We start from the raw sequence: 57671 nt of genomic DNA on the forward strand, positions 1-57671 counted from the left end.
ATATAAGTTGTAGAGCCGTATACGAGACCCGTACGTGCGGTTCAATGGGAGGGGCGAGGAAAATTTATTCTCCCTCTACCCTATTTATGGCGTATACTGGAGAGAGTTTGAAAAAGAAACGGAGAGAAGCGAATGGAAGACGGAAGGACAGCAAAAGTAAATATCGACGATTGGGCGTTTATCCCGATGCTTCCGTTCGGGCTTCTGGCGGGATACTGGGGAACGATGGAAGTGCGGATCACGGCGCTTGCAGAAGAAGGCTTTCAGATCCGTCTTGCACATCCGGCAGCCGAAGAGCAGAAACAGGAGATGTTGGAACTGGCGTTTTATGATTATGATACAACATCGTACCATCGGCTTCCGATCTGCGATGCTCGCCTGGTGCATGAAAAACAGGAGCAGTTTTTTACGGTTTATACGTTTACAACAGAGCTGGAAGCATACCGCAGAGAGGTGCAGCGCCTTGCGATGCAGTACAGCCGCTATATCCGCTGGAAGACGGAAGGTGACGATGCAGTGCTCGCAGAGGAGATGACGGGATATCCGGCCAGGGAGGATGCGCAGCACTTTGAAAGTCTGGAAGAACAGAAACAGGTGTGGTTTGCGACGATCCAGAAGAATACATTTGAGGAGATCCGGCGCGGAGCAGGGGAAGGGAATCCGTCAGTGAAACCAGAACTGGCACTGGAGATCGACCGTCCCGCATGGTATGAAAGATATCTGGAACTGGATGCACCCGCCTTTTTTACGATGTATTTTCGGAAAAATCAAATCACGCCAGCGCTGGATTTTCAGCCGGACCGCCTGTATTTCGGAAATGCCTTCTGCCCTCATCTGTTTCCGTCAGAGCGTATCCTGCAAAAACTGATTGAAAAAGCCTGCCGGGAGCATTTCGCTGTGACACTTGTCTTTCCCATCCTACAAGAGAGAAAACGCCATGAGACAGAATACCTGCTGGAAATGCTGGATAACTGGTGCGGACAGCATCAGGAGAAACTGGAAATCGTCGTAAATGACTGGGGAACAGCAGCTTTGGCGGCAGAACGGAAAAATTTTACGGTCTGCCTTGGTATTCTGCTGAACAAGCGAAAAAAAGATCCCCGCATGAAGTATAAGCAGGGAAATGACGCGTTGTTTCGTAAAAACAGTCTGAATGCAGAGTTCTATCGAACGTATTTAAAAGAAAACTTTGGAATCGATCGGTACGAGTGGGAGAGCTTCGGCTTCCCACAGATATTTCCTTCCGGGGAAAACAGTCTGCATTTCCCGTTTTACCAGACCAATACCTCACAGCACTGTACGCTGTACGCGGAATGTGTCAATGGAAACCGGGGCGCACAGGAGCAGGTGACGGACTGCCCACGGTACTGTGAACGGCAGGCATTTCTTTATCCGAAGCATCTGCAGATGATGGGACGATACAATTCTCTTTTTGCGCTGGCCCCCGCGCTGTTCCAGAATCCGGCGGAAATGGGACGGGCATATGCAGCACATGGAGTGAAACGGTTTGTCCTGAATCTGCTGTAGGAATGTGCTGATGGGAACGAAAAAAGATGCTGCATTTCCAGAGAGGAAGCAGGGAGATCATAAGAGAAAACAGGAGAGGAAGACGAAAACATGAAAATTACAGCAGGACTTGGATCCGTGGACGATTATATCCGCTATGTGAAAGCCGGTGCGGACGAGCTTTTCTGCGGTTACGTTCCGTTTTCCTGGGCGGAGAAATACGGCACGGTCATGGCGCTGAACCGGAGAGAAGTGCTGAGTTATAATGTACAGATCGGGTCGTACAGTGAGCTGGAAATCTTATCGGAGATGGTTCGCCGTTATCAAAAGCCGGTTCATCTGACCTTTAATTCCCTGTACTATCTCCCGGAACAGTACGCCGAAATCACCGGAATCATCCAGAAGTGCCGTCGGATCGGCTTCGAGAGCTATATCATTGCGAATCCCGCGCTCTTTGTCTATCTGCGGGAACACGGCATCGACTGTGAGGTGCATCTAAGCGGCGATCTGGGAACCGTGAATACAGCGATGACCGACGTTTTTGCAAAGCTTACCCCGAAGCGCATCATCTTTCAGCGGAAAAATACGATTGCGGAAATGCAGGAAGTGATTCGCCATATCCGCACGGAACATAAGGCGCAGACCATTACAGAGTTTGAAGCGTTTGCCCTCAATGAAATGTGCCAGTTCAGCGGCGCGTTCTGCAATTCGCTGCACTGTGATGAGATGGGATACCTGTGCCGCGTGCCGTACTGGAAAAGACCGGTCGGGAAAAAAATACCGGAACCGTCCGTGAAAGGGACAGTCCCGGGAGAAATTATGGTGGAAGAAGGAGAGGATCTCTGCGATGAGAGCGGCTATCTCTGCGGAGAAAGCGGCTGCGGTCTCTGTGCGTTAAAGCAGTTATCCAATGCGGGAATCACACATTTAAAGCTCGTCGGACGCGGTAACTATGCCGACTTTATGGAACGCGACATCCGGAATCTGCGCTGGGCACTCGATATTCTTGATACGGCCAAAAGTGATACAGAATATCGAAGGAAGATGAAAACCGAACTCTTTCCGAAGGGCTGCGGTCATCTCTGTTACTACCGTTGATGCTTCTTTTCCGGGAAATTTCTGTAGGTTCCGGCATACCTGCGAAAATCGGCATTTTGCACACAAACTTTAGTTAGAAGTGTATTCCAATTGTTCTTATTGACTAAATATTCCCTTTGGGAATACAATGTAGAAAAGACAAAAAGGAGGGATACCACATGCAGGCACTTTCAAAGAAAAAAACCGGTGATATCTGTACCATCAAATGGATGTTTGGAATCCCTGAAATTCTGGATTTCCTGCGGAGCCGCAAAATCGAAGAGGGAAGCACCATACAGGTCATCCAGAAAATGGACGGCGGATTAATCCTCGGCATGGACGGAAAGCGAATCGCACTGTGCGACGAAGCAGCAGACCGGATTCAGGTGTGAAATCGGATCTGCCCGGCAAATAGAAAACGAGCGGAACCTTGAAAAAAGGATCCGCTCGTTTTCTATTTACAGAAATCGTCCGATGAGAACTTCCGCGCCGCCGATAACGGCAGCGAGAGGAATACTTGATACAGGACAAAGGAAGAACCAGCATGTTGAAAAAAATGTCGATGCAGCATAAAGCGTCACCGGCGGTGCAGAAATACTTCGCAGATTTTTTGCGCAGAACCGTTGCGGAGCAGACATCAGTTAGGGTAAAATAGAGCAGATCTTAAGAAAAAAAGGAAGTTAGAAATTTATGACATTACTAGAAATGATACAAAAAGAAAACGCTGCTGCTTTCACACATGGCGGAAAATTTCATGCGGATGATGTGTTTTCTGCCGCACTGCTTCTGCATTTCAACCCGAAGCTTACGATTCAGCGCGGAAACCGTGTGCCGGAGGAGTTTGACGGGATTGTTTTTGACATTGGAAGAGGGGAGTATGATCATCACCAGAAAGACAGCCGCACCCGGGAGAACGGAGTGCCGTACGCGGCGTTCGGCCTTTTGTGGGAGGCGCTTGGTACAGAAATTTTAAGCCCCAAGATGGCAGAATGCTTTGATGAGAAATTTGTGCAGCCGCTCGACAACAATGATAATACGGGTGAAAAGAACGAGCTTGCCAGCCTGATCGGCATGTTCAATCCTGTGTGGGATGACAACCGCGGAAGTGATGCTGCTTTCTTTGAAGCGGTAACGATTGCCGGCCGGATTTTGGAGCATAAATGGAAACGTTTCCGCGCGGATGAGCGGGTGGAGCAGCAGTTTGCGGAACTCCTCAGCGCACATCGGGAGCGGATCGCCGCAGAGGAAAAGACGGAAACGATGGATGAAAAGATTCTGGTTCTTTCCGAGTTTTTCCCATGCCAGAAGCAGCTCTCCGCGACGGAAATCGCTTTTCTGGTCTTTCCGTCCAACCGCGGCGGCTACTGTGTTCAGCCGGTGAGAAAAGAAAACTCGTCTAATTATAAGTATGAATTTCCGGAAAACTGGCTTGGGCTGGAAAATGAAGCTCTGCAGGAAGTGACAGGTCTTGCGGGTGCATCCTTCTGTCACAAAGGGGGATTCCTTCTCACTACAGAGACACTTGCCGATGCCGTCTCTGCCTGCCGTATCAGCCTTATGGGATCGCCGAAAGCGCCGGTTGTGCTCTGCGTCGGCACGGATACAGAGGACGAGCTGATCCATCAGATGCCGGGCATGGAGAACGCCGAGATAGTTCATAAACCGATGCCCGCCAGACCGGAACTGAAGATCGAGGGCAGTTACGCGGAATCAGTGCTTGAAAAGACGGAATGGAAGACACTGCTGCGTGAATACATTTCCGATCTTTTGAAAGAAAAACCAGAAGCAGTGTGCATCGGCGGCGATCTCTTTGCGGCTTATCCGGTCATGCATCAGCTTCGGAAGAAACATATTCCGGTTCTGACCGCATCGGAGCAGAACGGAAAGCGGATTCTGGTCCGCATTCCGTCCGGTTCCTGAAAAATTACAGATATTCTCTCTCAATTTCGCGCGTTAAACAGAAAAATTCCTCAATATGTAATTTGTTTCTTTGCATCTTCTGCTATCTGTGGTACAATATAGAAAATACGTGAAATTTTGGAACAATGGAAAAGAATGATAGTATTTTTTCGTTTAACTTCGAAAAAACAGGCCAGACTTCACAGGAACGATACAATTTTGTAATCCGAATGGCCTGGTTATAAAAAATCGACAAACAGCAGAGAGGAGAGGGCAATAAATATGATTTCAAAGAAAAAAATTGGCACAACAGTAACAGCGTTCGGTGTGGCAGCTGGAATGCTTCTCGGTTCGGCGGCACCGGCTCATGCGGAGGAGACGGCGAAAACGGTGCAGGAAACGCAGAAAGAACAGGCAGATGCACCGTCCACACAGAGTGAAACGGAGAATGAGAACGCAGAAAAAACGATTGCTCCGGCAGAAGAGACTGAGAAACCGGGGGAAGAAACAGCAGCATCGTCAGATGAGACTGCAGCTTCCACGGAAGATCCGGAAACACCAGATCCTGCTGAGGATCCAACTCCTGGCGAGACACCGGAAGATCCGACTCCGAGTGAGACGCCGGAGCCAACGCCAAGTGAAACACCGACACCAACTCCGAGCGAAACGCCGGAACCGTCTGTGACTCCGGAGCCAAGCGAAACACCGACGCCAGCCCCGTCCGAGACACCGGCGCCGACAGAAACTCCGGTTCCAACTGAGACACCAACACCAACGCCGACCGAAACGCCAAAGAGCGATGAAACACAGGCGGATGACTGGATTCAGACGATTGATTATGGAAAATATATCAGCGCCATGAAAAAAGATCTCCGTGCAGGTTTTGCACAGATCGATAAAACATACGCCTACGCAAAGGTAGATACGAAGTTAAACGTCCGTGAGAGCGGTTCCACCGGTGCACGGATCGTCGGAACCCTTCCGGCAAAAGCACTCTGCTTTGTGATTGCTGATGCAGATCAGGAATGGGTTTACATCGAGTCCGGTGATGTCCGCGGTTTTGTCCGTACGGATTATCTGCAGCAGGGAAAAGAAGCCCTGGAATATGTGGCCAGCACCGGAGAAGACCAGATGAAACTGGCAGATCAGGTGATTGATCCATCTGAAAATGAAGCATTCAACTATAAAAAAGAGACTGTATATGAAGTAAAAACTTCAACCGGAAACGGTATCATTACATTTGCAAAACAGTTTGTCGGCAGACCGTATGTCTGGGGCGGAAACTCTCTGACGGACGGCATTGACTGCTCCCACTTTGTATGGCAGATTCTGACCCGCTGCGGCGCATACGATGGTGAATATACAACATCCGATGGCTGGCGCAGTCTTGGAACCGAGGTTACAAGCCTCGATGAAGCGCGTGCAGGCGATGTCATCTGCTATAACGGCCATGTCGCACTGTACGACGGCGAGGGAAAAATTGTGGAGGCACTGAATGAAAACGCAGGCATCACCTGCAACCGCCCGGTAGACTGCGACACGATTCTGACGATCCGCCGCTTTGCAGCCGATGATGAAATCGGCGGAACAAACGCCGAAAAGATCTGGAATTACTTCCTGATGCACGGCTTCACAAAAGAAGGAGCCGCAGGAATCATGGGAAATATTGCAAACGAGGCATCTACAGACCTCAATCCGACACTGCTTGAGTACGGCTCCACCAGCCGCACGAGCCTCAGCGGAGAGCAGTACACCAATCTTGTCGATGCCGGAATCATCTCACGAGATGAAGTCATCCGCAGCGCCCGCTTCGGCCTTTACAGCGGCGGAAGATACGGCTACGGTCTCTGCGGATTCACGGATCCGACCATCAAAGAGTATCTGTGCCGCTATACCATCGACCTCGGAAAGAGCCTCGGAAGCCTGTCCGGACAGCTCGACAGTCTGCTCGCTTATCTGAACGATTACAATCCGAATCTTCTGGACCGCCTGAAAAACGCAGAAGATGTCGACACAGCAGCGACATCTTTTATGCGCGAATACGAAAAATGCGCAAATCAGGGTACGCAGCAGAAACTCCGCACAACAGCAGCAGAGCAGATCTACAATGTGATGGAATCGTACGATTCACCGGTGGATGTGGAATAAAAGAACAAAAAATTTATCAATAAGAAAGTGCCTGTCAGGCTGAAAAACACTGACAGGCACTTTCTTTACGATTGATTATTTTTCCTGCGAATCCAGAATAATTTTCCTGCAGTCCAGAAGCGACGGACTCACATGATCGCAGATCGGTGCGAGCTCTTCTGTATATGGCGTCAAATCCGGGATCATACAGGAAACAGCACCGGAAGCACGTGCGGCTTTCAGACCGTTGATACTGTCTTCAGCCACCATACATTCCGCAATCGGAGTCTGCAGAAGAGAAGCAGCTTTTAAGAAAATTTCCGGATCCGGTTTGCTGTTTACGACTTCATCTCCGCAGACGGAAGCATCGATATACCGGTCAATGCCGGCCTGCTTCCAGTATCCTTTGGCAACGCTCCGTGTCGTAGATGTGGCAATAGCAATTTTGATCGAATGCTCTTTCAGCCAGGAAAGAAACTCGTGAAGTCCCGGCTTTTCCGGGACACCGTTGCGCTGAATATAATCATTCAGATACGCCGAACGGATGGCGCGCCCCTCATCGTACGTCACCTTTCCGTGAAACCATTCCTCAAACAGCTTTCTGCTCCGTGGAAGTGCACTGCCGCGCATCTGTGCGAGATGTTCTTCCGTGAGCGTAAAATTCAGTTCCCGGGCAGCTTTGAGCCAGCCCTCTTTCATTACGATTTCGGTGTCAAACAGGACACCATCCATATCAAATAATACTGCCTTTATCATAAATGCGACCTCCCAGGGAGTAAAAGGAAACAGACGGTTTTCGTTTACTCTGTACTCTGATTTTTTTAAAACTACCTTCAGTATACGAAAAATCCTGAAAAAAGACAAGTGCATGACTGGATCCATGAATATTACAATCACACTTGACTTCAAGTAAGCTTAAAGTGCTATTCTGATAAAAAAGGACAAATCAGGAGGAATAACAGAATGGAAAAGTCAACGGTTTATTTTACCGACTTTCGATGTCCGGTGGGAACGAGTCAGCTCGACAAGCTGAAAAAGCTCTGTATCGCTGCAGGCATCAAGGACATTGATATGGAAGGCAAATTCATCGCAATCAAAATGCATTTTGGCGAACTGGGAAACATGGCGTTTCTTCGTCCGAATTATGCGAAAGTGGTTGCAGATCTCTGTAAAGAGCAGGGAGGCCTTCCGTTTCTGACAGACTGCAATACGTTATATCCGGGCAGCAGAAAAAATGCCCTGGAACATCTTGACTGCGCGAATCTGAATGGATTCAATACCATTACCACAGGATGCCAGATTATCATTGGAGATGGAGTGCGAGGAACCGATGAAATCGAAGTTCCGGTTGTCAACGGAGAATATTGCAAAACAGCATTGATTGGTCATGCAATCATGGACGCAGATATTTTTATCAGTCTGAGCCACTTCAAAGGCCATGAAGCAACGGGCTTTGGCGGTGCACTGAAAAATATCGGTATGGGATGCGGAAGCCGCGCCGGAAAGATGCAGCAGCATGCCAGTGGAAAACCGGCAATCAATACGGATGTCTGTCGTGGCTGCCACCGCTGCGCAAAAGAATGCGGAAGCGATGCGATTTCCTATGTAGATAAAAAAGCAGTCATTGACTATGATAAATGCAAGGGATGCGGCCGTTGTATCGGTGCCTGCAGCTTTGATGCAGTATATAATCCAAACAGCAGTGCAAACGAGCTTCTCGACCGGAAAATGGCGGAGTATGCACAGGCTGTCTGCCATGGACGTCCGTGCTTCCATATCTCTCTGGTACAGGATATCAGTCCGAACTGTGACTGTCATGGGGAGAACGATGCTCCGATTCTGCCGGATATCGGAATGTTTGCAAGCTTCGACCCGGTTGCACTTGACCAGGCGTGCGCCGATGCCTGCCTGAGTGCAACACCGATCGAAAACAGCCAGCTTGGCGAGCACCTTGCAGAGCCGGGATGGCACTGTCACCACGACCATTTCAAGGATTCCAACCCGAACATTGAATGGCAGGCAACCCTCGACCAGGCGGAGAAAATCGGTCTTGGTACGAGACAGTATGAACTGAAACGTGTAAAATGATGCGCGAAAAGCTCCAGCTTCCCGGATGAAAAATCAGCGAGAAGCTGGAGCTTTTTACGATCAGATTTTTGCATTGCTTTTTTGGTCTGCTGTTGTTTTATCTGTCTTATATCATCTCCAAAAACGCCTTATGAATCCGCACATCCGGGTCGAGTTCCGGGTGGAAGGAGAAGGCCATCTGGTTTTTGTATTTTACACCGACAATCCGTTCTTTCACAACGGCGAGCACTTCTGCGCCGTCCTCCACAGATGCAATATACGGCGCACGGATAAATGTCATCGGCACTGTTCCGATGCCCGCAACCGGTGCTTCTGTATGGAAGCTGCCTAACTGGCGGCCATAAGCGTTCCGCTTGATGCACATCGGAATCGTGCCGAAATACTGCTCCGGCTGTCCCTTGATCTGTCCGTCGATCGTTTCAGCCAGAAGAATCGCACCGGCGCAGGTCGCGAGAACCGGCATACCGTTTTTAATCTGGCTCTTAATGGTATCGAACATGCCAAGCTCTTTTAAAAGTTTTCCCTGAACGGTACTCTCGCCGCCCGGCAGTACAAGTGCATCGTAAGGCTCGGCAAGATCGCGGGCCTGCCGCAGTTCGATGCATTCGGCGCCAAGCTGTTCTAATACTTTTTCATGTTCTGCAAACGCACCCTGCAGTGCAAGCACTCCAATTTTCATTATTTTCCTCTTTCTGCCATCAGTAAGGCGATTTCCTGCTCGTTGATGCCGACCATAGCTTCGCCGAGATCAGCGGAGAGTTCTGCGATCAGTTTGGCATCGGTGTAGTTGGTAACAGCTTTTACGATGGAAGCGGCACGTTTTGCCGGGTTGCCGGATTTGAAGATACCGGATCCGACGAAGACGCCTTCTGCTCCAAGCTGCATCATCAGCGCTGCATCGGCAGGCGTTGCCACACCGCCGGCTGCAAAGTTGACAACCGGGAGACGGCCGTTGTCATGAACATACTGCACAAGATCGTATGGAACCTGCAGGACTTTGGCTGCCTCAAACAGCTCATCCTCACGCATCGAGGTCAGTTTCTGGATTTCACTGTTCATTTTTCTCATATGGCGGACCGCCTGTACGATATCGCCGGTTCCCGGCTCACCTTTGGTACGGATCATGGATGCTCCCTCATTGATCCGGCGAAGTGCCTCACCGAGATCTTTTGCACCGCAGACAAAGGGTACTTTAAAATTGTGCTTATTGATATGGTAGACATCATCCGCCGGGGAGAGAACCTCACTCTCGTCGATGTAGTCGATTTCGATGGCTTCAAGAACCTGTGCCTCTACAAAGTGGCCGATGCGGCATTTTGCCATAACCGGAATGGAAACGGCTTCCTGAATGCCGCGGATCATCTTCGGATCACTCATACGGGAAACGCCGCCGGCGGCACGGATGTCTGCCGGAATCCGCTCCAGTGCCATAACGGCACAGGCACCGGCTTCTTCTGCAATATGTGCCTGCTCCGGAGTGGTAACGTCCATGATAACGCCGCCTTTTAACATCTGTGCCAGTTCTTTGTTCAGTTTGTATCTCTCGTTTACTGCTGTCATAATAATCTCCTCCGTGTCTGTAAAAATTTAGTTTCTGTTTTGGCTTTACTTTTGCTCTGCCTCACAGTATACTGGTAAAGTGACTATAAAAAAATTGCCAAAACAAATATATTCAGTAAGGTCAGATGAGAGGAGAACGGTCGGATGCTGACGTATAATTTTGCGAATATAGGGTCAGATTCCCTGTATGAATATTTATATAAATGTATTAAAAATGACATATTGCTGGGAAACATCCGCCCTGGAGAGAAGCTGCCGTCGAAACGGACGTTCGCAAAAAATCTGGGCATCAGTGTGATTACCGTCGAGAATGCTTATGCGCAGCTTGTTGCGGAAGGCTATCTGTATTCCATGCCAAAGCGCGGCTTTTATGCGGCCGATCTGGAAATTGAGGATTCCATGCGGGATGCTGTTCCGAAAGAGATCCTGCAGATGGCAAACGGAGAGACTTCCTATTTTGCGGATTTTTCCAGCAATCAGACGGACAGCGAGATTTTTCCGTTCACAATCTGGACGCGGACGGTGCGTGCTGTTCTGAATGATAATCGGATCCAGCTCATGATCAATTCCCCGTGCGCCGGGATTTTAAAGCTGCGCAGTGCGATTGCCAGGTATCTGCGAGAGTTTCGTGGAATGCAGGTGCTGCCGGAGCAGATTATTGTCGGCGCAGGAACGGAGTATCTGCATAACCTTCTGATCCAGCTTCTCGGGAACGATCTTGTTTATGGAGTAGAGGATCCCGGATATCACAAAATTGCGCGGATTTATGAGAGTATGAAGGTGCGGTACGAGCCAGTGCCGCTCGACCAGGACGGTGTTTCAGTGCAGGAGCTGGAAAAAAGATCGGTTGATATTATTCATACCTCTCCGTCCCATCACTTTCCAACCGGGACAGTCATGCCGGTCAGCCGCCGTTATGAACTGCTCGGCTGGGCGGCAAAATCGGATCATCACTATATCATTGAGGACGATTACGACAGCGAGCTGCGCCTCGGCGGAAAGCCGTTTCCAACGCTGCAGAGCATCGATGTATCGGACAAGGTCATCTATATGAATACGTTTACGAAAACACTTGCCTCCACGGTACGGATCAGCTATATGGTGCTGCCGCAGACACTGGCAGAGAAATTTTACCGCGAGCTGTCGTTTTATTCGTGTACCGTTTCCAACTTTGAGCAGTACACACTGGCGGAGTTTATTGAGAACGGCAGTTTCGAAAAACATATCAACCGGCTGCGGAACTATTATCAGAACAAACGAGATCTGATTTTACAGGCGCTTGAAAAGAAGCCGCTCGGTGATTACGTAACCATCGAAGAGGAAGAAGCCGGCGTCCATTTCCTGATGCATCTTTGCACCGATCAAAAAGAAGAGGAGATCGTCACGCAGGCGAAATCCCGCGGCGTAAAATTAAAGCCGCTCTCCGGCTATTACGCGGATGCGGCGGAGGCGGCAAAGCAGGAAAATACGTATGTCATGAATTATTCCTCCATTGATCCGGCAGCAATGGAGCGGGCAGCGGGAGTGCTGCTTCATATTCTGCAGATACCTGGCAGATGATCTGCGAAACGAAAAAAATCGGAAGGATTGGGTGGCCGGATGCAGAGAATGACAGACACTGTTTCCAAAATGGACATGTCTGCGCATCCCCAAGTTACTGAACTGATAGAATGGAGAAAAGCATATGACGAATCGCGAAATGATGGAGATTGCCATGAGGCAGTCTGCGGAAGATATGGGGTGCCGTGTGGAAGATTTCAAGGCGGAAAAAAATGTTGTTGTTCCCATAAATTTAGGAAAGAAGGCCCGCAAATATTTGAAAGAGCCTATTACCTGCAATCTGGTTTCCTATGGAAATAATATCATGGCGGCTTCCATACCTGAGACTATGGATCTGGTATCTGCGTATGTAGACAAATTCGAATTTTACCACTGCTTTGAGACACCAAACATGCATTGGCTGAATGAACGTTTAGCTGAAAAAGGGCACAAAATATGTTTCATGGCAGAATACTATCTGCCGGATATCAGCCGGATACCGACTCTTTCCTGTGCTTATGAAACACGAATATTGACACAGGAAGATTTTGCAAACTTGTATCTGCCGGAATGGAGCAATGCGCTTTGCGAAGATCGGAAGAATCTGGATGTACTTGGCGTCGGCGCATATGACGGAAGCACGCTGGTGGGACTCGCCGCCTGTTCTGCCGATTGCGACGATATGTGGCAGATCGGTGTGGATGTTTTGCCGGAATACAGACGACAGGGGATTGCCTCTGCACTGACTAGCAGACTTACAAAAGAGATCATAAACAGGGGCAAAGTACCGTTTTACTGTACCGCCTGGTCTAATGTCAGATCTGTAAGAAACGCTGTTAAAAGCGGTTTTATCCCGGCATGGGTAGAAATGACTGTAAAACCGGCCAATATTGTTGATGAGATGAATTTATAGAGGAACCTTCCCTGTCGATTCCCGCTGGATTAGCTGTGCATGCAACAAATACGTACTGATCGGGATGTGATTGAGAAGACTTGACAATGCAAAAAATCCACTTTTCCCAAGTTCCAGCCGATCTTGTCTGATGGTCGTAAGGGGCGGTGACGTACAGGCAGCAATCGGCAGATCATCAAATCCAATAATGCTGATATCATCAGGAACCTGGAATCCCAGCTGCTGACATTGTGTGAGCGTTGCACTTGCAAGGGTATCCTGGTTGCAAATAATAGCAGTGATTCCGTTTTCCAGGAAACGGGGAAGATGCTTTTCCATACATTCTGACAGATAATAAGAACAGCCGATCGTAGCAGGCGAAGTCTTCAGTCCATGCTGGTGCATGGAACGGAGAAAGGCAGCATGGCGTGCCTGGAGAACCCGGGCACCGAGGGAACTGCTCAGATAGGCGATCTTCCGGTGTCCAAGTCCGGCAAGATAAGAGACGGCAAGTTCCATTCCCTCCTCATTATCAATACCTACATAAGCGGTGGAAGGATTCCCTACCATATAGTTGTCGAAAAGAACAGCCGGTGTGCGGCTGACCTTAAAGTCCTGAATCCAGGGATCGCTGAGGGAAAAACCGACCACAAAAGCTCCTATATAATCATGCTCCAGCATAAAAACATCATAATGCTGGTTTCTTTGGGCCTTAATATCAACAGGCACAATTTCAACATCAAATCCAGCAGGTTCTGCCATCTGACGAAAACCCACCAGGATATCATAGGCAAAATGATGCGGTTCCTGATACCGCATATTCTCTTTTTCTATTATAATACAGACTTTTTTCGTCGATTTCTTATAACGCCGCAGCTTCGTATAACCCAGAGCTACGGCAGTTTCCAAAACCTGTTTCCGTAAAGCTTCGCTGATATCAGGCGCGTCATTAAGAGCTTTGGATACCGTGCTCTTGGAAATTCCCATTTGATCAGCAATATCCTGAATGGTAGTCATAATCGGCAATCCTTTCACAAAACAAAAAATGTAAACTCCCAGTTATCGTGATGGGGTTCTTTTAACTCATTATATAAAATCATAAGATAAAAAGCAATTAATACCTTGAAAAAGAAATATTTCGTCAAGTTTCGAAAGAAGAAAGCATCCTGCACAAAAATCATCCTGAAAATTATCTGAATTTTACGAAAGTGCAGGGAAAAATGGAAATTGATTGACGAAGAAATAAAAAAGGCTTATAGTAAAGCTACGAAACAATACGAAACAAATAGCGATCGTGTTTCTTACAAGGATGCAAAAACAGCTTTAGAGCTATGCAGGAGGAAAATGAGATGGAATTTAGCGGTGTATACCATAAAACTTCAGAACAGATGAGTTATGCCCTGGATGAGGACAGACTGATCGTAAATATCAAGACAGGATATGATGTAAAACAGGTATTTATCCATTACGGAGATCCTTACGAAGCCGGAATTTTGGGCGGAAAAGAAAAATGGATCGGAAAAAGAGAAGAAATAATATATAAAAAACGTCTGCCGTATCAAATCTGGTGGACAACAACGCTTCTTCCGGAATACAAAAGATGCAAATATTATTTCGAGCTGCGGACGGAAAAGGAAGTCTGGTATTATTTTGAGGATGGTTTTTTGACAGAAGAACAGCTCCGGATGGATGGCCGTATGCAGCAGTGCTTTATTGTACCCTGGATGAACCCGGCAGATATCAATCGCACACCGGCATGGGTAAACGAAACGATCTGGTATCAGATTTTCCCGGATCGGTTCTGCAACGGGACACCGGAAAAAAACGGAGATGATATCACACCCTGGAGAAATCACGGAACTGTAACAAACGAAGAAAAATTCGGAGGAAACCTGGAAGGGATCCGTCAGAGATTATCGTATCTGCAGGAACTTGGGATTACCGGTATTTATCTGAATCCGATCATGAAAGCAGAGTCCAACCACAAATATGATACGACCGATTATACAAAAATAGATCCGTCCTTTGGCGATACAGATACGATGAAAGCGCTTTGCAGAGAAGCGCATGAAAAAGGAATCCGTATTATGGTAGATGCGGTGTTTAACCATAGTGGAAGAAAATTTGAGCCGTGGCTAGATATCCTGGAGCATGGAAAGGAGTCTCGTTATGTGGACTGGTTTATGGTAGAAGACTGGAATCAGGTTCAAAAAAGGGGAGACACCAGAGACAGGCGGTTCTATTCCTTTGCATTTACAGACGGGATGCCAAAGCTGAACACAAACAAGGAAGAGGTGATACAGTATTTCTGTAAAATCTGCGAGGACTGGGTACGGGAGTTTGATATCGATGGAATTCGTTTCGACGTAGGAAACGAAGTGTCACACAGGTTTTTAAAGCGGATAAGAGAGCATTTGAAAACGATAAAGCCGGATATTTATCTTCTGGGGGAAATCTGGCATGATGCAAGCCAGTGGCTGCAGGGAGATGAATATGATTCTGTCATGAACTACCCGCTGCTGAGCGGAATCCATGATTTCTTTCTTGATAAAACAATGAAAAAAGAAGAATTTGAATATATGGTAAACCGTTGCTATACCATGTATATGCAACAAAATAACGATGTACTTTTTAATCTCCTGGATTCCCACGATACCGAGAGGCTGATGAACCGTTTTCACGATCTGGATAAGTTCTACCAGCAGCTTGCAGTCCTTTTTACGCTTCCGGGAAGCCCCTGTATTTATTATGGAACGGAGATCGCAATGGAAGGTGCGCACGATCCGGACTGCAGAAGATGTATGCCATGGAGTGAGATTGAAAGCAAAGAGAATCAGGAAAGAATTGCAACGATGCGGAAACTGATTATGCTTCGAAGAAATGAAAAAATGTGCAGAAGCCTGCATTTCCATTTCCCGAATGTCTATGAGAATGATCGGTGTGTAGAGTATATTAAATTAGACGAAGAGGGAAATAGAATCGAAGTTCTGCTCAACGCATCGGATGAGGAAATAAAAGTAAAAGGAGACGGGGAAGTACTTTTCGCCCGGGAATTTGACGGAGAGATACTTGGTGTAAATGGAACGTTAATTCGCAGGATGTAAGGGTTTCACCTGTTAGAAATATGTGCAGACAGGCACAAAAAAAGCATGTTTTCTGGAAAAGCCACCGGAAAACATGCTTTTTTGATCTCTTGACTCGCCAAAAACATAAGTAAGTAGCCATTTTTCGAAAAAAATGAGCGGATTACGAATGTTTTTGAAGATTGCGTGAGTGCAAAGCACGTAGCAATCTGGTATCGCAGTGATCAGACGCTTAAGATGCCGAACGACTGCAGCAGCAGTGCGGCAAGGAGTACGGGTGCAATAAACTTCACCATGACGATATACAGCTTCTTTCTTCCGAACTTATATCCTCCCAGCGTCACCTCATCGATGATGACCTGAGGCTTTACAACCCATCCGATCAGAATACAGGAGAGAAGTGCGACAAGCGGCATCAGAAGGTTATTGCTGATAAAGTCCATGACATCCAGGATCTGAGCCGTTGCGCCATTTGGAAGCTTCAGTTCAAAATAAAGCGCATTGTAGCCGAGGCATACGATGATACCGACGAGGCACGCATAAACCGTTACAATCACAGTGCTCTTCTTTCTGCTGATGTGAAATTTGTCGATCATACAGGAAACAATGGATTCCATGACCGATACGGAAGATGTAATGGCTGCAAAGGAGACCATAAGAAAGAAAATGGTTCCGATTACGCCGCCTGCTGCTCCCATGGACTGAAAGACCTTCGGCAGGGAGACAAACATCAGACCAGGGCCGGCAGACATACCCTCTGTTCCCGTAAAGGTAAATACGGCAGGAACGATCATCAAACCGGCGAGCAGCGCAACAATGGTGTCGAAAATTTCGATCTGGTTGATCGATTTCATCAGGTTTGTTTCTTTTTTTACGTAGGAACCATAGGCAACCATAATACCCATCGCTACACTGATCGAAAAGAAAAGCTGTCCGAGTGCGTCGACAAAGACGGTGAAAAATTTCTGCGGCGTCATTCCTTTAAAATTCGGAACAAGATAAATTTTCATACCCTGCAGTCCCGTGCGGATGACACCGTCTGCATCGGTATGGGTCAGGGTCAGAGAAAAAACAGAAATTCCGATGATTAAAATCAGAAGGATCGGCATCAGAATTTTGCTGTAGTTTTCAATTCCCTTATTGACACCGCGGTATACGACAAATGCGGTAAGAAAAAGATAGATACACAGCCATACAATCGGCTGCCAGGTGCCGGTAATATAGCCGGTAAAGTAACCATCCTCCGCAGCTGCGGCGCCCTGTCCGGTAAGGAAGACAGACAGGTATTTTAATACCCAGCCGCCAATGGAGCAGTAGTAAGGCAGAATGACAACCGGCACGATACTGGCGAGAAGGCCAAGGCCGTTCCAGCCCGGGTGAATTTTTCCATAAGCGACAAGCGGACTTTGTCCCGTTTTTCTGCCGATGGCAATATCCGTTGTCAGCAGCGTAAATCCAAAGGTCAGAGCCAGTACGATATAAACCAAAATAAAAGTTCCGCCTCCGTCTTTTGCGGCAAGATAAGGGAAACGCCAGATATTTCCCAGTCCAACCGCGCTTCCTGCAGCAGCAAGCACGAAACCGATGGAGCCGGTAAAGCTGCCGCGCGCATGTTTCTTTTCCATATAAGATACATCTCCTTATTGATAGATTGGCTGTCCTTTTTTCAGCCGAATATCTCTATTATAGAGGGCGGACGGAACTTCGTCAACCAAAAGAAGAACGGATTTTTGATGAAATTCAGTTTTTGACAGACTTTTTCAAATGGGATTGACAATTTTATTTAGTTGTACTATCATCTAATTAGTTGCATATACATCTATTTAGGACATGCAAAACAGAACAGGAGGAGCATAAAAATGGATCCAACCGAACGAAAAATAACGAAAATCGCACGGGAAGCCGGGAAATTTACGGTTCAGGCGATGAAGGAAGAAGGCATCGGCACGGCGGAATTTGATTTTATCCATCTGGTGCGCCACAATCCCGGCATCACGCAGACGGAAGTGCGCGAACAGCTGAAGATTGATAAAGGAGCTGCCGCAAGACGTGCTGCAAACCTGGAGGCAAAAGGATATCTGGTCCGGAAGCCGAATCCGTGGGACGGCAGAAGCCAGCTTCTGTATGCTACCGAAAAAGCAGAATCCCTGAAAAATTCCAAAGCGGAGATTGAAACGGTCTTTTACGAATGGCTGCTCTCGGAGCTTCCCAAAGAGGAGGCAGAAAACTTCTGCAGAACGCTGGACAAGCTGTACTGGAAATCGAAGAGAGAACGGCAGAATCATTTTGCGGAACTTTCAAAAATTTTAAGTGAAAAAGCAGATAAAACAATAAAAGCAACAGCAGAAGGAGGCAGCAGCGATGAAGGATGAAACCTTTCGCCCGAACCGGGTGCTCTCTTACTTTCAGGAAGAATGGAAAACCCTCTTTTTTGTTACGGTTTCCGGCCTCATCTATAATCTGGGACTTCTTGCAGGTCCCTGGTTTGAGGGAAAAATGACAGGAAAGCTGGTTGATCTCCTGGGTGGCACAGGAACCTTCCACCAGATGCTGATGCTGGTCACGGCCTATGTTGTGAGTATTGGCATTGTGCAGGTTTCCCGCTATTTCAAACGGTTCTATGTCAGAAGATTTGCCAACAACGTCAACCGGCATATGAAGCAGATTCTTTACGGAACGCTGGTTTGCAAAAGCCGCTTGGAGCTGGAAGCGGAAGGTACCGGAAATGTACTGACGAAGGCCATTCTCGATGTAGACGATTGCGTAGAAGGAATGCGGAAATTTACAACGGAAATCTTTGATACCGGTGTTGCTCTTCTCGCCTATGCGTGTATGCTGCTCTGGTACGACTGGAAACTGGCTCTTCTCTGCATGATTTTCCCACCCATTTCCTACGTGATTGCCGAAAAGATGAAGGTCATGGTACAGAAAACGGGCGCTGCCTATAAGGTACAGTCGGGTGCATTAAGTGCTGCAACCCTGGACCGTGCGACAAATGCCATCACGTATCGTGTCTTTGGCTGTGAGGAGGACAGAAAGGCCGCTTATGAGGAGAATCTTTCGGCTTACGAATCTGCCGCTGTGCGCGCCAATATCTGGAACACAGCTATGCCGCCGATTTACCGTATGATCTCGATGACGAGCATTCTGTTTATCCTGTATTTTGGAGGCAGAAACGTCCTGCATGAGGGCTGGACACCGTGGACCATTGCCGTATTTACCACATTTTTGTCCTGCTACACGAAGCTTGCCACCAAATCATCGAGCGCAGCAAAGCTTTTTAATGCAGTGCATAAAGCGCAGGTTTCCTGGAAACGAATCAAACCTCTGCTGCAAAATTCGAAAGCCGAACCGGAGCTTCCGGCCGCAGCGCCTGCAGAGCTTAACGTCGATCACCTGCATTTTGCCTATCCAAACGGAAAAGAGATTATCCATGACCTGTCGTTTCAAGCGGCTCCTGGCCAGATCATCGGTGTGACGGGACCTGTCGCATGCGGAAAGTCAACGCTTGGAAAGACTTTTCTCTGCGAGTCGCCGTATGAGGGAAGCATCACCTTTGGCGGAAAAGAGCTGGAAAAAATGGAAAAAGCAGACCGGAACCGCATGGTCGGTTATCTTGGCCACGACCCGGAGCTGTTCCATGGAAGCGTGGAAGATAATATCCGTCTCGGGGGAAAAGAGGGCGCAGAGGAGATGATCCGAGTCGTCTGCCTGGAAGATGAAGTGAAAGCAATGGAAAACGGAATCCATACTCTGGTCGGAACGGGCGGTGTCCGTCTCTCCGGCGGTCAGGCGCAGCGCCTTGCCCTTGCGCGAACTCTGTATCACAAACGGCCGGTTCTGATTCTCGACGATCCGTTTTCGGCACTCGACCAGAAGACGGAAGCACAGATTTTTGCAAATTTAAAAGAACTGGCAAAAGACTCTATTATGATCCTCATTTCCCATCGCCTCTATCTGTTTGATCAGATGGATCAGGTCATCTGGATGGATGAGCGCCATACGAAAGTCGGCACACATGAGGAACTCCTTGCAACGGTTCCGTCTTACGCAAAGCTCTGCAGCAATCAGACGAAGGGAGGCAGCTTTTGATGCAAAAGAAAGAATCTGTATTGCGGGTAATCAAAGAAACCGTTCGAAAACACGGCGTTTTATCAGCCGCACTTTTTGCAGTCGTCTGCGGTGCGGTTATTTTCGCACTGCTCCCGCCGCTTGTGCTGGCACAACTGATTGACCTTTTGATAAATAAGCATACCCTCTGGATGGAAGGAATTCTGCTGTATTTCGGACTTCTTGCCCTGACGGGTCTTCTGGAGTCGGCAAGAGAGAGTCTTCTGACGGTATTCGGCCAGAAAATTACACATGCACTCCGAAGCAGTCTGATGGAAAAGTTCGGACGCCTTTCCGCCAACGAGCTGAACCGCCAGGAGCCGGGCGCTCTCGTATCAAGATTTGTCGGTGACGTCGACACAGTGGAAAACCTGTTTACCTCCGGGATCATCAGTATGTTTGCCGATGCGTGCAAAATCTTAAGCATTCTTACCGTCATCTGGGTGACAAACCGTGGACTTACGATTGTTCTGATTCTTTTACTCCCTGTTCTGTTCCTCTTTACCCGTTATGTCCAGAAAAACATGCTGGCCTCCCAGATTGCCAACCGCCGTGCAGTCAGCCGTGCTTCGGGTCACGTTCCGGAGACGCTGCACAACATCCGTACCATTCACTGTCTGCAGAAAGAAACGTATATGGAGCAGCAGTATGCGCACTATATTGATGACAGCTACAGCGCAATGGAGAAGACCAATTTTTACGATGCCGTCTATTCTCCGGTCATCCTGATTTTAAATGCCATTGTTGTTGCTGTTGTCATGCTGCTTTCGGCCTCCGGCAATCCGACCGTTTTAAAGCTGTTCGGCATGTCCGCCGGAACCGCCGTTGCTGTTATAAACTATATTTCCCAGATCTTTACTCCGGTCGAAAGCCTTGGTATGGAAATCCAGACGATTCAGTCTGCGTTTGCCGGTATGGAAAGAATCAATGAATTTTGCAGCCTGAAAGAGAAGAAAGAGCCGGCTGTGCTGACTGCAAATACAGATTACGGCATAGCGGCTGAGCTAAAAAATGTGACGTTTGGATATGACGAAAGCCAGGTCATCTTAAACGATGTAAGTCTGCAGATCAAAAAAGGCGAGCAGGTAACACTTTTGGGACGAACGGGTGCCGGAAAGAGTACTATTTTCAAACTGCTGCTCGGTTTATATGAGCCACAGAAAGGAACGGTTCTGATTTGGGGCGCTCCATCTGTCGATCTGCCGGATGCGAAGAAACGAAAGGTTTTCGGCTATGTGGAGCAGTCGTTTCACATGGTGCCGGGATCGGTAAAAGACCAGATTACTTTGTATGATGCAAAGATTTCGGATACAGATGTAAAAAAAGCAGCAGAGCTGACCGGACTTGCAAAGACCATCGAGGCGCTTCCGGACCAATATGATACGATCTGTACACAGGATCTCTTCTCACAGGGTCAGTGGCAGCTCCTCTCGATTGCCCGCGCAGCCGCAGCGGAGCCTGAAATTCTGCTCCTCGATGAGATTACCGCAAACCTTGATACAGAGACGGAAAAAATGGTATTAAATGCACTGCAAAGGGTTTCCAAAAACCGTACCGTAATTTCCATTTCCCACCGAACCATGGCAGAAACGGGCCGCGTGATTCCAGTTTCATAATTTCTTTTCGTTCATTAAATTTTTGAAACAAAGCGTGCCGGATGCATTCTGACAAAAAAGATGCGCCGACACGCTTTCTTTGTCCCGCTAGGCAGAACAAAATAGAGCGGAGGAGCGAGTTTCAATTGACACAAAAAAGGGGAGCAAGTACCATTCCGATCTGATGATGTTCCAGAGCGAATTAAAAGCGAATCTGGAGCATTTCGTCAAAACCGGAACGGTACAGCCGTTTCAGAAGATTTCGGCGTCCCAGATTTACACTTTCACGGAGGATTACCGCCTGACGGGCCAGCATTTCGATCTGGAGGATACAGACGGAAACCTAGTCTACGAGATCGACAGCACGGTGCCGCTGAAAACGTTTTATATCTACGATGCGATGCACACGGAAATTTTTCGCATGACGAAGGAACTGCTCCACGCGCTGCCGACCTACCGTTTTTATCTGTACGGCGAGCCGTATGGTGTGTTGAAAAAGCAGTTTGCACTCGTACGGGATCAGTTCTCGATGGAACTGCCGGAGGGAAAACTGGAACTCCGGGAATACGCCGGCTCCATCGGCCACAATTACTCGGTAAAACTGAACGGAACCATGATCGGCGCCATCGTCGACAATATGGATCTTACCGTCGGAAACATCATGTTCGACAATGCGTTTCTGATTGTCTACGATGCAAAATATCTGCCGCAGCTGACCGCACTCGCTGTGATGGCGGCAAGAGAACTGGCACGCGACAAGGACGGCGGTCTTTCCAATCGGTCCTGACAAAAGAAAGAGAGGGGAATCTATGAGAAAAACGACAAAATTGTTTTTGGGTTTTACAGCAGGACTTCTGCTTCTGTGCGGCTGCTCGGCGGCAGAAGAAAAGTTAGGGTATGAAAACGCGGATGTGGCAAAAGAAGCCCTTGCATCGGCTTCGTCCGTCCGCATGCGCTGTGATCTGGATAACGTTGACGCTTCGGGAAACATTTATGCGGATGAAAAGGCTGCCGCGTATATGAAAAACAGCGGTCTCTTTGATCAGACCTGGACGATCTCTATTTCCGGCGAAGAATGGTTCCATATGAAAATTGTGACGGACGAAGAAATCAATAAGATGACAAAATCCGCTACTACCTATGCATTCTATGATCCGGACAACAACCTGCTTGGCTATGCACAGGAGCGCGTGACGACACCGGATCAGATGCCGGAAGCGTATTACATTATTTTTCTCGATGCAGATCTGAACGAAAAACCATATTACGCATCAGAGGATGGACATACCATTTATACAGAGGGCGGAACGGTGATCGGTTCTGCGAAAAAAGAGATGGACTGGTCCGGTTCACAGTGCAATCTCTATGTGAACCTGGAGGATAACGGTACGCAGGTGATGGATTTCCAGGATAAATACGCCTTGCTCGATATGATGTACGATGAGGCAAATGAGTATTACAAAGATAACAAGTAAGGCGGAGGAAAAAGGCAGTTGAAAAAGAGAATATATACAGCCGCTGGTCTTTTTCTTGCCGCCGCTCTGGTGCTTGGCGGCTGCGGAAAAGAAAAAGTGCCGGAATCTGAGTTTGCAACTGCGGATGAGGCAAAAGAGGCGCTTACATCGGCAGAAACCATAGAAATCTACTTTGACCTGTATGGAAGTAAACGAAAGACGAAGATTGTGGCAGACGGAAAAGTGGCGGGCTATCTTCAGAAGAATACGGTCTATATCAACGAGGAGGAGTGGTTTTCGATTGACTATGTGGAGGATGAGCCCATCAATGACAGAGAAGGCTCCGGCACGACGTACGGCTATTACGACGCATCCGGTACGTGTCTTGGCTATGCGCAGGAGCAGTATGTGGATACCTCCCATGGAAAAGATACAAGACTGATTTTCCTTGATGTAGATGAAACGCCGCTCGATTACCAGAGTTCGAGAAGCGGCAGGATTCTGTATGATGAAAATGACGAGGAGATCGGCAGCGGAAAGATCGGGCGATCAGGGGTCAGTCTTCTTGACCAGTGGTACACGAATCTTTACTGTGCCGTCTTTAAGACCGAGACGGACGGCGCACGGCAGATTGATTTCATGGACCGGATGGCGATGCTGTGGCGTCTGGAGCGCGATTACCGCTCAATTGACGACAATCCTGTCAACACCGGCGTGCAGATTTATGAAACGGTTGCCGTTGTTTTTGTGCTGATCCTGTTGATTGGTTCGTCTTTCTCAAAATGGAGACAAAAAAAGAAAAATTAAAGGGAATGCTCGCTTCCTGGACGGCTGGTTTTGAGAAAAAACCACTGACAGGAAGGGGGCATTTTATACGCTTGTGAATCTTGCACAATTTCTGGTTTCATGCTAAAATTGTGCAGGTATGACGTTTGTTATACTTCTTATATTTATTCTTGAGAAAAGGTATGAAATACAAATGAACGATACAGAAACAAAAAACACAGCGGTAAAAGCGCCGGCACTGATGTCCACGCGGCCTGTGACAGCACAGGATGCGCTGGATCAGTGTGAGAAGCTTTCCCCGATGATGGTACATTATTGCCAGACGAAGACGGGCTTGACTGACCCGGCTAATACCATTTTGTTTTACCGCTTAGGTGATTTCTACGAAATGTTCTTCGAGGATGCCACCCTGGTATCCAAAGAACTTGAGCTTACGCTGACCGGAAAGGACTGCGGCATGGAGGAGCGCGCTCCGATGTGCGGTATCCCGTATCACGCGGCAGAAGGGTATATCAACCGTCTTGTAGAGAACGGCCATAAGGTTGCGATCTGCGAGCAGATGGAGGACCCGAAACAGGCAAAGGGCATGGTAAAGCGCGAAGTCATCCGCGTTGTCACACCGGGTACGACGCTGATCCCGCAGGGACTCGATGAGACGAAGAACAACTACATCATGTCGATCGTCTGCATGGAGGGATGCTTTGGCATTTCTACGGCAGATATCTCCACCGGCCAGTGCCTCGTCACGGAAATGGACAAGCCGCGCCGCCTTGTGGATGAGATCACGAAATTTATGCCGGCGGAAATCATCTGCAATCAGTCATTCCTGCTCTGCGGCATTGATGTGGAGGATCTCCGGACCCGTCTTCATATCTGCGTCAATGCATTGGAAGACTGGTATTTCGACGATGACATCTGCCGCCGTACGCTGCAGGAGCAGTTCCATGCGGCGACCATGGAGGGCCTTGGCATCGCTGATTACAACTGCGGAACAATTGCAGCCGGTGCGCTGTTCCAGTATCTGCACGAGACACAGAAATCGGATCTGTCTCACATGAATTCGATTACACCGTATGTGACAGACAAATATATGCTGATCGACAGCTCCAGCCGCCGGAATCTGGAATTGGTAGAAACGCTGCGGGAGAAGCAGAAACGCGGCTCCCTCCTCTGGGTTCTCGACAAAACCCGCACGGCGATGGGCGCGCGTCTTCTGCGAAGCTACGTGGAGCAGCCATTGATCGACGAGGATGAAATCAATGCAAGACTCGATGCGGTAGAGACGCTAACGGGGCAGGCGATGATCCGCGAGGAAATCCGCGAATACCTCCGCCCGGTCTATGACCTCGAACGTCTCGTCGGAAGAATCAGCTACCAGTCCGCGAATCCGCGTGACTTGATTGCCTTTAAATCATCGCTGCAGATGCTGCCTTACATTAAACAGCTCTTAAATTCGTTTGACGGCGGCGCTCTGGCACAGATTCAGGAGGATCTCGACCCGCTCGAGGACCTCTATCAGCTTGTCGATGCGGCAATCGTCGATGATCCGCCGTATCTGATGCGCGACGGCGGTATGATCAAGGACGGCTACAACGAGATGGTCGATAATTACCGTCACGCCAAGACTGAGGGAAAACAGTGGCTGAGTGAGCTGGAAGCAAGTGAGCGCGAGAAAACCGGCATCAAAAATATGAAGGTCAAATACAACAAGGTATTTGGCTACTATCTGGAGGTAACGAACTCGTTTAAAGACCTCGTGCCGGATTACTATACAAGAAAACAGACCCTGACGAATGCAGAGCGCTACATTACCCCGCGCCTCAAGGAACTCGAGGATACGATTCTCGGTGCGGAGGATAAGCTGTATGCGCTGGAATACGATCTTTTCTGTACGGTACGTGATACGGTTGCCGGTGAGGCGGAGCGGATTCAGCGCACGGCGCAGGCTCTGGCACGGCTCGATGTGTATGCATCGCTTTCCTACGTTGCCGAGCACAACCACTATGTGCGCCCGAAGCTGAACAGCCGCGGAAAGATTGATATCAAGGACGGCCGTCACCCAGTGGTCGAGAAGATGATTCCAAACGATATGTTTATCGCAAATGATACCCTGCTTGACAACGGTGACCACCGCGTTTCCGTCATCACCGGACCGAACATGGCCGGTAAATCGACGTATATGCGCCAGACGGCTCTCATTGTGCTGATGGCACAGATCGGTTCGTTTGTTCCGGCTTCGAAGGCAAACATCGGTATTGTGGATCGGATCTTTACCCGTGTCGGCGCATCCGATGACCTTGCAAGCGGCCAGAGTACATTTATGGTCGAAATGACGGAGGTGGCAAATATTCTTCGGAATGCGACTTCGAACAGTCTGCTGATTCTCGATGAGATCGGAAGAGGTACGAGTACATTCGACGGTCTTTCGATCGCCTGGGCGGTCATTGAGCATGTGGCGAATCCGAAATTGCTCGGCGCGAAAACGCTGTTTGCGACACATTACCACGAGCTGACGGAGCTCGAGGGAAAGCTGCCGGGCGTGCACAATTATTGTATTGCCGTCAAGGAAAAGGGCGACGATATCGTGTTTCTGCGTAAAATTGTACAGGGCGGCGCAGATAAGAGCTACGGTATCCAGGTAGCGCGTCTTGCAGGTGTGCCGGAGTCGGTGCTCTCCCGGGCGCAGGAGCTGGTGGAGCAGTTAAGTGATGCCGATATCACTGCTGCGGTCAAGGACCTGACGATGCAGAAGAAACCGAAAGCAAAGCCGGTTCACTACGACGAGGTCGATATGGCACAGATGTCGCTGTTCGATACGGTGCAGGATGATGATATCATCCAGGAGCTCTCTGAACTTGATATCTCGAACATGACGCCGATGGATGCTTTAAATACCCTGTACCGTTTCCAGGGAAAGGTGAAAAACCGCTGGAAATAGGGAATACTGAACCAGAACATAAGTTAGAATACAATCCGAAACAGAAAGGAACAACATGGCTACCATAGCAGTACTGGATCAGAATACGATCGATAAAATTGCGGCCGGTGAGGTCGTGGAACGGCCGGCTTCCGTGGTAAAGGAGCTGGTGGAAAATGCAATGGACGCCGGTGCGACGGCGATCACCGTGGAAATCCGCGACGGCGGTATTTCGCTGGTGCGGATCACGGACAATGGAAGCGGCATTCCGGCCGAACAGGTGCCGCTCGCTTTTCTGCGCCACGCGACGAGTAAGATCCGTTCCGTGGAAGAACTCGTGCAGATTGCATCTCTTGGCTTCCGCGGCGAGGCGCTCTCGAGTATCTCGGCGGTTGCGCAGGTCGAGATGATTACGAAAACGCCGGATGCGCTGACGGGAACGCGGTATGTGATTGAGGGCGGCGCGGAGAAGGCCAATGAGGAGGTCGGTGCCCCGACCGGAACAACCTTTCTGGTCCGGAATCTTTTTTACAACACGCCGGCTCGTCAGAAATTCTTAAAAACGCCGGTTACGGAGGCGAATGCGGTGACTTCCGTTGTGGAGCAGCTTGCGCTGTCGCACCCGGGGATTTCGTTTAAATATATGGTGAATTCACAGGTGAAGCTCCATACGAGCGGCAACCGGAATTTAAAAGAACTGGTCTATAATATTTATGGCCGCGACATCGCGCGGGAGCTGATCGAGATTCACTCGGAAAGCCCACTGATGACGATCGACGGCTTTATCGGAAAACCGGTGATCTCGAGGGGAAATCGGAATTTTGAAAATTATTACGTGAATGGACGGTATGTGCGGAGCAAGCTGCTGGCCCGCGCGATCGAGGACGGATATCAGACATCGATGATGCAGCATAAATATCCGTTTACGCTGTTCTATGTCCAGATGGATGGAGAAGCAGTCGACGTCAATGTGCATCCGACGAAGATGGAACTTCGTTTTTCCCATCAGGAGGAGATTTACCGCCAGATGCGTGATATGATCTCGGATGCCCTGAATCACAGGGAGCAGATTGTGAAGGTTTCGCTTTCTTCCGACAGGGAACGGAAAGCAGAGGAAAAAGCGGCACGGAAAGAACAGATTGTTGTTCCGGAACCGTTCGAGCAGAAACGGCAGGTAAAAGAAGGCTTTGCACGGCAGTCCCTTCCGGTGGAGCCGGTTTCCAGCCAGAGCAGAAGAATGCCGATTTTCCCGGAGGTGGAACGAAATGGATACCGCGCAGCGAAAACGTATGTGCCGGTTCAGCAGACGACGGGAATGACGCGGGAAGAGGAAGAACTGTTTGAGCCGGGTGCAGGAAACGTGCCAAAGACGGCAGATCATTCTGTGCAGACAGAAAAAACGGCGGTTCTGAGTTCAGCTGAAACTGCAGCAGAAATGCCAATGCAAAAGGAGACTGCTTTGCCGCAGACCTCTCAGACGTTTCTGAAACAAACAGAGACACCGAATCGTATGGCTGAATCACAGCAGGCAGCAGCGCGGAATAAGGATGTAAAAGCGTGGGAGCAGCAGGAGAGCAGCAATGCGGAGCAGGAAGTTACAAATCCAGCAGGCCGCTCAAGCGTGGAAGCAATACAGCATCCGCAGGAGCCAGAGACGGTTCCGCAGACGCCTTCCATGCCGGAAGAACGTTCATCTGCATCCGCTTCGCCTGAGCCGGAAGGCCAGATGCAGCTCTTTGATGAGCAGTTTCTTACCCCGGAAGCAGAGAAATCGCACCGCATTATCGGCCAGGTTTTCGATACGTACTGGCTGATTCAGTACGGCGAGAATCTCTACATCATCGATCAGCATGCCGCACACGAGAAGGTGCTGTTTGAACGGATGATGAAGAATTACCGGGAAAAGAACGTCACATCCCAGATGGTGAGTCCTCCGCTGATCGTCTCCTTAACGCCGCAGGAAGCAGATCTTGTGACCCGTTACATGGATGTCTTCCAGTCCTTCGGCTATGAAATTTCCCCGTTCGGCGGAAAGGACTATGCGATCAACGCTGTGCCGCACAATCTGTACGGCATTGCGACAGAAGAACTGTTTATCGAGATTCTTGACAATCTCGAGGAGGTCCGCGAAAAGCCGCTGGAGATCTTAAAAGACCGTCTGGCGACCATGTCGTGCAAGGCCGCTGTCAAGGGGAACAACCATCTTTCCTATGCGGAGGCGGAACAGCTGATTGCCGAGCTTTTGACGCTCGAAGATCCGTACCACTGCCCGCACGGCCGCCCGACGATCATTTCCCTCTCGAAGCGGCAACTGGAAAAGAAATTTAAGAGAATTGTGTAGGTGATTTTTTTGAAAAAACCTTTGATTATCCTGACCGGCCCGACCGCCGTCGGCAAGACGAAGCTGTCGATTTCGCTTGCCAAAACGGTGAATGGGGCCATTATCTCCGCGGATTCTATGCAGGTCTACCGCCATATGGATATCGGATCTGCCAAAATCCGCCCGGAGGAGATGTGCGGCGTTCCGCATTATCTGATCGATGTGCTCGATCCTTCCGAAGAGTTTCACGTCGTGAAGTTTGTGGAACTGGCGCATGAAGCGATGGAAAAAATATACGCCGCCGGACAGATTCCGATCGTGACGGGCGGCACCGGCTTTTATATCCAGGCACTTTTAAAAGAAGTTGATTTTACGGAATCGCACGGTGAACTGCCGATCCGGAAACAGCTGGAAGAAAAAGCAGCAACGGAGGAAGGCGCGGCAGAACTGTACCGGGAACTTTCCGAGGTTGATCCTGCTTCCGCGGAGACGATTCACCCGAATAATGTAAAACGTGTAATCCGGGCGCTGGAATATTATCACGAGACAGGACAGAAGATTTCGGAGCACAACGAGGAGCAGAAGCAGAAGGAATCTCCGTACTGTTCTGCTTATTTTGTGCTGAACGACGAACGTTCGATTCTGTATGACCGCATTGACAGGCGCGTCGATCAGATGATCCGCGACGGACTGGTTGATGAAGTTTTCCGTTTGAAAGAAATGGGATACACAAGAGATCTTGTCTCCATGCAGGGACTGGGCTACAAAGAACTGTTCCCGTATCTTGCGGGCGAATGCACGCTGGAGGAGGCCGTCTATATCATCAAGCGGGACACCCGTCATTTTGCCAAACGGCAGCTGACCTGGTTCCGCCGGGAAAAGGATGTGATCTGGCTGAACAAGCCGGATTTTGACTACGACGAAGAAAAAATATTATCCTATATGCTGGATCGCTGGAACGAAATCGTTTCGGCTGATGCAAAGGAAGAAGGAGAATAATCATGTTGACAGAAAAAGTTGCTATGTACAGCACACTTGGCATTTCCAAAGAGGTTTTCGCATTTGGAACGAAAATTGAGGAAGAACTAAAAGAGCGTTTTGCAAAAATTGATGAAATCGCAGAATACAACCAGTTAAAGGTCATCCACGCCATGCAGGCAAGCAAGGTCAGCGAGGCATGCTTATATGGAACCACAGGATACGGATACAATGACCTGGGACGTGATACGCTGGAGCAGGTCTATGCAACGTGCTTCGGCACTGAGGATGCACTGGTACGCCCGCAGATCGCCTGCGGAACCCATGCGCTTGCAACGGCGCTTTCCGGAAATCTCCGCCCGGGCGACGAACTGCTTTCTCCTGTTGGAAAACCGTACGACACCCTTGAGGAAGTGATCGGCATCCGCCCGTCCGTCGGATCTCTTGCGGAATATGGCGTAACTTACCGCCAGGTAGATTTAAAAGAGGACGGCTCTTTCGATTACGAAGGAATCAAAAATGCCATCAACAAAAAGACAAAGATGGTGACGATTCAGAGATCGAAAGGATATCAGACCAGACCGACGCTTTCTGTTACCCGCATCGGTGAACTGATTGCATTTATTAAAAATATCAAACCAGATGTCATCTGTATGGTCGATAACTGCTACGGCGAGTTCGTGGAGACGATCGAACCGACCAATGTCGGTGCAGATCTGATGGTCGGATCCCTGATCAAAAACCCGGGCGGCGGACTGGCTCCGGCCGGCGGTTACATTGTTGGAAAGAAAAAGTACGTGGAAAATGCAGCATACCGTCTGCTCTCCCCGGGACTTGGAAAAGAGGTTGGCGCAACACTTGGTGTGAACGGTTCCTTCTACCAGGGATTCTTCCTGGCACCGACCGTTACCGCAGCGGCATTAAAAGGTGCTGTCTTTGCTGCAAATGTTTATGAGAAACTGGGATTTGCCGTTGTTCCAAACGGAACCGAGAGCCGTCACGACATCATTCAGGCGGTAACGTTTGGAAAACCGGAAGGCGTCATCGCATTCTGCCAGGGTATCCAGGCAGCTGCCCCGGTCGACAGCTTCGTTTCCCCGGAACCTTGGGATATGCCAGGCTACGACAGCCCAGTTATCATGGCAGCTGGCGCTTTCGTGCAGGGCTCTTCCATTGAACTTTCTGCCGACGGCCCGATCAAACCACCGTACGCTGTCTACTTCCAGGGTGGGCTTACGTGGCAGCACGCAAAATTCGGTATTCTGATGAGTCTTCAGAAACTCGTCGATGCCGGTATGGTGACATTATAATGGCAAAAAATGTGGTAATTATCGGCGGCGGCGCGAGCGGACTGATGGCGGCAATTTGGGCCTCACGTCTCGGTGCCGCGGTCACTGTTCTGGAAAAGAACGATAAACCGGGCAGAAAGCTTCTTGCGACCGGAAACGGACGGTGTAATTTTACCAATCGTTATCAGGATGCATCGTGCTACCGCACGGGAAATCAGGAGCGTGCATCACGGGTTCTCGAACAGTTTACCGAACAGGACACCGAACAGTTTTTTGAACAGCTCGGCATCCGCATCCGGAGCCGTGAAGGCTGGCTTTATCCGGCCAGCGAGCAGGCACAGTCCGTTCTTGATCTGCTGGTTTTGGAAGCCAGATTCCGAAAGGTAAAAATCAAGACACGGGAAACGGCTGTTGCAGTGGAAAAAGCCGAAAATGGTTATCTGGTGCGCACCGAAGGATGGCAGTACCCGGCTGACAGCGTCATCATCTGCTGCGGAAGCTGTGCTTCCCAGATCGCCGGTTCCGACGGAGATACACTTCGATTTGCCGATCAGCTTCAGCTCGCTTCGATTCCGTTTTCCCCGGCCCTCTGCCCGCTCCGCTGCAAAGGAAACCAGTTTTCCTCCTGGGCGGGTGTTCGGGTGCGCGCGAAGATTACGCTTCTGGTTGAAAATCAGGAGATTCTGACGGAACAGGGAGAACTGCAGCTTACCGACTACGGTGTCTCCGGCATCCCGGTATTCCAGATTTCCCGGTTCGCTGTGCGCGCCTGCATGCAGAAAAAACGCGCTGAACTTCTCGTAGACTTCTTTCCGGAACTGACGGAATCGGAGCTTACTGCAGAATTTGTCAGACGGCAGGAAATCTGCCCGTATAAAGCGCCAAAAGAGCTTCTGATCGGCCTTCTTCCGGAAAAACTCATTCCGGTTCTGATCGGAAAGAAAAAGATTCCGGAAGAAATGGCAGGCGCCATCAAATCATATCGTTTACAGATCACCGGCCAGACCGACTTTGGAAAAGCCCAGGTGTGTGCGGGCGGCATCACGCTCGACCAGCTTACGGATTCTCTGGAATCGGTACAGCACCCTGGTATTTTCTTTGCGGGAGAAGCCCTGGACGTCGACGGCGTCTGCGGCGGCTACAATCTCCAGTGGGCCTGGTCCAGCGGAAGTGCAGCCGGAAGAGCTGCAGCAGGAGAACATACATGATTCGGATACAGCAATTAAAGCTTCCAGTCACTCACACACAGGAGGAACTGGAACAGAAAATAAGAAAAACACTGAAAATCGGAAAACACGATCTGCAGGAAATTGAGCTCTTACGCCGCTCAATTGATGCCAGAAAGAAATCCGAATTAAAATACGTTTATCAGCTTGATGTAAAAGTAAAAGATGAGAACGCCGTACTGCGGAAGGCGAAAAATAACCAGATCGTAAAAGCGGAGAAAAAGCCATATGTGTTCCCAAAATCCGGAGAACAGACTCTTGTTCACCGGCCGGTTATTATCGGAAGCGGTCCGGCAGGGCTTTTTTGTGCCTATGTTCTCGCAAAGCATGGCTACCGTCCGCTCGTTCTGGAGCGCGGCGAATCTGCAGAACAGAGAAAGAAAAGTGTCGATGCGTTCTGGAAAACCGGCGTTCTGAACCCGGAATCGAACGTACAGTTCGGAGAGGGCGGCGCCGGTACGTTTTCGGATGGAAAATTAAACACTTCGGTGAAGGATCCATCCGGCAGAAACCGTGAGGTACTCCGGATCTTCACGGAATGCGGGGCACCGGAAGAAATTCTGTATGATCAGAAACCGCACCTTGGCACAGATCAGCTCATCGGAATTGTGACAACGATGCGGAAAAAGATCGAGGCATGGGGCGGAGAAGTCTGTTTCGGAGCAAAAGTGACGGACTTTGGGATTGAAAACGGCAGACTCACTTCTGTAACCGTCAATGAAACCGAGAAGATTGCCGCTGAGACGGCAGTCCTTGCGATCGGCCACTCTGCACGCGATACCTTCTTTAAACTCTGCGAAAATAAGATCTCCATGGAAGCAAAATCCTTCGCTGTCGGCGTCCGCATTGAGCATCCGCAGAAGATGATCACGGAGGATCAGTACGGACCGGAGGCACCGGATTTTCTTGGGGCAGCACCGTATAAGGTCACCAATCAGTGTGAAAACGGAAGAGGTGTGTACTCATTCTGTATGTGTCCCGGCGGCTATGTTGTCAACGCATCCTCGGAAGCGGAACGCACCTGCGTCAACGGTATGAGTTATTCTGACCGGGAAGGTAAAAATGCGAACAGCGCTATGATTGTCACCGTAACACCGGAAGACTACCGCCCGTACCATGTAGAGGGAACGCCGGACGTACTCGATGGTGTGGCATTCCAGAGAGCGCTTGAACACGCTGCGTGGGAAGCCGGAAAAGGCAAAGTTCCGGTGCAGCTTTTTGGTGATTTCTGTGAAAACAGAGTTTCTACAGCACTTGGAGAGGTAACCCCTTCCATCTGCGGAGAATGGACTTTCGCCAATCTGCGGGAAGTTCTTCCGACGTTTATCGGAGACTCCCTTGTGGAAGGCATTCGTGCATCTGAGCGGAAAATCCACGGCTTTTCCCGTCCGGACGCCGTTCTTTCCGGCGTGGAAGCGCGTACCTCGTCACCGGTCCGCATTGTAAGAAATGAAACGCTCGAAAGTTCGTCGCTTACCGGTCTTTACCCGTGCGGAGAGGGCGCAGGCTATGCGGGAGGCATCACTTCCGCAGCCATGGACGGATTAAAAACGGCAGAGGAAATTGCAAAAAAATATATGAATTTTTCATAATTCCTATACATCTGCGGAAAGTTGTGCTAGAATGATGGGTGATTCAAACCAATGTATTCCATGAAAATTCCCGGAAGAGTGGTGGGAGGAATACATGAGAAAAAATGGATTACGAAACCTGCCGACGATGGAACAGCCATATGAAAAATGCCTGGAAAACGGCCCGGAAAGTCTTTCCGACGCGGAGCTTCTGGCTGTCATTTTACGATGCGGGGCAAGGGGAAAAACATCCCTGGAGCTCGCAAGAGAAATTCTTTCCCTTCCCGGAAAAGAGGAGGGCCTGTTAGGACTCTATCACTGTACAAGACAGGAACTTCTGCAGATCCGCGGAGTCGGGGAAGTAAAAGCGATCCAGCTCCAGTGCATCGGTGAGCTTTCCAAACGAATGGCCGCGGCCGGAGCAAGAAAAGGTCTCTGCTTTCATGATCCGGCTTCCATTGCGGATTATTACATGGAACGTCTCCGCCACGAGGATCAGGAGGTTCTTCTCTGCATGATGCTGGACACAAAAAATCAGCTTCTCGGAGAAAAGGAAATTACAAGAGGAACGGTCAATGCGACGATGATTTCGCCGCGGGAGCTTTTTCTTGCGGCACTGCAGTTCCGTGCGGTTCATATTCTGCTGGTTCACAACCATCCAAGCGGAATTCCGGAACCAAGCGGCGACGACATTACCGTGACACGGCAGATCCGGCGGGCAGGCGAAATGCTCGGTATTACCCTGCTGGATCACATTATTATCGGGGATCACTGCTATACCAGCATGCTGGAACAGGGAATCTGATCCCGGAAACTACAGGCAGGAATGCCGAAATGAAGGGAACAAGTTAAAGGAGCACGATGCAGATTCGAAATGTATACGGCATAGATCTTGGCACCAGTACCGTCAAGATTTATGACCTGAAGAAAGACACGATCACAAAAGAAAAAAACATGATTGCCATACGCAACCGCGAACAGGTGATTGCCGTTGGAAATTACGCATATGAAATGCACGAGAGAACGCCTTCCAATATCGAGGTAATTACCCCCATGAGCAACGGACGCATTGCGAATGTATTAATGGTAGAAGCAGTACTGCATACCCTTCTCCATCGCTGTACGCGCCACATGGGATACCGCCCGGAGCTGTATTTTTCAGTCCCATGCGATATGACAGAGATTGAACGGCGTTCTTATTATACCATTGCACATAAGGGAGCTTTGAAAAACTGCCGTATGTATCTTGTTGACAAACCGATTGCAGACGCGTTGGCGCTCGGCATTCCGATCAACCGGACCAAGGGATCCATGATTGTCAATATTGGCGCCCAGAGTACGGAGATTTCCGTTATTGCAAACGCAAGGGTTATTTTTTCCAGAATTATCCCAATGGGCGGAAAACAGTTCAACGAAGCAATCTGCAATCTGAACCGCCGCAAAAATAATTTCCAGATCGGTTCCAAAACGGCCAAGCGGGTTAAAATTGCGCTGGCAGACCTCGGGACCGATAAAAAAGAGGCACGAAAAGTGCGCGGCGTGGATGGTGCATCCGGTCTTCCGATGGAGGGGATCATTACTTCTTCCCTTGTAAATGAAGCACTGCTCACCGGCGTCAATGTCATCGGCGAGGAAATTAAGCACGCGCTGGAGCGTACGCCGCCGCAGATTCACGACCATATCCAGAAAGAGGGCATCTACATTACCGGCGGAAGCACAAGGATTCCGAATATTGACCGGTATCTTTCCCGGCAGCTCGGCTGTCCGGTGCAGCTTTCCCAGTATTATGACCTCTGTACCATCTGTGGGCTCAAAGAACTGATTACGCACGATGCACTGCATCGCTGGGCTTATACAGTAAATAAAAAGAAGTAAATCTATCAAAAAGGACCCGCTATGAATAAGAAGAAAAAATTTCAGCTAAAAAGCAAACATTTACTTTTCATCATGACGTTCCTGTGTCTCTCCGGCATTTTAGGCAGTGCAGCAGACAAGATGCCAGTCACGCCGATCCGGGAGGCTGCCGGATTTGTGATTATCCCGTTTCAGAATGGTATTAACCAGATCGGTGCGTATCTGACCGACTGCCTGACCGGTTTCCAGAACGTCAAAAAACTGTCCGCTGAGAAAGAGGAGCTTGAACAGAAGGTCACGGATCTGACCGAAGAAAACAATCAGCTCGTCCAGGATCAGCAGGAGCTGCAGCGCCTTCAGGACCTCTATCAGCTTGACCAGTCCTACTCGGAATATGAAAAAGTAGCAGCGCAGGTTATTTCAAAGGATCCTGGCAACTGGTATGATACTTTTGTTATCAACAAAGGATCGAATGACGGCATTCAGAAAGACATGAACGTTATCGCGGACGGCGGTCTTGTGGGACTCGTCGAAGAGGTAAGTTCCAATTCTGCCACGGTCCGTTCCATCATTGACGACTCCAGCTCTGTCAGCGCCATGACTGCATCTACCTCGGATACGTGTATTGTATCAGGCGATCTGCGCCTGATCAGTGACGGAAAGCTTGCTTTTTCCCAGCTTAATACGACCGACACGGTTGCTGAGGGCGAAAAGATTGTGACATCGAACATCAGCGACAAATACCTTCGCGGTATTCTGATCGGCTATGTCAGTGAAATTACCGAGGACTCCAACCACCTGACGAAAAAGGGATACATCATTCCTGTTGTAGATTTTCAACATATTCAGGAAGTTCTCGTAATCAAAGAATTAAAACAGCAGGGAGGAGAGTAAATGCGCAGAAAAATCACGCTTGCCTTTCTGATTCTGGCAGCTTTTCTGTTACAGACAACTGTATTTCAGTATTTTCAGATCGCGTCCGTAACGCCGAACCTTCTTCTGATTCTGACGTCTGCTTTCGGGCTGATGCGCGGAAAAAAAGAGGGACTGATGGTCGGATTTTTCAGCGGTCTGATGATTGACCTGTTCTATGGCAGCCTGTTTGGATTTTACGCACTGCTCTATATGTATATCGGTTATCTGAACGGCTTTTTCTGCAAAGTCTTCTATGATGATGATATTAAGGTACACATTGTGCTGGTCGCTGCCAGCGATCTGATCTACAGTCTGCTGATGTATGTGCTGCAGTTCCTGCTGCGCGTGCGCCTGCACTTTTTCGATTATCTGGCGCATATTATTCTGCCGGAAATGGTATACACGGTAGTGCTCTCCATTCTGCTTTACCGGCTTTTATTTATCATCAACCGTAAACTGACCGAAAATGAAATGGAAGGACAACAGTCGCCATGGCTAAGAAGATAAGAAAATTTTTCCGCAGACTCGGTGAAAACCGCACCCTATTGCTTGGTGTGGTTTTCCTTGCTATGTTTGCCGTCCTGATCGGAAGACTTTTTATCCTGCAGGTGGTGCATGGAGAAGAGTATGCGGATAATTTTGAACTGCAAATCACAAAAACCAGAACCCTCGAGAGTACACGAGGAAACATTTATGACCGGAACGGAAAACTGATCGCCGGAAATAAAGTTTCCTACTCCGTAACCATCGAGGATAACGGAACATACAATACGACAAAAGAGCGTATTCTCTCTTTGAATGCCGAACTTTACCGCCTCTGTAAACTGATCCGCGCAAACGGGGACTCGATTGATACCAGCACTTTCCCGATTGAAGTGGATGAGACCGGTGCTTTTGTCTTCACAGGCGAGGAGGGCACAAACCGAGACCGTTTCCGTGCAGATATTTATGGGCAGAAAAAGATTGATGATATGACAGCAGAACAGAAGAGCTCCAGTGCCGAAACCCTGATGGCCTTTCTTGCCGGACCAGACGGCTTTGGTCTCGATGCCTATTCTGAGGATGAAAAAAATGCGTACTCTGCTGATGATTTCGAGCAGTACGGTCTTCCATATCAGACGGATGAGTCCGGAAAAGCTGTCCTTTCTCTTTCCAATCAGGAACGTCTGGAAATTCTGGTCGTCCGTTATAAGATGAAACAGACCAACTATCAGAAGTACGTCCGCGTAACGGTTGCCTCCGGGGTCAGCAGCAGTACAACTGCAGCGCTTGCAGAAAACGAAGATGTTCTGCAGGGTGTCAGTATTTCGGAGGATTCCGAGCGTGTTTATTACGATGGAAAATATTTTTCTTCCCTGATCGGCTATACCGGACAGGCATCCTCGGACGAGCTGACAGAGCTGAACGAAGAACTGAAAAGCCAAGGAAAAGAAGAAACGTATTCCACGGAATCCATCGTCGGAAAATCCGGTCTGGAACAGTATCTGGAAACAACGCTTCAGGGAACTGACGGTTCAGAGGAACTCATCGTAAACAATGTCGGAAAAGAGCTGGAAACGGTAGAGGGTTCCCTGATTGAGCCAAAACAGGGAAACAATGTCTATCTTTCGATTGATTATGACCTGCAGATTGCAGTATATAAAATTCTGGAACAGAGAATTGCCGGAATTTTAAAGCAGTATCTGCGTGACAGCAAAACAGTAGATGCATCAGAGCTTACAAACACCAATGCGATTCCAATCCCGATTTATGATGTATATAATGCGCTGATTGAAAACAGTACGATTGATATTTCTCATTTTACTGCAGATGATGCGACAGATCATGAGCAGAGAGTGTACGCACTGTTCCAGCAGAAACTTCAGCAGGTACTTGCGGAGATTTCGCAGGAACTCGACAGTGACGATGCAGCTGTTTACAACGATTTAAGTGATGAGATGCAGGAGTACGAAACGTTTATCGTAGACAAGCTTCTCTCAAATTCGCTTGGTATTCTTTCCACGACGGCGATCAATGAGAAGGACGATACGTACCAGGCATGGAATGACGGCACGATATCACTCCGTTCTTATCTGATGTACGCAGCAAGCCAGAACTGGATTGATGTCTCTGCCCTGACCCAGGACGATGCCTACCTGGATTCACAGGAAGTCTACCAGAAACTGACCGAACTCATCCTGGACCGCCTTACAACCAATACAACCTTTGCCAAAAAGCTGTATCATTATATGCTGCTTCAGGATATGCTGGACGGCTATGATATCTGCAATCTGATGTACGATCAGAATCTGCTGACAAAAGAAGATGCGGATTATGCTGCATACGTTGCCGGGAATATGACACCGTTCCAGCTATTATCCGACAAGATTGACAAACTGGAAATCACACCGGCGCAGCTTGCACTCGACCCATGTTCCGGTTCCACTGTTATCACAGATCCGAATACCGGTGCAATTCTGGCCTGTGTTTCCTATCCGGGTTACGACAACAACCGTCTGGCAAACCAGATGGATACCGCATACTGGGCGAAACTGAATACAGATGAATCCAGCCCGCTCTACAACAAAGCAACACAGCAGAAGACGGCACCTGGTTCTACCTTCAAACCGCTGATGGCTGTTGCCGGACTGAGCGAAGGCGTTATCACACCGACCGAAACCATTAATTGTAACGGTCTGTTCGGCGAAGGGCTTGTCAATGAATCCGACTATGTCCACTGTCACCTTCTGACGGGCCACGGCGACCTGAACATTGTAGGCGCAATCCAGAACTCCTGTAACGTATTTTTCTGTACCATTGGCTACCGTCTGGGACTCGACGAAGAGGGAAACTTCACACAGAAGCGTTCGCTGGAAATGATCCAGAAATATGCTGACATGTTTAAACTGGATGAAAAGACCGGAATTGAAATTTCGGAGACCGATCCGAATGTAACCGATTCCCTTCCAATCCCTTCCTCTATCGGACAGGGTACCAACAACTATACTACGACACAGCTCGCACGCTATGTGACGACGATTGCAAATTCCGGTACGGTTTATAATCTGTCTCTTCTGCAGAAAGCAACCGATTCCGACGGAAATGATATCGATATGGGTGAGGACTTCGGTCCGACGGTGAATTCCGAAATGGATGTCGATTCGAGCATCTGGGATCTTGTGCATGAGGGCATACGGAGAGTAATCAGCATCTCCAACGCCGGAATTTTCCCGGAATCCTGGCCGGTAGAGCTTTCCGGAAAAACCGGTACCGCACAGGAGGACCGTACCCGTGCCGACCATGGACTGTTTATTGGATTCTCCCATTATGAAAGCCGGGATGATATCGCACTTGCTGTCCGTATTCCATTTGGATATTCTTCTATGAACGCCGAGTTCGTAGCAAAGGATATATTAGACTATTACTATGGCCTCTCAGATGACGTTCTGTCCGGTCAGGCGAACTCCGACGGTGTTACAAGCCAGAGAGCAGACTAAGGAATTTCTCCGGTGATGCAATGCTGGGGAAAGAAAGCTGCAAAAGAGAAGGGATGCAAAGCCGGAACAGCGTTCCGCATGCATCCTGCGGCATGAAAATGCAGAACAGTTTTCAACAAGGAGGTTCCAGATGAGTGAAGTCATTGTAATTACATCAGGAAAAGGCGGCGTCGGAAAAACGACAACCGCAGCAAATATCGGAATCGGGCTGGCACAGCTCGGAAAAAAGGTCGTGATGGTAGATACCGATATCGGTCTTCGAAATCTGGATGTCGTGCTCGGCCTTGAAAACCGGATTGTTTACAATCTGGTGGATGTCGTGGAAGGCAACTGCCGCATGAAACAGGCACTGATCCGTGACAAGCGTTACGAACAGCTTTATCTTCTTCCGTCTGCACAGACGAGAGACAAGACAAGCGTAACGCCGGAACAAATGAAAAAGCTCTGTGAGGAATTAAAACAGAGCTTTGATTTCATTCTCCTTGACTGCCCGGCCGGCATTGAACAGGGCTTTGCAAACGCGGTTGCCGGTGCAAACAAGGCAATTGTTGTAACCACGCCGGAGGTCTCGGCGATCCGGGATGCGGACCGCATTATCGGCCTTCTGGAGGCACAGGATCTGCGGGATATCGCCCTTATCATCAACCGCATTCGGCCGGATATGGTAAAGCGCGGCGAAATGATGTCGGTGGACGATGTGCAGGAAATTCTTGCAGTTCCACTGCTCGGAATTCTGCCCGACGATGAGCAGGTAGTGATCGCCACCAACCAGGGCGAAGCAATCGCAGGAAGCGGTTCCAGGGCAGGAGAAGCCTTTACCAACATCAGTCACAGGATTCTCGGGGAGAGTGTTCCCTATCTGGATCTCGACAGTAAAAAAGGATTTTTCCGACGCGTATTTGGGCGATAGGAGGGAACTGGTATGGGTTTATTTTCAGGCAGAAAGCCGCACTCCGGCCTCGTTGCAAAAGAACGTCTGTCCAATCTTTTAATGGCAGAACGTCTGAACTGTTCTCCGGCATCGCTTCAGATGCTGAAAAATGATCTTTCTGCTGCTGCAGGAAAATACCTTACCGTTGAGGCGGATGAAATTTCCGTCACCATTACACAAACAACCCCTGTCATACTGACAGCGAAAATACCATTGAAAAGAAACGAGGAGTATCATGTTAAGACGATATAAGCTGAAAAATTATAATTTCCGGATGGTCATTCTTCTGATTGCCATCAGCATCATTGGTGTGCTTCTGATCGGAAGTGCAGACAGTGCAGACCAGAAAAAACAGGCCATCGGAGTCGTATTGGGCGTAGTCATCATGATTATTGTCTCTTTGCTTGACTATAGCTGGCTTCTGAATTTTTACTGGGTTCTTTACATCGGAAATCTGATGATGCTTGGCGTTCTTTATCTCGGCGGTTCTACCGCAAAAAACACGTTTGGTGCGACCCGTTGGATTCAGATCGGAAGCTTTCAGTTTCAGCCGACCGAGCTGTCAAAAATCTTTCTGATCATGTTTTTTGCGATGTTTCTGATGAAGCATGAAGAAGATCTGAATACGGCGAAAACCATTTTTACCGCGATCGGGCTTCTGATTCCGCCGCTCGTTATGATTTACCGTCAGCCGGATTTGAAAAATACGATTACGGTCATGGTTCTGTTCTGCTTTATGATGTATGTGGCGGGCTTAAGCTACAAAGTTATCGCCGTTGTTCTGGTTTCCGGTTCAGCACTGGTACTTGCGCTTCTGCTTGTCATTACGCAGGTGAATTTCCAGCTTCCGGCGGCTCTTGACAAGACGATTGGTTATCAGCTTGGGCGAATTCAGGACTGGTTAAGCGATGATGCCGACAACGCCGACGGCCGTCTCCAGCAGCAGAATTCCATTACAGCCATCGGTTCCGGAAAGCTGACCGGAAAAGGACTCAACAACAATAAAGTTTCTTCCGCAAATAAGGGAAATTTCGTTTCCCAGAACCATAATGACTTTATTTTTGCAGTGGCAGGAGAGGAACTTGGTTTCTTTGGATGCTGCGGAATCATCCTGCTCCTGTTCCTGATTCTCGTCGAATGCATCCGGACTTCCCGGAAAGCAAAAGATCTGTCAGGAACGTTGATCTGCTGCGGTATGGCAGGACTCATTGCCTTTCAGAGCTTTCTGAATATCAGTGTTGCAACCGGAATCCTGCCGAACACCGGTACACCGCTTCCGTTCGTCAGCTATGGACTGACCTCCCTTGTAACACTTTACATCGGAATGGGGCTTGTCCTGAATGTCGGACTGCAGAACCGGGATTTTGTAACCAGAAACTATGAATTACTAAGGAGGAAAACCATCAATGAACATCGGATTGATCGCGCATGATGCAAAAAAAACGCTGCTTCAGAACTTGTGTATCGCCTACCGCTCGGTACTTGCCAAGCATACTCTTTACGCAACCGGAACTTCCGGCCGTCTGGTAGAAGAGGCAACCGGACTTAACGTCCGCAAATATCTGGCTGGACACGTTGGAGGCGTTCAGCAGATGGGTTCTCAGATTGAACAGAATGATCTGGATCTTGTGATTTTCCTGCGGGATCCGGAACAGCCGAAACAGCATGAGCCGGATGTCCATCGGATTATCCGTCTCTGCGACGTACACAGCATTCCGCTTGCCACCAATCTTGCAACGGCAGAAATGCTGATCAAATCATTAGACAGAGGAGAAATGGACTGGCGTGAAATCTACCGGAGAAACGACTAATACTACAGAAAAAGAACAGAAACTGCCTGTAACGGAGAAAAACGGGACTGCTCCGGAAAAAACCGAACATATTTTAAACCGCCTGATCATCGGCGCGGGTGTCTGTGTTGCTGTTATTGCGGTTCTGATCGGTGTGAAACTGTACCGTCAGGACCGCCAGATGGACATTACAGAGCCGTTTGCGCGAAGTATGGTGCTCGCCTCCGATCCGCTTTCGGCAGAAAAACGGTTTCAGGCTGAAACGCTCTCTGCCGATCTCTGTGTCGGTGAGACGAGCGTACCGCTGAATGATATCTCGTTTTCTTCACAGGTAAAGGCCGGACTGTTTGATCTGGATCACAAAAAAGTATTGTTCGCGCAGAATATGTATGATCAGGTCTATCCAGCCAGCATCACGAAGATCATGACGGCTCTCCTTGCCATGGAATACAACCAGCCGGATACGCAGGTAACGATCACGGAAGAGGATCTTGCGCTGGAAGATGGATCCCAGATGAGTGGACTGGCCGTGGGCGATACGGTAACGATGGATCAGCTTTTCCATGCATTGTTGATTTATTCTGCCAACGATGCTGCTATGGCGATTGCCCGCCAGGTAGGCGGAAGTGTAGAGAATTTCGTTCAGATGATGAACGATAAGGCAGCTTCCCTTGCCATGACCGGTACGCATTTTGCAAACCCGCACGGTCTTCACAATGAGAATCATTACACTACTGCATATGATGTTTATCTGATGCTGTATGCTGCCTATCAGCATACGGAATTCCAGAATACGATGTCAATGTCTTCCTACACGCTGAACATGACGCATGCGGACGGTACGGCGGGAACGATCTATTTAAGCTCCACGGACAAATATCTGACCGGAGAGAAAAACGCACCGGAAAATGTGACGGTGCTCGGCGGAAAAACCGGAACGACCGATGAGGCCGGTTCCTGCCTGGCACTGGTATCCCAGAATGCATACGGAGAACCGTTTATCTCTGTCATTCTTCATGCATCAACAAAAGTGGAACTGTACGAGGACATGAACACTCTTCTTTCCAATATCAACTCCTGACGTAATCTTTTTGCAATCCCCCGGACGGCGTTTTTTCTGCCTATCCGGGAGATTGTCGTATCCGTTTAGAAAAACAGAGCTCCTTTCCCTGCGAATTAGAAGATTTTTCAGAATTTTTTCATTTTACCATTGAAAACGTTGGTGAATTGTACTATAATTAAACCATGAACTTAAAGGTTTTTGGTGAAAATATCTTATTCTAATCTAAGGAGGAAACTGCTATGGTTCAATTAATTGTAGGCAAGAAGGGAAAAGGCAAAACAAAACAGCTGTTAGACAAAGTAAATGCAGAGGTAAAAACCGCAAACGGAAATATCGTGTATATTGACAAGAGCACAAAGCACATGTTTGAATTAAACAACAAAGTACGTCTGATTTCCGCAACCGACTATCCTCTGAAAAACAGTGATGAATTTATCGGATTTATCTGCGGTATCGTTTCTCAGGACCACGATCTCGCAAGCGTTTATCTCGACAGCTTCCTGAAAGTAGCAAAACTGGAAGGAGAGGACATCACAGATTGTGTTGAACAGCTGGAAGGCATTGGCAAGCAGTATAACATTACCTTCGTATTAAGTGTCTCCATGGATAAAGAAGAGCTTCCGGAAGGCATGCAGGATAAGATTATCGTTGCACTGTAACCAAAACTGTATTATAATAATTGCATAGCGACAAAACCAAAGGACGGCGCTTACGGCACCGTCCTTTTAGCGCATGGATTAAACAATAAAAGGAGCATACATTTTGTCTAAGCAGAAAAAGAACAGCCGCCGGCATTCGAGAATCCGTTTCCCTTTTCCGCCGTTGAATATTGGAAATATCATCTTTGGAGCCCTTTTTTTCTATATGGCAGTTTCACTTTTCTTTTACCTGACCGCCGATCATATCAAATCTTTTCAGGTTGTGCAGGGAACTTTATCCCGGAATGATACCTATACCGCATTCGCCATGCGGACAGAGAGCGTGCAGCTTTCCTCCGGCAGCGGATATGTTCAGTTCTATACCCCAAATGCATCGAAAATCAGCCGCGGAAGCGCTGTTTATGGGATTTCCGCAACAGAAAATGCCGATACCTCTGGTATTTCGGCAGATGCGGCAACGAGAACGTCGCTTCGTTCCTCGCTCGCACGTTTTTCTTCTGATTATGATTCCAGTTCCTTTTCCGGCATTTATCAGCTGAAAACAGAACTTTCCGCAAAGCTGCTTGCCGCTGCCGCTGAAAACGGAGATTCCTCATCACAGACGATATTTTATGCAGATCAGGACGGTGTTGTCGTCTACGGCAGTGATGGATATGAAAGCTATACGGAGGACAGCCTTACGCCGGAGCTTTTCTCTACGAAAGCCTCTGTGGTTTCCTTTGATTCCGGCGCGCAGACGGAGCCTGGAAATGCAGTATACCGTCTGGTGACAGATGAGCAGTGGGAAGTTGCCGTTCCGGTGACGAATAAGCAGGTCGTTACACTTTCCAATTTCAGTACGATAAAAGTTAAATTTCTGAAAGACGGAAAAACACAGACGGGAACACTGAATCTAAAGTCCATTAACGATCAGAACTATGCTGTCATTTCGTTTACAAGCGGGATGATCCGTTATGCGGAAGACCGTTTTCTTTCAATAGAGCTGGTCACAAACACTGGAAGCGGACTGAAAATTCCAAATACTGCCATCACGGAAAAAGATTTCTATAAAATCCCAGCGCAGATGCTCGTACAGGGCGGAGACAGCAATTCTTCCGGTTTCCTGCGGGAAAAGACCGATAAAAAAGGAAATGTCATGCTGGATGATAACGGACAGCCGGTGACAGAATTTGTAAACGCCACGATCTATGAGCAGGTCAATGATGAAAATGATAATCCGGTCGAATATTACGTCGACATGGCCGCTTTTAATGATGGAGATATACTTCGTGCACAGGATTCCGCCACAACGTATCAGATTGGAGAAACGGTTCCGCTGCAGGGTGTTTACTGCATCAACAAAGGATATGCTGTATTTCGCAAAATTCAGATCATCGATCAGAATGCGGAGTATTCTATCATAAAAAAACAAACGCAATACGGCATTTCGCAGTATGATTATATTGTGGAAAATGCATCCACCGTCAGTGAAGAAGATATTGTGCATTAAATACTGGAGGTTAGAAAGATATGCTGAAAGAGAACTATGAAGAAGTCCAGAAGAAAATTACAGAAGCCTGCAAAAGAGCTGGACGGAACCGGGAGGAAGTTACCCTGATTGCGGTCAGCAAGACAAAACCGGTCGAAATGCTTTCCGAAATCTATGATCTTGGCGAACGCAATTTCGGTGAAAACAAAGTGCAGGAGCTGACAGAAAAAGAGGAAGTGCTGCCAAAGGATATCCACTGGCACATGATCGGTCATCTGCAGCGGAATAAAGTAAAATACATTGCAGGAAAAGTTGCCCTGATTCATTCTGTCGATTCTCTTCGTCTGGCAAAAACGATCAGTGAGGAAGCGGTAAAGCACAACTGCGAAATCCCGATCCTGATCGAGGTAAACGTTGCCGGCGAGGAAAGCAAGTTTGGTGTCTCCGTAGAGGAAACCCTTCCATTGATTGAAGAAATCGCAAAACTTCCGGCAATTCATGTGGAGGGACTTATGACCATTGCACCGTATGTGGAAGATCCAGAAGAAAATCGTCCGGTTTTTCGCAAATTAAAGGAATTAAGTGTTGACATTGCCGCCAAAAACATTAATAATGTACGTATGGCCATTTTGAGCATGGGCATGACCGGCGATTACGAAGTAGCAGTAGAAGAAGGCGCCACTTTAGTACGGGTTGGAACCGGAGTCTTTGGCGAACGGGATTACAGTAAAAGATAACAGGAAGCCTTTCCAAGAAGAGTGACCCCGCGCATTCTGCACGGCTGTCTGGCCAAATGCCACAGGACTAAAAATAGGAGAGTATAAGAATGAGTGTTTTAGACAAATTTCTGGATGCCATCCGGCTGAACGACGATTACGAGGAAGAGGATGCTGATTCGGATAGCTTCTTCGATGAAGAAGACGATGATATAGAAGAAAAACCAAAGAAACGTTTCTTCCGTAAACTGGAGAACGAGGATGAGGACGAAGAGGAAGAGCTGCAGGCGAAACCGGTTCACACTGCACCGCGTAAACAGCCGGCGCCAAAGACCACCGCTTCAAGCCAGGCTGCTGCTGCACGAGCTCCAAAGCCAGCTGCCCCGGTTTCCTCGAAAGTTACTCCAATGAGAAAGAAAGCAGGTGCATTAAATATGGAAGTATGCGTCATCAAACCGGCTTCCATGGAGGATACCCGTGAAATCGCGGATACGCTTCTGGCCGGATGTACCGTTGTCCTTAACTTAGAAGGCATTGATGTGGATATTGCCCAGAGAATCATTGATTTCTGCTGTGGTGCATGCTACTGCATGAGCGGAAGTCTGCAGAAAGTTTCCAGCTATATTTTCATCCTGACACCGTCCAGTGTAGAAATTTCCGGCGACATCCAGGATATCTTAAGCGGAGCTTTTGATCTTCCAAATATCCGTACCGATTATTAAAGAAAATTATCTTTGCAGTAAATTAAAATGGATCCACTGGATCAATTATTGATTTACTTAGTAACAAAGGAAAAGCATCAGATGCAGGATTCTGATGCTTTTTTCATGAAAGAACATACAGGAGGCATAAATTATGAAAACACTTACCGTTAAAAGAGAAGGCACATCTACTGAATTTTCTTATGAAATTGTCTGGGACGGCAGCTACGAACGCCTCGCCGGCTGTGTGGAGAACTTAAAACTCCCTGCAAAAAAGGCCTGCATTGTCACAGACAGCACGGTTTCAGAACTGTATCTGGAAGAGGTAAAAAATGTACTGTCCCCGCTGTTTGAGACCGTAACCGCATTTGTTTTCCCGGCTGGTGAAGCAAGCAAAAATCTGGATACCGTCAAAGATCTGTACACGCATCTGATTGAAAACCACTTTGAGAGAAAAGACATTTTATTCGCACTCGGCGGCGGTGTCGTTGGGGATCTGACCGGCTATGCGGCGGCAACGTATCTGCGCGGCATTGATTTCATCCAGCTTCCGACGACACTGCTTGCACAGGTAGATTCCAGCGTTGGAGGAAAAACGGGCGTCGATTTCGACCAGTACAAAAATATGGTCGGTGCATTCCATCATCCGCGTCTTGTCTATATGAATATGGCAACCTTAAAATCCCTGAACGGCGAACAGTTTGCCTGCGGCATGGGAGAAGTCCTGAAAACAGGTCTGATCCGCGATGAAAAATTCTACATCTGGACCATCAATCACATGTCTGAGATCGAAGAGCGGATTGAGCCGGTATTAACGAAAATGATCCAGAAATGCTGCGATATCAAACGCCAGGTTGTAGAAAATGACCCAACAGAACAGGGAGAGCGTGCCGTTTTAAATCTTGGCCATACGATCGGTCATGCCATTGAAAAGCTCAAAAACTTCGAACTGCTCCATGGCCAGTGCGTTGCACTTGGAACCGTTGCTGCTGCCTATATTTCCTACAAGAGAAGTTATCTCTCCGATGAAGAGTTTTACGAGATTCGTGATATGAACGTCGGTTTCTATCTGCCAATCACCGTGGACGGCCTGAAATCGGAAGATATTCTGGCTGCAACAAAATCGGACAAGAAAATGGAACAGGGTACGATCAAATTCATCCTTCTGGAGTCTGTCGGCCATGCTGTGGTGGACCGCACGGTTACAGATGAAGAAATGCTGGAAGCTATCAATTCTATTAATGGAGATCTGATCGATGAAGAGTAAAAAACTTTCTCCGCTGGCCGTTTATCTGGTTTGCGCGGCAGCGCTTGTCCTTCTGTTTGCAGCAGATCAGTATACAAAATCACTGGCAGTGCAGTATCTGAAGAATCAGCCGTCGATCGAGCTCATTCCAGGGGTTTTGGAGCTGTTTTATCTGGAAAACCGCGGCATGGCATTCGGACTTCTGCAGGATCAGTACTGGCTGTTTGCCGTGATGACGGTATTGTTTCTGATCGTCATGGTGATCGTCTTTTACAAGCTTCCAAAGACACGCCGCTTTTTACCGCTTTTTGCCGTGCTGACTGTTCTGACGGCTGGTGCGGTCGGAAATTTTTACGATCGTTTTCTGAATCACTACGTCGTTGATTTCATCTACATTTCGCTGATCAACTTTCCGGTTTTTAACGTAGCTGATATTTATGTCACCGTATCGGTCGCTGTCTTTTTACTGCTGTATCTGTTGTACTACAAGGACGAAGACTTCGCATTTCTGCATAAAAACGCCAAAAAGGAGGAGTCCGATGGCTGAAGAAGAACGGATTTTGGAAGTTACACCGGATTTTGACGGAAAACGGATTGATCAGTGCCTGGCCGCATCTTTTTCGGACTGTTCCCGTTCTTTTCTGCAGAAGCTTTTAAAAGACGGAAAGGTTTCGATCAACGGAAAAACGCAGAAAGCAAGCAGTAAGGTTGCCGCCGGTGATGCCGTTCTGGTGCTTCTGCCGGAACCAGAAGAACTGAACGTGGAGCCAGAAAACATTCCGCTTGATATTCTGTACGAGGATGATGATCTTCTGGTCGTCAATAAGCCCAAGGGGATGGTCGTACATCCGGCGGCAGGCCACAGCAGCGGAACACTGGTCAATGCGGTTCTGTATCACTGCCGCGGAAATCTCTCTGGCATCAACGGCGTTCTGCGCCCCGGAATCGTCCACAGAATCGATATGGACACAACGGGTGCCCTGGTTATCTGTAAGAGCGATTTCGCCCACCAGAGCCTCGCAGAACAGCTCTCTGTACATTCCATTACCCGAAAGTACCGGGCAATTATCCATGGGAATCTGAAAGAGGACGAGGGAACCGTGCGCGGTGCAATCGGCCGCCATCCGACAGACCGGAAAAAGATGGCGATTAATGAACGGAACGGAAAACCGGCGGTCACACATTACCGTGTGCTGGAACGCTTTGGAAATTATACGTATATTGAATGCCAGCTGGAAACCGGCCGGACGCATCAGATCCGTGTCCATATGGCAAGTATCGGGCATCCACTGCTTGGCGATGCGGTTTATGGCCCGAAGAAATGCCCGGTGAAAAACCTGCAGGGACAGACGCTGCATGCGATGGTACTTGGATTTATCCATCCACGGACCGGGGCCTATATGGAGTTTGAGGCGCCGCTTCCGGAATATTTTTCCAATCTGTTGCTGCAGTTTCGAAAAAATGTCTGAAACTGCTTAAAAAGAATGATATTTCAAAAAGTATATAGTTAATTTGTATAAGTTTTATCAAAATGTTCTGTACTTTCTGTGAATTCTGTAGTATACTAGATGTAACGAAAAAACGCGAGTTACTACATCTGTGAAAGCAGATTATTGTGACGGAATGGAAAGGAGCGGATTATATGAAAACTATCATAACGATTGGACGTCAGTACGGAAGCGCCGGACATTCCATTGGTAAGATTTTAGCGGATGACCTGGGAATCAAGTACTATGACAAAGAGCTGCTGGAGAGAGCAGCAAAGGACAGCGGATTATGCCAGGAATTGTTCGAAAACCACGATGAAAAACCAACCAACAGCTTTTTATACTCTCTGGTTATGGACAGTTACTCCTTCGGCTATGGATCTACCATGATGGATATGCCGCTGAACCAGAAGGTATTTCTGGCGCAGTTTGATGCCATCAAGAAGATTTCGCAGGACGGTCCGTGTGTCATCGTAGGCCGCTGTGCAGATTATGCACTGGAGGAAAATCCGAACGTGCTGAGCATCTTTATTAAAGCAGATATGCAGGATCGCATCCGCCGTATCGCAAAGCTGTATGATCTTTCTGATGCAAAAGCAAAAGACAAGATCACAAAGATCGACAAACAGCGTGCAAGCTACTACAATTACTACACCAGCAAACGCTGGGGCGAGGTAGACAGCTACGACCTGTGCCTGAACAGCAGTGTATTCGGTATCGATGGAACCGTAGATATGATCAAACAGGCAATTGAAGTTAAAGAAGCGGGAATCCGCAAGATTTTCAGCATCTGATCAAAACAGAACATAGGAGAAACGACCCTCCTCTTAAAAATAAGAGGAGGGTCATTTTATGAAAGGATTTTAAAGATGAGAATTGTTATACAACGTGTAAAAAGAGCAAGTGTTTCGGTGGAAGAGAAGGTTGTCGGATCGATTCAGAAAGGTTTTCTGGTTCTGATCGGTGTCGGCCAGGGGGACGATGAAGCAACAGCAGACAAGTATATGAAAAAACTGCTGGGACTGCGTATTTTTGAAGATGAAAATGGAAAGACGAACAAGTCCCTGGCAGATGTGGATGGACAGCTTCTGATGGTTTCGCAGTTTACCCTGTATGCCAACTGTAAAAAAGGAAACCGTCCAAGCTTCACGGAAGCAGGCGAGCCGCACAGAGCAGAAGAACTGTATGAATATATGGTCGCGAAAGCACGAGAACAGGTTCCTGTTGTCGAAACGGGAGTGTTCGGAGCTGAGATGGAAGTATCACTGGTGAATGATGGGCCGTTTACGGTGATCTTAGAGGATCTGTAAATATATAGTTTACATAAAATGATTATGTGAACTTGTGAAGAGGAGAAAATCTTTTATGCCGCAATTTGACTATCAGCAGCTGTGTCACTTTGTCCTTCCGGAACAGGGGGGACTGTCGGTGGAAACAATTCTAAAACGTTTTCTGCACCTGACCCCGCGTGAAATCCGCCATGCCAAATATATTCCGGATGGAATTCAGAAAAACGGCGTTTCCTGCCGCACGAATGCAGTCGTCCAGACTGGAGATACGATCACTTTTCGATATGAGCAGAAGTGTTCCCGCCTTTCCGAAGATCAGGTTCTGCCGGTATCAGGCGATTCTGCCGGTGTACGGATTCTTTATGAGGACAGCGATCTCTGTGTCGCGGATAAGCCATCCGGCATGGTCTGCCACGCTTCCCACGGCCATTATTCCGATTCCCTGACATATGCTGCCGCATCCCTGTTAAAAACACCGACAGTGCCTTCTGAACTCCGCTGCATCGGCCGTCTTGACAAAGATACATCGGGTCTGGTACTATTTGCAAAGAATCAGTTATCCGCAGCCAGACTTTCCCGTCAGCGGGAGAGCGGCGAGCTGAAAAAAGAATACCTGGCTCTGGTGCATCATCCCTTTTCCGAAGAAACGCAAAAAGGAACCATTCGTCTTTCCATGGAGCAAATTCCAGAAGATGACCCTGATTCTTTCGATTCGTCTGGGAAATGTATCACTAAAATGCGTATCTGTGAAGAAGGGAACGGCCGGTGGGCTGCTACACACTACGAGGCTGTCCTTCAGGATCCCTTCTGGGCCGTCGTGCGCTGCCGTCTGGAAACCGGCCGCACGCATCAGATCCGCCTTCACATGGCATCTATTGGACATTCACTTTTCGGAGATCCGCTCTACGGAGTCCGCGACGGCGGTACCCGTGCCGCGCTCCATGCCTGGAAACTGCACTTTCTGCAGCCGATGACAGGAGAACCAATTGATCTGGAAAATATTCGAACGCACATGTTCGATTAAATATATCTGAAGTACAAGGAGGAAGTGTTATGGAAGAACAGAAAGAACACAAACGCCGCGTCCGCTACAAAGGCACACATCCGCGGAATTACAATGAGAAATACAAAGAACTGAATCCGGAGAAATATCAGGGGACCATTGAACATGTGATACAAAAGGGAAGCACACCGGCCGGCATGCATATCCCGATTCTGGTAGATGAAATCCTCGATTTTCTCAAGATCGAACCGGGACAGAACGGACTTGACGCAACACTCGGCTACGGCGGCCACAGTTCTCGTATGCTTGCATGCCTGCAGGGAAAAGGCCATCTCTGTGCGCTGGATGTCGATCCGATCGAGATGGCAAAAACAAAAGAACGACTGGCTGCGCAGGGGTACGGCCCTGAGATTTTAACGATTCTTCATCAGAATTTTGCCAATATTGATCAGGTTGCTGCCGAATATGGTCCGTTTGATTTTATCCTAGCGGATCTTGGCGTTTCCTCCATGCAGATTGATAACCCGGAACGCGGCTTTTCCTATAAATATGACGGTCCACTGGACCTTCGTCTGAATCCAGAAGAAGGAATTTCAGCGGCCGGGCGTCTGCGCACGGCTGCCCGTGATGAACTGGAAGGCATGCTCATTGAAAACGCCGATGAACCGTATGCAAAAGAAATTTCCCAGGCTGTTACGCGGGCGCTTCGGAAAGGAAAGAAAATTGACACTACGTTTGCACTGCGTGATCTGATCGCTGAAGCACTGGATTTTCTTCCGAAAGACGAGAAAAAAGAAGCCATCAAAAAATCCTGCGCCCGTACCTTCCAGGCACTGCGGATCGATGTAAACAACGAATATGAGGTTCTGGAAGCATTCATGGAAAAACTCCCGGATGCTCTTGCTCCGGGCGGCAGAGCGGCAATTCTGACGTTCCATTCCGGCGAAGACCGGTTTGTGAAAAAGTCCATGAAGGGTCTGTATCAGATCGGTATTTATTCCGAATATTCAAAAGAAGTCATTCGTCCTTCCAAAGAAGAATGCATCCGCAACAGCCGTGCAAGTTCAACGAAAATGCGCTGGGCAATTAAGGCGGAGTAACTAAAAAAAAAAGCAGGAGAGAAGTCGTCTCCATAAAAAGAGGAATCAACGAATGGGATATAAACCCTGTTGATTCCTCTTTTGGTTTCTGATATGTTTTTATTCCTCATGGTCCGGCATGGACTCCCGCAGCCGTACCGCTGTGGCAGCCTGGCGGCGCCTTGCATCGTCCATGGCAGCATAATGTTTCTTCGTCGTATTGACATCCTTATGGCCGAGAACATCCGCAACAAGATAAATATCGCCTGTTTCCTGATACAGCGTCGTACCGTACGTACTGCGCAGTTTATGCGGCGTAATTTTCTTCGTTGTCGTCACCTGGGACGCATATTTCTTCACCAGATTTTCCACCGTCTTGACGTTGATCCGTTTTCTCTGCGCCGAATAGAAGAGTGCGTGTTCGTGTCCTGCCACAGGCGTAATACCTGCGCGGACTTCGATATACTTTTTCAGTGCCTCGGCAACTTCATTTCCAAAGTAGACAAACATTTCATTTCCACCTTTTCGAAGCACTTTGATGCCATTGTTTTTAAAATCGACATCCTCAATATCTAACCCGACACATTCCGACACACGGATTCCCGTGCCAAGCAGAAGAGTAATGATTGCAAAATCACGTTCCTTTGTTTTTTCATAGTAGGCCCGCTGATGATTGCTCAGCCCGTCGCCGCAGGATTCAATAAAATCGAGAAGCTCCGCAACCTCATTTGGCTCCAGACGGATAATTTCTTTTTCATGGAGCTTCGGCATATCGATAAGCAGCGTAGGATTTGTCTCAATCAGTTCCTTTTTAAAATAATAGGAATAGAACGTCCGAAGTGTCGACAATTTTCGTTTCAGGCCTTTTTCCCCGTTGGTGGTATAAGATTCCTGGGAACCGATATAAGCCTTTAAATATTCTGTGTATTCCTCAAGATCAAGTGCAGTGACCTGGTCAAGCACATCAACGGACATCTGATCCATGGGAATTTTAGCAAATTCCGGATTTTCTTTCTGAAGATACTGAAAAAAGATCCGAAGGTCATATGCATATTTGATCCGTGTGCTGGTCGATGTCGTTGTGCTGATGCCGCGGAAAAATTCGGAAGTAAAAGAGGGAAGCGTCTTCAGAACCTCGCGGAGCTTCAGCGTATTTTCCATATCGGTTTGTTCGTGATACGTAATTTTTGATTTCATAACTGCAAATGAGCCTTTCTAAACAGAAAAACCGGAAAAATGAAAGAAGTATTTCCTCCATACAACTATTCGGGAAACGCAGGTTTTTCGAATAGTTGAAGAGTTACTTTCAGAAATCACCGGTTTTTCCTCTGAAACCGCCGAATTTTACAGGCCGATTTCTTGTTCATTTTTTCACAACATTTTTTATTTTCTTCTTTTATTTTTCAGGATAAAAATCTTAATACTCCGATTACCTTTCCTACGATCTGCAGATCATCCACAAGGATCGGATCCATCTCATCGTTTTCCGGCTGCAGGCGGAAATAACCGTCTTCCTTGTAGAATGTTTTTACTGTAGCGGAATCATTGACCAGAGCGACAATTTTTTCTCCATTTTCCGCAGTTGCCTGTTGTTCCACAAGAACAAGGTCACCGTCTAAAATACCTGCATTTACCATGCTTTCGCCCTGTACCTTTAAAAGGAACGTTTCTGCGTTTGGCAGACGGTCTACCGGCATCGGGAAATATCCTTCAATATTCTCTACCGCAAGAATCGGTTCTCCGGCAGCTACTTTGCCGATCAGTGGAATCTGTGCAACCTCACTCTGGGATGCGGTGTCTTCCGATGCAATTCCCTGGATTGCACCAAGGCGGCCGGTATGGAATCCTTCATCGCAGATTTCAATGGCTCTCGGTTTTGTTGCATCTCGTTTGATATAGCCTTTCCGCTCCAGTGTTTCCAGATGTGCATGTACCGAGGATGTAGAACGAAGGGAAACCGCTTCGCAGATCTCACGCACAGACGGCGGGAATCCTCTCTGTAAAATTTCCTGTTTTAAATATTCGAGAATCTGTCTCTGTTTCTCTGTCAGTTTATTTTTGTCTCCAGCCATCGTATATTCCTCCTGTCGTTTCGTTTTTTATATGAATTAGGGTAGTCCCCTCTTTCTATACGATATTTGCTTAAAATATACCAAATAAATTTTACCATAAATCCCACCGGAACGCAAACAAAAGTTCCGAAAATTTGTTCGTATTTCGTGTTGACAAACATACGTTCTTTTATTATAATGAACATATATTCGAAAGAACAAATGTTCACATAGCACAACTACTCTTCTATCACAAATCAAGGGGGAATTTTACATGAGCACCAATGCAAAGAAAAGAAAATCACTGAGAGAAAGACGAAAAATCCAGAGAAGAAAACTGCAGATCCGCGCCGCCGCCGCTCTCCTGTCTCTGGTTGCCGTCACATTTCTTTTAATCTTCCACTTCACGCCGCAGAATACGCAGGCAGACAGTGAGCCGAAAGCTCCAACCTACAAATACTACACCAGTATCCGCGTTTCTTCCGGCGATACACTGTGGGACATCGCCAAAGAATACCGTACAGAAGAATACTCCGATATTTCCAGTTACATTGCTGAGGTTCGTGAGATCAATCACCTGAGTTCCAACCAGATCACGGACGGTATGTATCTCTGCATTCCGTATTACTCCGAGGAGTATAAATTATGAAATTCAAGAAATACTTTACATAATTCAGTTATGTAAACAAAGCAAAAAAAAGCTTCCAAAATGCACGGAACCTTCTAAAACAGCATGTTCGGGAAGCATGGTTTACCAAATAAAGAATGAATGTGAAAAGCAGAAACGTCCCGCAAATGAAATTTCTCATCTGCGGGACATTTCTGCTATCTTATGCTTTTTTTAATCCTCTTCAATATGCTCCTGTCCCTGTGCGATGATTGTCCGTACATGACCATCTGCAAGAGAGTAGAACACCGATTTTCCTTCTCGTCTGCTCTTTACCAGCTTATTCTGCTTCAGAATGCGAAGCTGGTGGGAAATTGCGGACTGTGTCATGTGCAGTGCTTCTGCCAGGTCGCAGACGCATACCTCTGCCTCAAACAGGACAAACAGGATCTGGATCCGCGTGGAATCACCAAATACCTTGAAGAGCTCTGCCAGATCGTAAAGCTCTGTTTCATCCGGTATGGTCTCATTGACAATCTTTACCAGATTTTCATGAACCTCACAGGAGTCACAGCACAGATCAGCTTCTTCCGGATTAATTTTTGCCATTTTGTGTCCTCGTCTTTCTATAGATTTTTCACAAACAGAGCACGAATTGCATTCAGAACCGCCAGAATCATAACTCCGACATCTGCGAAAATTGCCATCCACATGTTAGCGATACCGATGGCTCCCAGAAGCAGGAACAATACTTTGATACCAATTGCAAAATAAATATTCTCATAAACAATGTGAATACATTTTCTGGAAATGTGAATTGCTTTGGAAATCTTGAGCGGATCGTCGTCCATCAGAACGATATCAGCTGCTTCAATTGCTGCGTCGGAACCAAGTGCTCCCATCGCAATACCGATATCGGCACGGGACAGTACCGGTGCATCGTTGATGCCGTCACCTACGAAGGCAAGTTTTTCTTTTTCTGTCTTTGCGGCAAGCAGCTCTTCCACTTTACTTACTTTGTCACCAGGAAGCAGTTCGCTGTAAACTTCATCAATTCCAAGATCTGCAGCTACCTGATCGGCTACCCGCTTGGAGTCTCCAGTCAGCATAATCGTCTTTTTAATACCGGATTTCCGCAGCGCCTGAATCGCCTCTTTCGCATGCGGTTTGATCATATCACAGATCAGGATATGTCCGGCATACTTGCCGTCTACAGCAACATGGACGATGGTGCCGACGCTGTGGCAGTCGATATAATCAACGCCAAGGCGCTCCATCAGTTTTGCATTTCCGGCAGCGACATTTTTCCCGTCTACCTT

At 48.2% G+C, this 57671-nt stretch carries 52 protein-coding genes (1 of these 52 running past the window's edge); 43 read left to right on the forward strand and 9 right to left on the reverse strand.

Annotated elements, in window-relative coordinates; genetic code table 11:
* Window positions 1-132 precede the first annotated feature (132 nt).
* From ACY2VW_RS04665 to ACY2VW_RS04685, 5 genes are all read left to right on the forward strand, one after another.
* Window positions 133-1527 (forward strand): hypothetical protein, encoded by a 1395-nt coding sequence (locus ACY2VW_RS04665; RefSeq protein ID WP_461877231.1) that lies wholly within the window; start codon window positions 133-135, stop codon window positions 1525-1527.
* Between the two features lie 90 nt (window positions 1528-1617).
* Entirely contained in the window at window positions 1618-2604 is a 987-nt protein-coding gene (locus tag ACY2VW_RS04670) for a U32 family peptidase (protein ID WP_461877232.1), read from the forward strand.
* Between the two features lie 158 nt (window positions 2605-2762).
* Window positions 2763-2975 carry a FeoA domain-containing protein gene (locus ACY2VW_RS04675; protein WP_173859865.1) on the forward strand — a complete coding sequence of 71 codons (213 nt, stop codon included), beginning with the start codon at window positions 2763-2765 and terminating at the stop codon, window positions 2973-2975.
* Between the two features lie 298 nt (window positions 2976-3273).
* Complete coding sequence (locus ACY2VW_RS04680; RefSeq protein ID WP_461877233.1) at window positions 3274-4503, forward strand: MYG1 family protein; 1230 nt, start codon at window positions 3274-3276, stop codon at window positions 4501-4503.
* Window positions 4504-4764: 261 nt separating this feature from the next.
* Window positions 4765-6630 (forward strand): phage tail tip lysozyme, encoded by a 1866-nt coding sequence (locus ACY2VW_RS04685; RefSeq protein ID WP_461877234.1) that lies wholly within the window; start codon window positions 4765-4767, stop codon window positions 6628-6630.
* Window positions 6631-6705: 75 nt separating this feature from the next.
* On the opposite strand, the gene ACY2VW_RS04690 is transcribed toward ACY2VW_RS04685, so the two are convergent.
* Window positions 6706-7365, reverse strand: coding sequence for an HAD family hydrolase (locus ACY2VW_RS04690; RefSeq protein WP_461877235.1), 660 nt, complete (start codon window positions 7363-7365; stop codon window positions 6706-6708).
* 207 nt (window positions 7366-7572) lie between these two features.
* Here ACY2VW_RS04690 and ACY2VW_RS04695 point away from each other — a divergent pair, with 207 nt between their 5' ends.
* The gene (locus ACY2VW_RS04695) at window positions 7573-8697 is read left to right on the forward strand and encodes a DUF362 domain-containing protein (protein WP_461877236.1); all 1125 of its coding nucleotides are present in this window, start codon (window positions 7573-7575) and stop codon (window positions 8695-8697) included.
* A gap of 106 nt (window positions 8698-8803) precedes the next feature.
* Here ACY2VW_RS04695 and pdxT read toward each other — a convergent pair whose 3' ends face one another.
* Together pdxT and pdxS are read right to left on the reverse strand one after the other, a co-directional pair.
* Window positions 8804-9376 (reverse strand): pyridoxal 5'-phosphate synthase glutaminase subunit PdxT, encoded by a 573-nt coding sequence (pdxT, locus tag ACY2VW_RS04700; RefSeq protein WP_461877237.1) that lies wholly within the window; start codon window positions 9374-9376, stop codon window positions 8804-8806.
* Window positions 9376-10257 carry a pyridoxal 5'-phosphate synthase lyase subunit PdxS gene (gene pdxS, locus ACY2VW_RS04705; protein WP_461877238.1) on the reverse strand — a complete coding sequence of 294 codons (882 nt, stop codon included), beginning with the start codon at window positions 10255-10257 and terminating at the stop codon, window positions 9376-9378. The genes pdxT and pdxS overlap by 1 nt, the downstream gene beginning before the upstream one ends.
* Window positions 10258-10401: 144 nt before the next feature.
* Here pdxS and pdxR point away from each other — a divergent pair, with 144 nt between their 5' ends.
* Window positions 10402-11817 carry a MocR-like pyridoxine biosynthesis transcription factor PdxR gene (pdxR, locus tag ACY2VW_RS04710; protein ID WP_461877239.1) on the forward strand — a complete coding sequence of 472 codons (1416 nt, stop codon included), beginning with the start codon at window positions 10402-10404 and terminating at the stop codon, window positions 11815-11817.
* Between the two features lie 124 nt (window positions 11818-11941).
* Window positions 11942-12709, forward strand: a complete 768-nt coding sequence (locus ACY2VW_RS04715; protein ID WP_461877240.1) for a GNAT family N-acetyltransferase — start codon at window positions 11942-11944, stop codon at window positions 12707-12709.
* Here the strand turns inward: ACY2VW_RS04715 and ACY2VW_RS04720 are convergent.
* Window positions 12704-13705: a LacI family DNA-binding transcriptional regulator gene (locus tag ACY2VW_RS04720; RefSeq protein ID WP_461877241.1), complete on the reverse strand. Its 1002-nt coding sequence runs from the start codon at window positions 13703-13705 to the stop codon at window positions 12704-12706. The genes ACY2VW_RS04715 and ACY2VW_RS04720 overlap by 6 nt on opposite strands.
* A 332-nt stretch (window positions 13706-14037) precedes the next feature.
* Here ACY2VW_RS04720 and ACY2VW_RS04725 point away from each other — a divergent pair, with 332 nt between their 5' ends.
* On the forward strand, window positions 14038-15792 hold the full coding sequence (locus ACY2VW_RS04725) for a glycoside hydrolase family 13 protein (protein ID WP_461877242.1): 1755 nt from the start codon (window positions 14038-14040) through the stop codon (window positions 15790-15792).
* 203 nt (window positions 15793-15995) lie between these two features.
* Here ACY2VW_RS04725 and ACY2VW_RS04730 read toward each other — a convergent pair whose 3' ends face one another.
* On the reverse strand, window positions 15996-17396 hold the full coding sequence (locus tag ACY2VW_RS04730; protein ID WP_461877243.1) for a sodium-dependent transporter: 1401 nt from the start codon (window positions 17394-17396) through the stop codon (window positions 15996-15998).
* 234 nt (window positions 17397-17630) lie between these two features.
* Here ACY2VW_RS04730 and ACY2VW_RS04735 point away from each other — a divergent pair, with 234 nt between their 5' ends.
* The 33 genes from ACY2VW_RS04735 (at window position 17631) to rsmH (ending at window position 53715) form a co-directional block, all read left to right on the forward strand.
* Window positions 17631-18143, forward strand: coding sequence for a MarR family winged helix-turn-helix transcriptional regulator (locus ACY2VW_RS04735; RefSeq protein ID WP_461877244.1), 513 nt, complete (start codon window positions 17631-17633; stop codon window positions 18141-18143).
* On the forward strand, window positions 18133-19863 hold the full coding sequence (locus ACY2VW_RS04740) for an ABC transporter ATP-binding protein (protein WP_461877245.1): 1731 nt from the start codon (window positions 18133-18135) through the stop codon (window positions 19861-19863). Before ACY2VW_RS04735 ends, ACY2VW_RS04740 begins: the two co-directional genes overlap by 11 nt.
* Entirely contained in the window at window positions 19863-21497 is a 1635-nt protein-coding gene (locus ACY2VW_RS04745) for an ABC transporter ATP-binding protein (RefSeq protein ID WP_461877246.1), read from the forward strand. Before ACY2VW_RS04740 ends, ACY2VW_RS04745 begins: the two co-directional genes overlap by 1 nt.
* 163 nt (window positions 21498-21660) lie before the next feature.
* Window positions 21661-22263, forward strand: a complete 603-nt coding sequence (locus ACY2VW_RS04750) for an LURP-one-related/scramblase family protein (protein WP_461877247.1) — start codon at window positions 21661-21663, stop codon at window positions 22261-22263.
* A gap of 22 nt (window positions 22264-22285) precedes the next feature.
* On the forward strand, window positions 22286-22951 hold the full coding sequence (locus ACY2VW_RS04755) for a hypothetical protein (RefSeq protein ID WP_055228134.1): 666 nt from the start codon (window positions 22286-22288) through the stop codon (window positions 22949-22951).
* An 18-nt stretch (window positions 22952-22969) separates the two neighbouring features.
* On the forward strand, window positions 22970-23737 hold the full coding sequence (locus ACY2VW_RS04760; RefSeq protein ID WP_461877248.1) for a hypothetical protein: 768 nt from the start codon (window positions 22970-22972) through the stop codon (window positions 23735-23737).
* A 280-nt stretch (window positions 23738-24017) separates the two neighbouring features.
* On the forward strand, window positions 24018-26654 hold the full coding sequence (gene mutS / locus ACY2VW_RS04765) for a DNA mismatch repair protein MutS (RefSeq protein WP_461877267.1): 2637 nt from the start codon (window positions 24018-24020) through the stop codon (window positions 26652-26654).
* 55 nt (window positions 26655-26709) lie between these two features.
* Window positions 26710-28974 carry a DNA mismatch repair endonuclease MutL gene (mutL, locus tag ACY2VW_RS04770; RefSeq protein WP_461877249.1) on the forward strand — a complete coding sequence of 755 codons (2265 nt, stop codon included), beginning with the start codon at window positions 26710-26712 and terminating at the stop codon, window positions 28972-28974.
* A 9-nt stretch (window positions 28975-28983) separates the two neighbouring features.
* On the forward strand, window positions 28984-29952 hold the full coding sequence (miaA, locus tag ACY2VW_RS04775; RefSeq protein ID WP_461877268.1) for a tRNA (adenosine(37)-N6)-dimethylallyltransferase MiaA: 969 nt from the start codon (window positions 28984-28986) through the stop codon (window positions 29950-29952).
* Between the two features lie 2 nt (window positions 29953-29954).
* Window positions 29955-31241, forward strand: coding sequence for a methionine gamma-lyase family protein (locus ACY2VW_RS04780; RefSeq protein WP_461877250.1), 1287 nt, complete (start codon window positions 29955-29957; stop codon window positions 31239-31241).
* Window positions 31241-32428: a BaiN/RdsA family NAD(P)/FAD-dependent oxidoreductase gene (locus tag ACY2VW_RS04785; protein WP_191892615.1), complete on the forward strand. Its 1188-nt coding sequence runs from the start codon at window positions 31241-31243 to the stop codon at window positions 32426-32428. The genes ACY2VW_RS04780 and ACY2VW_RS04785 overlap by 1 nt, the downstream gene beginning before the upstream one ends.
* Window positions 32425-34038: an NAD(P)/FAD-dependent oxidoreductase gene (locus tag ACY2VW_RS04790; protein ID WP_461877251.1), complete on the forward strand. Its 1614-nt coding sequence runs from the start codon at window positions 32425-32427 to the stop codon at window positions 34036-34038. Before ACY2VW_RS04785 ends, ACY2VW_RS04790 begins: the two co-directional genes overlap by 4 nt.
* Window positions 34039-34132: 94 nt before the next feature.
* Window positions 34133-34822 (forward strand): RadC family protein, encoded by a 690-nt coding sequence (radC, locus tag ACY2VW_RS04795; protein ID WP_022462847.1) that lies wholly within the window; start codon window positions 34133-34135, stop codon window positions 34820-34822.
* Window positions 34823-34878: 56 nt separating this feature from the next.
* The gene (locus ACY2VW_RS04800; RefSeq protein WP_347043978.1) at window positions 34879-35892 is read left to right on the forward strand and encodes a rod shape-determining protein; all 1014 of its coding nucleotides are present in this window, start codon (window positions 34879-34881) and stop codon (window positions 35890-35892) included.
* Window positions 35893-35913: 21 nt separating this feature from the next.
* On the forward strand, window positions 35914-36765 hold the full coding sequence (mreC, locus tag ACY2VW_RS04805; protein ID WP_347043979.1) for a rod shape-determining protein MreC: 852 nt from the start codon (window positions 35914-35916) through the stop codon (window positions 36763-36765).
* On the forward strand, window positions 36766-37293 hold the full coding sequence (mreD, locus tag ACY2VW_RS04810; RefSeq protein ID WP_461877252.1) for a rod shape-determining protein MreD: 528 nt from the start codon (window positions 36766-36768) through the stop codon (window positions 37291-37293). It begins immediately after the preceding gene.
* Complete coding sequence (locus tag ACY2VW_RS04815) at window positions 37278-40262, forward strand: penicillin-binding transpeptidase domain-containing protein (protein ID WP_461877253.1); 2985 nt, start codon at window positions 37278-37280, stop codon at window positions 40260-40262. Before mreD ends, ACY2VW_RS04815 begins: the two co-directional genes overlap by 16 nt.
* Before the next feature lie 130 nt (window positions 40263-40392).
* Window positions 40393-41172, forward strand: a complete 780-nt coding sequence (minD, locus tag ACY2VW_RS04820; protein WP_347043982.1) for a septum site-determining protein MinD — start codon at window positions 40393-40395, stop codon at window positions 41170-41172.
* 12 nt (window positions 41173-41184) lie between these two features.
* Complete coding sequence (locus tag ACY2VW_RS04825; protein ID WP_022462853.1) at window positions 41185-41445, forward strand: cell division topological specificity factor MinE; 261 nt, start codon at window positions 41185-41187, stop codon at window positions 41443-41445.
* Entirely contained in the window at window positions 41429-42625 is a 1197-nt protein-coding gene (locus tag ACY2VW_RS04830; RefSeq protein ID WP_461877255.1) for an FtsW/RodA/SpoVE family cell cycle protein, read from the forward strand. Before ACY2VW_RS04825 ends, ACY2VW_RS04830 begins: the two co-directional genes overlap by 17 nt.
* The gene (gene mgsA, locus ACY2VW_RS04835; protein WP_022462855.1) at window positions 42600-43004 is read left to right on the forward strand and encodes a methylglyoxal synthase; all 405 of its coding nucleotides are present in this window, start codon (window positions 42600-42602) and stop codon (window positions 43002-43004) included. The genes ACY2VW_RS04830 and mgsA overlap by 26 nt, the downstream gene beginning before the upstream one ends.
* A complete protein-coding gene (locus ACY2VW_RS04840) occupies window positions 42979-44064 on the forward strand; it encodes a D-alanyl-D-alanine carboxypeptidase family protein (protein ID WP_242998322.1) in 1086 nt (361 codons plus the stop codon). Before mgsA ends, ACY2VW_RS04840 begins: the two co-directional genes overlap by 26 nt.
* A gap of 221 nt (window positions 44065-44285) precedes the next feature.
* A complete protein-coding gene (locus tag ACY2VW_RS04845; RefSeq protein WP_022462857.1) occupies window positions 44286-44705 on the forward strand; it encodes a hypothetical protein in 420 nt (139 codons plus the stop codon).
* A gap of 205 nt (window positions 44706-44910) precedes the next feature.
* Window positions 44911-46194: an HlyD family efflux transporter periplasmic adaptor subunit gene (locus ACY2VW_RS04850; RefSeq protein ID WP_461877257.1), complete on the forward strand. Its 1284-nt coding sequence runs from the start codon at window positions 44911-44913 to the stop codon at window positions 46192-46194.
* A 20-nt stretch (window positions 46195-46214) separates the two neighbouring features.
* Window positions 46215-46910 carry a YggS family pyridoxal phosphate-dependent enzyme gene (locus ACY2VW_RS04855; RefSeq protein WP_022462859.1) on the forward strand — a complete coding sequence of 232 codons (696 nt, stop codon included), beginning with the start codon at window positions 46215-46217 and terminating at the stop codon, window positions 46908-46910.
* Between the two features lie 89 nt (window positions 46911-46999).
* The gene (locus ACY2VW_RS04860; RefSeq protein ID WP_117508927.1) at window positions 47000-47611 is read left to right on the forward strand and encodes a cell division protein SepF; all 612 of its coding nucleotides are present in this window, start codon (window positions 47000-47002) and stop codon (window positions 47609-47611) included.
* Between the two features lie 133 nt (window positions 47612-47744).
* The gene (aroB, locus tag ACY2VW_RS04865) at window positions 47745-48857 is read left to right on the forward strand and encodes a 3-dehydroquinate synthase (RefSeq protein WP_055217839.1); all 1113 of its coding nucleotides are present in this window, start codon (window positions 47745-47747) and stop codon (window positions 48855-48857) included.
* Window positions 48847-49383 carry a signal peptidase II gene (gene lspA / locus ACY2VW_RS04870; RefSeq protein WP_461877258.1) on the forward strand — a complete coding sequence of 179 codons (537 nt, stop codon included), beginning with the start codon at window positions 48847-48849 and terminating at the stop codon, window positions 49381-49383. The genes aroB and lspA overlap by 11 nt, the downstream gene beginning before the upstream one ends.
* Entirely contained in the window at window positions 49376-50305 is a 930-nt protein-coding gene (locus ACY2VW_RS04875) for an RluA family pseudouridine synthase (protein WP_461877259.1), read from the forward strand. Before lspA ends, ACY2VW_RS04875 begins: the two co-directional genes overlap by 8 nt.
* A gap of 173 nt (window positions 50306-50478) precedes the next feature.
* The gene (locus ACY2VW_RS04880) at window positions 50479-51117 is read left to right on the forward strand and encodes a cytidylate kinase-like family protein (protein ID WP_022462864.1); all 639 of its coding nucleotides are present in this window, start codon (window positions 50479-50481) and stop codon (window positions 51115-51117) included.
* Between the two features lie 75 nt (window positions 51118-51192).
* A complete protein-coding gene (gene dtd, locus ACY2VW_RS04885) occupies window positions 51193-51633 on the forward strand; it encodes a D-aminoacyl-tRNA deacylase (RefSeq protein WP_022462865.1) in 441 nt (146 codons plus the stop codon).
* A gap of 55 nt (window positions 51634-51688) precedes the next feature.
* Window positions 51689-52636 carry an RluA family pseudouridine synthase gene (locus tag ACY2VW_RS04890; protein ID WP_461877260.1) on the forward strand — a complete coding sequence of 316 codons (948 nt, stop codon included), beginning with the start codon at window positions 51689-51691 and terminating at the stop codon, window positions 52634-52636.
* A gap of 29 nt (window positions 52637-52665) precedes the next feature.
* Window positions 52666-53715 (forward strand): 16S rRNA (cytosine(1402)-N(4))-methyltransferase RsmH, encoded by a 1050-nt coding sequence (gene rsmH / locus ACY2VW_RS04895; RefSeq protein WP_461877261.1) that lies wholly within the window; start codon window positions 52666-52668, stop codon window positions 53713-53715.
* A gap of 99 nt (window positions 53716-53814) precedes the next feature.
* Here rsmH and ACY2VW_RS04900 read toward each other — a convergent pair whose 3' ends face one another.
* Together ACY2VW_RS04900 and lexA are read right to left on the reverse strand one after the other, a co-directional pair.
* On the reverse strand, window positions 53815-54891 hold the full coding sequence (locus tag ACY2VW_RS04900) for a tyrosine-type recombinase/integrase (protein ID WP_461877262.1): 1077 nt from the start codon (window positions 54889-54891) through the stop codon (window positions 53815-53817).
* Window positions 54892-55097: 206 nt separating this feature from the next.
* Window positions 55098-55766 (reverse strand): transcriptional repressor LexA, encoded by a 669-nt coding sequence (gene lexA, locus ACY2VW_RS04905; protein ID WP_022462869.1) that lies wholly within the window; start codon window positions 55764-55766, stop codon window positions 55098-55100.
* Between the two features lie 253 nt (window positions 55767-56019).
* On the opposite strand from lexA, the gene ACY2VW_RS04910 reads away from it, so the two are divergent.
* Window positions 56020-56394: a LysM peptidoglycan-binding domain-containing protein gene (locus ACY2VW_RS04910; protein ID WP_461877263.1), complete on the forward strand. Its 375-nt coding sequence runs from the start codon at window positions 56020-56022 to the stop codon at window positions 56392-56394.
* 192 nt (window positions 56395-56586) lie between these two features.
* Here ACY2VW_RS04910 and ACY2VW_RS04915 read toward each other — a convergent pair whose 3' ends face one another.
* A complete protein-coding gene (locus ACY2VW_RS04915) occupies window positions 56587-56961 on the reverse strand; it encodes an ArsR/SmtB family transcription factor (RefSeq protein ID WP_461877264.1) in 375 nt (124 codons plus the stop codon).
* 17 nt (window positions 56962-56978) lie between these two features.
* Window positions 56979-57671, reverse strand: the final stretch of a protein-coding gene (locus tag ACY2VW_RS04920) for a heavy metal translocating P-type ATPase (RefSeq protein WP_461877265.1). 1176 nt of this gene lie beyond the right edge of the window; 693 of the gene's 1869 nt are visible here — the last part of the coding sequence; its start codon lies off the right edge, out of view; it ends in the stop codon at window positions 56979-56981.

Source organism: Fusicatenibacter sp., from assembly GCF_977045365.1.

Excerpts from the sequence above, each read along its gene's own strand:
- radC (WP_022462847.1), top strand. The coding sequence starts at position 34,133 with ATGAGAAAAAATGGATTACGAAACCTGCCGACGATGGAACAGCCATAT.
- mreC (WP_347043979.1), top strand. The coding sequence starts at position 35,914 with ATGAATAAGAAGAAAAAATTTCAGCTAAAAAGCAAACATTTACTTTTC.
- ACY2VW_RS04785 (WP_191892615.1), top strand. The coding sequence starts at position 31,241 with ATGGCAAAAAATGTGGTAATTATCGGCGGCGGCGCGAGCGGACTGATG.
- ACY2VW_RS04695 (WP_461877236.1), top strand. The coding sequence starts at position 7,573 with ATGGAAAAGTCAACGGTTTATTTTACCGACTTTCGATGTCCGGTGGGA.
- pdxT (WP_461877237.1), bottom strand. The coding sequence starts at position 9,376 with ATGAAAATTGGAGTGCTTGCACTGCAGGGTGCGTTTGCAGAACATGAA.
- ACY2VW_RS04750 (WP_461877247.1), top strand. The coding sequence starts at position 21,661 with ATGATGTTCCAGAGCGAATTAAAAGCGAATCTGGAGCATTTCGTCAAA.
- lexA (WP_022462869.1), bottom strand. The coding sequence starts at position 55,766 with ATGGCTGGAGACAAAAATAAACTGACAGAGAAACAGAGACAGATTCTC.
- mgsA (WP_022462855.1), top strand. The coding sequence starts at position 42,600 with ATGAACATCGGATTGATCGCGCATGATGCAAAAAAAACGCTGCTTCAG.
- pdxS (WP_461877238.1), bottom strand. The coding sequence starts at position 10,257 with ATGACAGCAGTAAACGAGAGATACAAACTGAACAAAGAACTGGCACAG.
- lspA (WP_461877258.1), top strand. The coding sequence starts at position 48,847 with ATGAAGAGTAAAAAACTTTCTCCGCTGGCCGTTTATCTGGTTTGCGCG.
- ACY2VW_RS04890 (WP_461877260.1), top strand. The coding sequence starts at position 51,689 with ATGCCGCAATTTGACTATCAGCAGCTGTGTCACTTTGTCCTTCCGGAA.
- ACY2VW_RS04735 (WP_461877244.1), top strand. The coding sequence starts at position 17,631 with ATGGATCCAACCGAACGAAAAATAACGAAAATCGCACGGGAAGCCGGG.
- ACY2VW_RS04675 (WP_173859865.1), top strand. The coding sequence starts at position 2,763 with ATGCAGGCACTTTCAAAGAAAAAAACCGGTGATATCTGTACCATCAAA.
- mutS (WP_461877267.1), top strand. The coding sequence starts at position 24,018 with ATGATGGTACATTATTGCCAGACGAAGACGGGCTTGACTGACCCGGCT.
- ACY2VW_RS04670 (WP_461877232.1), top strand. The coding sequence starts at position 1,618 with ATGAAAATTACAGCAGGACTTGGATCCGTGGACGATTATATCCGCTAT.
- minD (WP_347043982.1), top strand. The coding sequence starts at position 40,393 with ATGAGTGAAGTCATTGTAATTACATCAGGAAAAGGCGGCGTCGGAAAA.
- ACY2VW_RS04830 (WP_461877255.1), top strand. The coding sequence starts at position 41,429 with ATGTTAAGACGATATAAGCTGAAAAATTATAATTTCCGGATGGTCATT.
- ACY2VW_RS04825 (WP_022462853.1), top strand. The coding sequence starts at position 41,185 with ATGGGTTTATTTTCAGGCAGAAAGCCGCACTCCGGCCTCGTTGCAAAA.
- ACY2VW_RS04725 (WP_461877242.1), top strand. The coding sequence starts at position 14,038 with ATGGAATTTAGCGGTGTATACCATAAAACTTCAGAACAGATGAGTTAT.
- ACY2VW_RS04875 (WP_461877259.1), top strand. The coding sequence starts at position 49,376 with ATGGCTGAAGAAGAACGGATTTTGGAAGTTACACCGGATTTTGACGGA.
- ACY2VW_RS04855 (WP_022462859.1), top strand. The coding sequence starts at position 46,215 with ATGCTGAAAGAGAACTATGAAGAAGTCCAGAAGAAAATTACAGAAGCC.
- ACY2VW_RS04880 (WP_022462864.1), top strand. The coding sequence starts at position 50,479 with ATGAAAACTATCATAACGATTGGACGTCAGTACGGAAGCGCCGGACAT.
- ACY2VW_RS04685 (WP_461877234.1), top strand. The coding sequence starts at position 4,765 with ATGATTTCAAAGAAAAAAATTGGCACAACAGTAACAGCGTTCGGTGTG.
- pdxR (WP_461877239.1), top strand. The coding sequence starts at position 10,402 with ATGCTGACGTATAATTTTGCGAATATAGGGTCAGATTCCCTGTATGAA.
- ACY2VW_RS04790 (WP_461877251.1), top strand. The coding sequence starts at position 32,425 with ATGATTCGGATACAGCAATTAAAGCTTCCAGTCACTCACACACAGGAG.
- ACY2VW_RS04730 (WP_461877243.1), bottom strand. The coding sequence starts at position 17,396 with ATGGAAAAGAAACATGCGCGCGGCAGCTTTACCGGCTCCATCGGTTTC.
- ACY2VW_RS04755 (WP_055228134.1), top strand. The coding sequence starts at position 22,286 with ATGAGAAAAACGACAAAATTGTTTTTGGGTTTTACAGCAGGACTTCTG.
- ACY2VW_RS04780 (WP_461877250.1), top strand. The coding sequence starts at position 29,955 with ATGTTGACAGAAAAAGTTGCTATGTACAGCACACTTGGCATTTCCAAA.
- ACY2VW_RS04815 (WP_461877253.1), top strand. The coding sequence starts at position 37,278 with ATGGCTAAGAAGATAAGAAAATTTTTCCGCAGACTCGGTGAAAACCGC.
- dtd (WP_022462865.1), top strand. The coding sequence starts at position 51,193 with ATGAGAATTGTTATACAACGTGTAAAAAGAGCAAGTGTTTCGGTGGAA.
- ACY2VW_RS04740 (WP_461877245.1), top strand. The coding sequence starts at position 18,133 with ATGAAGGATGAAACCTTTCGCCCGAACCGGGTGCTCTCTTACTTTCAG.
- aroB (WP_055217839.1), top strand. The coding sequence starts at position 47,745 with ATGAAAACACTTACCGTTAAAAGAGAAGGCACATCTACTGAATTTTCT.
- ACY2VW_RS04665 (WP_461877231.1), top strand. The coding sequence starts at position 133 with ATGGAAGACGGAAGGACAGCAAAAGTAAATATCGACGATTGGGCGTTT.
- ACY2VW_RS04860 (WP_117508927.1), top strand. The coding sequence starts at position 47,000 with ATGAGTGTTTTAGACAAATTTCTGGATGCCATCCGGCTGAACGACGAT.
- ACY2VW_RS04720 (WP_461877241.1), bottom strand. The coding sequence starts at position 13,705 with ATGACTACCATTCAGGATATTGCTGATCAAATGGGAATTTCCAAGAGC.
- rsmH (WP_461877261.1), top strand. The coding sequence starts at position 52,666 with ATGGAAGAACAGAAAGAACACAAACGCCGCGTCCGCTACAAAGGCACA.
- ACY2VW_RS04680 (WP_461877233.1), top strand. The coding sequence starts at position 3,274 with ATGACATTACTAGAAATGATACAAAAAGAAAACGCTGCTGCTTTCACA.
- ACY2VW_RS04715 (WP_461877240.1), top strand. The coding sequence starts at position 11,942 with ATGACGAATCGCGAAATGATGGAGATTGCCATGAGGCAGTCTGCGGAA.
- ACY2VW_RS04745 (WP_461877246.1), top strand. The coding sequence starts at position 19,863 with ATGCAAAAGAAAGAATCTGTATTGCGGGTAATCAAAGAAACCGTTCGA.
- ACY2VW_RS04845 (WP_022462857.1), top strand. The coding sequence starts at position 44,286 with ATGGTTCAATTAATTGTAGGCAAGAAGGGAAAAGGCAAAACAAAACAG.
- mutL (WP_461877249.1), top strand. The coding sequence starts at position 26,710 with ATGGCTACCATAGCAGTACTGGATCAGAATACGATCGATAAAATTGCG.
- ACY2VW_RS04850 (WP_461877257.1), top strand. The coding sequence starts at position 44,911 with ATGGCAGTTTCACTTTTCTTTTACCTGACCGCCGATCATATCAAATCT.
- ACY2VW_RS04800 (WP_347043978.1), top strand. The coding sequence starts at position 34,879 with ATGCAGATTCGAAATGTATACGGCATAGATCTTGGCACCAGTACCGTC.
- ACY2VW_RS04910 (WP_461877263.1), top strand. The coding sequence starts at position 56,020 with ATGAGCACCAATGCAAAGAAAAGAAAATCACTGAGAGAAAGACGAAAA.
- mreD (WP_461877252.1), top strand. The coding sequence starts at position 36,766 with ATGCGCAGAAAAATCACGCTTGCCTTTCTGATTCTGGCAGCTTTTCTG.
- ACY2VW_RS04915 (WP_461877264.1), bottom strand. The coding sequence starts at position 56,961 with ATGGCAAAAATTAATCCGGAAGAAGCTGATCTGTGCTGTGACTCCTGT.
- ACY2VW_RS04690 (WP_461877235.1), bottom strand. The coding sequence starts at position 7,365 with ATGATAAAGGCAGTATTATTTGATATGGATGGTGTCCTGTTTGACACC.
- ACY2VW_RS04900 (WP_461877262.1), bottom strand. The coding sequence starts at position 54,891 with ATGAAATCAAAAATTACGTATCACGAACAAACCGATATGGAAAATACG.